The organism is Kitasatospora purpeofusca (assembly GCF_042691725.1).
GTDB classification, from domain to species: domain Bacteria; phylum Actinomycetota; class Actinomycetes; order Streptomycetales; family Streptomycetaceae; genus Kitasatospora; species Kitasatospora purpeofusca_B.
In genome coordinates, this window is record NZ_CP170483.1 from 8,787,683 (window position 1) to 8,845,353 (window position 57,671).

41 protein-coding genes and 1 tRNA gene (2 of these 42 running past the window's edge) are annotated in these 57,671 nt (G+C 73.2%); 17 read left to right on the forward strand and 25 right to left on the reverse strand.

Annotated features, from left to right (window positions below):
• The 3 genes from ACFCLZ_RS37625 to ACFCLZ_RS37635 form a co-directional block, all read left to right on the forward strand.
• Positions 1-754: the final stretch of a threonine/serine exporter ThrE family protein gene (locus tag ACFCLZ_RS37625; protein WP_380282417.1), read on the forward strand. The gene continues 821 nt to the left of window position 1, outside the view; 754 of the gene's 1,575 nt are visible here — the last part of the coding sequence; its start codon lies beyond the left edge, outside the window; the stop codon is at positions 752-754.
• 179 nt (positions 755-933) lie between these two features.
• Positions 934-1,089, forward strand: a complete 156-nt coding sequence (locus tag ACFCLZ_RS37630; protein WP_380282418.1) for a hypothetical protein — start codon at positions 934-936, stop codon at positions 1,087-1,089.
• 33 nt (positions 1,090-1,122) lie between these two features.
• A complete protein-coding gene (locus tag ACFCLZ_RS37635) occupies positions 1,123-1,479 on the forward strand; it encodes a zinc ribbon domain-containing protein YjdM (RefSeq protein WP_380282419.1) in 357 nt (118 codons plus the stop codon).
• 19 nt (positions 1,480-1,498) lie between these two features.
• On the opposite strand, the gene ACFCLZ_RS37640 is transcribed toward ACFCLZ_RS37635, so the two are convergent.
• Positions 1,499-1,861 (reverse strand): hypothetical protein, encoded by a 363-nt coding sequence (locus ACFCLZ_RS37640; RefSeq protein ID WP_380282420.1) that lies wholly within the window; start codon positions 1,859-1,861, stop codon positions 1,499-1,501.
• A gap of 160 nt (positions 1,862-2,021) precedes the next feature.
• Here ACFCLZ_RS37640 and ACFCLZ_RS37645 point away from each other — a divergent pair, with 160 nt between their 5' ends.
• On the forward strand, positions 2,022-2,858 hold the full coding sequence (locus tag ACFCLZ_RS37645) for a hypothetical protein (RefSeq protein ID WP_380282421.1): 837 nt from the start codon (positions 2,022-2,024) through the stop codon (positions 2,856-2,858).
• 37 nt (positions 2,859-2,895) lie between these two features.
• On the opposite strand, the gene ACFCLZ_RS37650 is transcribed toward ACFCLZ_RS37645, so the two are convergent.
• Positions 2,896-4,269, reverse strand: coding sequence for a cytochrome P450 (locus ACFCLZ_RS37650; RefSeq protein ID WP_380282422.1), 1,374 nt, complete (start codon positions 4,267-4,269; stop codon positions 2,896-2,898).
• Between the two features lie 315 nt (positions 4,270-4,584).
• Here ACFCLZ_RS37650 and ACFCLZ_RS37655 point away from each other — a divergent pair, with 315 nt between their 5' ends.
• Both ACFCLZ_RS37655 and ACFCLZ_RS37660 read left to right on the forward strand, forming a co-directional pair.
• The gene (locus ACFCLZ_RS37655) at positions 4,585-5,031 is read left to right on the forward strand and encodes a peptidoglycan-binding protein (protein WP_380282423.1); all 447 of its coding nucleotides are present in this window, start codon (positions 4,585-4,587) and stop codon (positions 5,029-5,031) included.
• Positions 5,032-5,231: 200 nt separating this feature from the next.
• Positions 5,232-5,942, forward strand: coding sequence for a hypothetical protein (locus tag ACFCLZ_RS37660; protein WP_380282424.1), 711 nt, complete (start codon positions 5,232-5,234; stop codon positions 5,940-5,942).
• 387 nt (positions 5,943-6,329) lie between these two features.
• Here ACFCLZ_RS37660 and ACFCLZ_RS37665 read toward each other — a convergent pair whose 3' ends face one another.
• Positions 6,330-7,268, reverse strand: coding sequence for an ADP-ribosylglycohydrolase family protein (locus ACFCLZ_RS37665; RefSeq protein WP_380282425.1), 939 nt, complete (start codon positions 7,266-7,268; stop codon positions 6,330-6,332).
• A 58-nt stretch (positions 7,269-7,326) separates the two neighbouring features.
• Here ACFCLZ_RS37665 and ACFCLZ_RS37670 point away from each other — a divergent pair, with 58 nt between their 5' ends.
• The 3 genes from ACFCLZ_RS37670 to ACFCLZ_RS37680 all read left to right on the forward strand — a co-directional run bounded on the left by ACFCLZ_RS37670 (position 7,327) and on the right by ACFCLZ_RS37680 (position 9,604).
• The gene (locus tag ACFCLZ_RS37670; protein WP_380282426.1) at positions 7,327-7,941 is read left to right on the forward strand and encodes a hypothetical protein; all 615 of its coding nucleotides are present in this window, start codon (positions 7,327-7,329) and stop codon (positions 7,939-7,941) included.
• Positions 7,942-8,039: 98 nt separating this feature from the next.
• Positions 8,040-8,633 carry a phosphoribosylanthranilate isomerase gene (locus tag ACFCLZ_RS37675; RefSeq protein WP_380282427.1) on the forward strand — a complete coding sequence of 198 codons (594 nt, stop codon included), beginning with the start codon at positions 8,040-8,042 and terminating at the stop codon, positions 8,631-8,633.
• A gap of 113 nt (positions 8,634-8,746) precedes the next feature.
• Positions 8,747-9,604 (forward strand): class II glutamine amidotransferase, encoded by an 858-nt coding sequence (locus ACFCLZ_RS37680; RefSeq protein ID WP_380282428.1) that lies wholly within the window; start codon positions 8,747-8,749, stop codon positions 9,602-9,604.
• A gap of 93 nt (positions 9,605-9,697) precedes the next feature.
• Here the strand turns inward: ACFCLZ_RS37680 and ACFCLZ_RS37685 are convergent, their stop codons facing one another.
• The 4 genes from ACFCLZ_RS37685 to ACFCLZ_RS37700 form a co-directional block, all read right to left on the reverse strand.
• Entirely contained in the window at positions 9,698-10,336 is a 639-nt protein-coding gene (locus ACFCLZ_RS37685; RefSeq protein ID WP_380282429.1) for a carbonic anhydrase, read from the reverse strand.
• 243 nt (positions 10,337-10,579) lie between these two features.
• On the reverse strand, positions 10,580-12,148 hold the full coding sequence (locus ACFCLZ_RS37690) for an ATP-binding protein (protein ID WP_380282430.1): 1,569 nt from the start codon (positions 12,146-12,148) through the stop codon (positions 10,580-10,582).
• Positions 12,145-12,888, reverse strand: a complete 744-nt coding sequence (locus ACFCLZ_RS37695) for a response regulator transcription factor (RefSeq protein WP_380282431.1) — start codon at positions 12,886-12,888, stop codon at positions 12,145-12,147. The genes ACFCLZ_RS37690 and ACFCLZ_RS37695 overlap by 4 nt, the downstream gene beginning before the upstream one ends.
• Before the next feature lie 58 nt (positions 12,889-12,946).
• Positions 12,947-14,473 (reverse strand): streptophobe family protein, encoded by a 1,527-nt coding sequence (locus tag ACFCLZ_RS37700; RefSeq protein WP_380282432.1) that lies wholly within the window; start codon positions 14,471-14,473, stop codon positions 12,947-12,949.
• A gap of 668 nt (positions 14,474-15,141) precedes the next feature.
• Between ACFCLZ_RS37700 and ACFCLZ_RS37705 the strand changes: the two genes are divergently transcribed.
• Together ACFCLZ_RS37705 and ACFCLZ_RS37710 are read left to right on the forward strand one after the other, a co-directional pair.
• Positions 15,142-15,468 (forward strand): MazG-like family protein, encoded by a 327-nt coding sequence (locus tag ACFCLZ_RS37705; protein ID WP_380282433.1) that lies wholly within the window; start codon positions 15,142-15,144, stop codon positions 15,466-15,468.
• 142 nt (positions 15,469-15,610) lie between these two features.
• Positions 15,611-17,440 (forward strand): ABC transporter ATP-binding protein, encoded by a 1,830-nt coding sequence (locus ACFCLZ_RS37710; protein WP_380286392.1) that lies wholly within the window; start codon positions 15,611-15,613, stop codon positions 17,438-17,440.
• Positions 17,441-17,566: 126 nt separating this feature from the next.
• On the opposite strand, the gene ACFCLZ_RS37715 is transcribed toward ACFCLZ_RS37710, so the two are convergent.
• Both ACFCLZ_RS37715 and ACFCLZ_RS37720 read right to left on the reverse strand, forming a co-directional pair.
• A complete protein-coding gene (locus ACFCLZ_RS37715; protein ID WP_380282434.1) occupies positions 17,567-18,160 on the reverse strand; it encodes a DinB family protein in 594 nt (197 codons plus the stop codon).
• A 355-nt stretch (positions 18,161-18,515) separates the two neighbouring features.
• Positions 18,516-19,289: a maleylpyruvate isomerase N-terminal domain-containing protein gene (locus tag ACFCLZ_RS37720; protein ID WP_380282435.1), complete on the reverse strand. Its 774-nt coding sequence runs from the start codon at positions 19,287-19,289 to the stop codon at positions 18,516-18,518.
• 511 nt (positions 19,290-19,800) lie between these two features.
• Here ACFCLZ_RS37720 and ACFCLZ_RS37725 point away from each other — a divergent pair.
• Together ACFCLZ_RS37725 and ACFCLZ_RS37730 are read left to right on the forward strand one after the other, a co-directional pair.
• Positions 19,801-21,129 carry a hypothetical protein gene (locus ACFCLZ_RS37725; protein ID WP_380282436.1) on the forward strand — a complete coding sequence of 443 codons (1,329 nt, stop codon included), beginning with the start codon at positions 19,801-19,803 and terminating at the stop codon, positions 21,127-21,129.
• A gap of 223 nt (positions 21,130-21,352) precedes the next feature.
• Complete coding sequence (locus ACFCLZ_RS37730; protein ID WP_380282437.1) at positions 21,353-22,408, forward strand: glycosyltransferase family 4 protein; 1,056 nt, start codon at positions 21,353-21,355, stop codon at positions 22,406-22,408.
• Between the two features lie 131 nt (positions 22,409-22,539).
• Here ACFCLZ_RS37730 and ACFCLZ_RS37735 read toward each other — a convergent pair whose 3' ends face one another.
• Complete coding sequence (locus ACFCLZ_RS37735; RefSeq protein ID WP_380282438.1) at positions 22,540-23,259, reverse strand: TetR/AcrR family transcriptional regulator; 720 nt, start codon at positions 23,257-23,259, stop codon at positions 22,540-22,542.
• A gap of 128 nt (positions 23,260-23,387) precedes the next feature.
• On the opposite strand from ACFCLZ_RS37735, the gene ACFCLZ_RS37740 reads away from it, so the two are divergent.
• Together ACFCLZ_RS37740 and ACFCLZ_RS37745 are read left to right on the forward strand one after the other, a co-directional pair.
• On the forward strand, positions 23,388-24,308 hold the full coding sequence (locus ACFCLZ_RS37740; RefSeq protein WP_380282439.1) for an NAD-dependent epimerase/dehydratase family protein: 921 nt from the start codon (positions 23,388-23,390) through the stop codon (positions 24,306-24,308).
• A gap of 153 nt (positions 24,309-24,461) precedes the next feature.
• A complete protein-coding gene (locus tag ACFCLZ_RS37745) occupies positions 24,462-25,421 on the forward strand; it encodes a hypothetical protein (RefSeq protein ID WP_380282440.1) in 960 nt (319 codons plus the stop codon).
• A gap of 19 nt (positions 25,422-25,440) precedes the next feature.
• Here ACFCLZ_RS37745 and ACFCLZ_RS37750 read toward each other — a convergent pair whose 3' ends face one another.
• Entirely contained in the window at positions 25,441-25,590 is a 150-nt protein-coding gene (locus ACFCLZ_RS37750) for a hypothetical protein (RefSeq protein ID WP_380282441.1), read from the reverse strand.
• Positions 25,591-26,361: 771 nt separating this feature from the next.
• The gene (locus ACFCLZ_RS37755; protein ID WP_380282442.1) at positions 26,362-27,513 is read right to left on the reverse strand and encodes a response regulator; all 1,152 of its coding nucleotides are present in this window, start codon (positions 27,511-27,513) and stop codon (positions 26,362-26,364) included.
• A 458-nt stretch (positions 27,514-27,971) separates the two neighbouring features.
• Here ACFCLZ_RS37755 and ACFCLZ_RS37760 point away from each other — a divergent pair, with 458 nt between their 5' ends.
• Both ACFCLZ_RS37760 and ACFCLZ_RS37765 read left to right on the forward strand, forming a co-directional pair.
• On the forward strand, positions 27,972-29,783 hold the full coding sequence (locus tag ACFCLZ_RS37760) for a glycoside hydrolase family 15 protein (RefSeq protein WP_380282443.1): 1,812 nt from the start codon (positions 27,972-27,974) through the stop codon (positions 29,781-29,783).
• Positions 29,780-30,250, forward strand: coding sequence for a HEAT repeat domain-containing protein (locus ACFCLZ_RS37765; RefSeq protein WP_380282444.1), 471 nt, complete (start codon positions 29,780-29,782; stop codon positions 30,248-30,250). Before ACFCLZ_RS37760 ends, ACFCLZ_RS37765 begins: the two co-directional genes overlap by 4 nt.
• Positions 30,251-30,324: 74 nt before the next feature.
• On the opposite strand, the gene ACFCLZ_RS37770 is transcribed toward ACFCLZ_RS37765, so the two are convergent.
• The 13 genes from ACFCLZ_RS37770 to ACFCLZ_RS37830 form a co-directional block, all read right to left on the reverse strand.
• On the reverse strand, positions 30,325-30,741 hold the full coding sequence (locus tag ACFCLZ_RS37770; protein ID WP_380282445.1) for a nuclear transport factor 2 family protein: 417 nt from the start codon (positions 30,739-30,741) through the stop codon (positions 30,325-30,327).
• A gap of 30 nt (positions 30,742-30,771) precedes the next feature.
• Entirely contained in the window at positions 30,772-31,881 is a 1,110-nt protein-coding gene (locus ACFCLZ_RS37775) for a phosphopantetheine-binding protein (protein WP_380282446.1), read from the reverse strand.
• Complete coding sequence (locus tag ACFCLZ_RS37780; RefSeq protein WP_380282447.1) at positions 31,878-34,706, reverse strand: type I polyketide synthase; 2,829 nt, start codon at positions 34,704-34,706, stop codon at positions 31,878-31,880. The genes ACFCLZ_RS37775 and ACFCLZ_RS37780 overlap by 4 nt, the downstream gene beginning before the upstream one ends.
• 86 nt (positions 34,707-34,792) lie before the next feature.
• Positions 34,793-37,063 carry a zinc-binding dehydrogenase gene (locus tag ACFCLZ_RS37785; protein ID WP_380282448.1) on the reverse strand — a complete coding sequence of 757 codons (2,271 nt, stop codon included), beginning with the start codon at positions 37,061-37,063 and terminating at the stop codon, positions 34,793-34,795.
• The gene (locus tag ACFCLZ_RS37790) at positions 37,060-50,316 is read right to left on the reverse strand and encodes a type I polyketide synthase (protein WP_380282449.1); all 13,257 of its coding nucleotides are present in this window, start codon (positions 50,314-50,316) and stop codon (positions 37,060-37,062) included. Before ACFCLZ_RS37790 ends, ACFCLZ_RS37785 begins: the two co-directional genes overlap by 4 nt.
• The gene (locus ACFCLZ_RS37795) at positions 50,213-50,437 is read right to left on the reverse strand and encodes a DUF5988 family protein (protein ID WP_380282450.1); all 225 of its coding nucleotides are present in this window, start codon (positions 50,435-50,437) and stop codon (positions 50,213-50,215) included. The genes ACFCLZ_RS37790 and ACFCLZ_RS37795 overlap by 104 nt, the downstream gene beginning before the upstream one ends.
• Before the next feature lie 306 nt (positions 50,438-50,743).
• Positions 50,744-53,368 carry a response regulator gene (locus ACFCLZ_RS37800; protein WP_380282451.1) on the reverse strand — a complete coding sequence of 875 codons (2,625 nt, stop codon included), beginning with the start codon at positions 53,366-53,368 and terminating at the stop codon, positions 50,744-50,746.
• Positions 53,346-53,918, reverse strand: coding sequence for a heme NO-binding domain-containing protein (locus ACFCLZ_RS37805; RefSeq protein ID WP_380282452.1), 573 nt, complete (start codon positions 53,916-53,918; stop codon positions 53,346-53,348). The genes ACFCLZ_RS37800 and ACFCLZ_RS37805 overlap by 23 nt, the downstream gene beginning before the upstream one ends.
• 212 nt (positions 53,919-54,130) lie before the next feature.
• Entirely contained in the window at positions 54,131-55,189 is a 1,059-nt protein-coding gene (locus ACFCLZ_RS37810; protein WP_380282453.1) for a magnesium and cobalt transport protein CorA, read from the reverse strand.
• Positions 55,190-55,390: 201 nt separating this feature from the next.
• Complete coding sequence (locus tag ACFCLZ_RS37815) at positions 55,391-56,563, reverse strand: UDP-glucose dehydrogenase family protein (protein WP_380286394.1); 1,173 nt, start codon at positions 56,561-56,563, stop codon at positions 55,391-55,393.
• Positions 56,523-56,596 (reverse strand) — tRNA-Ser (locus tag ACFCLZ_RS37820). Before ACFCLZ_RS37820 ends, ACFCLZ_RS37815 begins: the two co-directional genes overlap by 41 nt.
• 243 nt (positions 56,597-56,839) lie before the next feature.
• On the reverse strand, positions 56,840-56,986 hold the full coding sequence (locus tag ACFCLZ_RS37825; RefSeq protein ID WP_380282454.1) for a hypothetical protein: 147 nt from the start codon (positions 56,984-56,986) through the stop codon (positions 56,840-56,842).
• Positions 56,987-57,419: 433 nt separating this feature from the next.
• A protein-coding gene (locus tag ACFCLZ_RS37830; protein WP_380282455.1) for a helix-turn-helix domain-containing protein crosses the window boundary here: on the reverse strand, positions 57,420-57,671 show its 3' portion. It continues 90 nt past the right edge of the window; 252 of the gene's 342 nt are visible here — the last part of the coding sequence; the start codon falls outside the window, past its right edge; it ends in the stop codon at positions 57,420-57,422.

The window sequence follows — 57,671 nt, forward strand, 5'->3', positions numbered from 1 at the left end:
GGCCGCGACGCCGGCCGCGCTGATCGGCATCCTGCTGTCCTTCAACGGCCTCCACCTGCGCGGCTCGGCGGTGATCACCGGCGGGCTGTACGCGCTCCTGCCGGGGTGGCGCCTGGTCGCCGCGGCGCAGGAGGGGCTCGCGGGCTGCTACCTCACCGCGGCCGCCCGCATGGTCGAGGCGCTGTACCTGATGACCGGCGTGGTGATCGGGGTGACGGCCGTGCTCTACGTCGGCGTCAACCGTGGCGCGGACCTGGCGGCCCGGGACCTCCCGGTCGGGGCCGCCAACCCGCCGTTGCAGCTCACGGCGGCCGTCCTGGTCGCCCTGGCCTTCGCGGTGATGCTGAACACCGAGCCGGGCGCGCTGCCCGCGGTGATGCTGATCAGCACGGCCGGCTGGACGACGTACGGGCTGATGGTCGGCGCGGGCCAGCAGCCGGTCGCGGCCGCCGCCGTGGCCGCCGGGCTGGTCGGCCTGGCCGGCCAGGTGATGGCCCGCCACCGCGGCAGCCCCGCGCTGCCGCACGTCACGGCGTCCCTCGGGCCGCTGCTGCCCGGCTCGGTGCTCTACTTCGCGCTGCTCGCCTTCGTCCGCGGCGACGACGAGGCCGGCCTGCGGGGCGTGGCCCACGCCTGCGCGATGGCCATGGCACTCGCCATCGGCGTCAACCTCGGCCGCGAGGCCGCCCGCCTCTTCCTCCCGGCACCGGCCCCGACCCCGGCCGCGCGCCCCCGGGGCCGCCACCGCCGCTGAGCGGAGCGCCCGAGCGTCGAGCGGGGCGCTCGAACCGGATCCCTGGCCGCTACTGTCCGGATCCGGCGGGTGCGCAATCAGCGACTTGAAAAATTTTTCATGTTCATACATGCTGGCGTGCCGTCGGGCCGGCATCGATTCCCCGCGCGCCGGTGAGGAAGAGGAAAGAAGGAGGCAGGGTGAACATCGCCGCTTCCGCTCTCCACCGGATGCGCGCCGTGCTGCCGACCCGGGAGACCCTCGTCACCATGGGGCGCTCGCCCCGCAAGGATCTGCTCGCCCGGATCCCGCTCGCGGCCCCGGCCGTCCCCGCCTGCCTTCCGCCGCCTCGGTAACCACCACTCGAACGACTGGACAGTCTGAATCACATGAGCGACAACCTCCCCGCCTGCCCGCAGTGCACCGGCGAGTACACCTACCAGATGGACGCCCTGATGGTCTGCCCGGAGTGCGCCCACGAGTGGGACCCCGCCGCCGCCGGCGACGGCCGGGCCGCGTCCGGCGAGCGGGTGATCAAGGACGCGGTCGGCAACGTGCTGGCCGACGGCGACACCGTGACCGTCGTCAAGGCGCTCAAGGTCAAGGGCAGCGTCTCCGGCATCAAGGCCGGCACCAAGGTGCGCAACATCCGACTGGTCGACGGTGTCGACGGCCACGACATCGACTGCCGCATCGAGGGCTTCGGCGCCATGCAGCTCAAGTCCAGCGTGGTGAAGAAGGCCTGAGCCTGCCGGTGGCGGCGGGTCAGCAGCGGTCGGCCGGGAACCGGGCGGTGACCGGCCCGCCCGGCCGCGTCCGCTCCAGCCACACCGGGCGGCTGCCCAGCTCGGCGACCGGCGGTGTGACGTACAGCAGCCCCGGCTCCTCGCCGGGCTCGGCGGTGTCGTAGGCCCCGGCCACCACCAGCCGCAGCGCCGTGCACACCGCCCAGTCGGGTTCGGCCGCCGTACCCGCCGGATCGAGGCGGGCCGCCAGCCCGAGCAGCGCCTCGCGCAGGCTGCCGGTGAGCCGGGCGACGGGCGCCCCGCCGAGGGCGGGGTGCCCGCTGCCGTCCCGGTGGGCGAGCAGGGTCGTGGTGACCGGTGTTGTTGCGCTCACTGGAGTCATGCTCAGGGACGCTAGGGGAGACGTCCGACAACGGCCCGACCCGTCGGCCGCCGGTCCCGGGCATCCGAAAGGGCGAGGGGTGCGAAACCGTCGGGGCCGGCCGTCGTTGGGCCGGTGTCCGGGCGGCTGCCCGGGCACCGGGACGGAAGGAGAAGCCGGCATGTCCGACCAGTCGAGCGTGGGGTCACCGAGTCGGAGGAGGGCGGCCTCGCGGCCGGCGCGTTTCGCCGTCGCCGTCTCCCTGTGCTGCGGGGCCCTGGTGAGCCCGCTGACCGGGGCGGGCCCGGCCCATGCCGCCACCACTACGACGACCTTCGCCACTCCCGGGCAGTACACGTTCACCGTGCCCGAGGGCGTCGATACCCTGACGGTCACCGTCGTCGGCGGCGGCAACGGCGGGGGCGGCGGTGCGGCCGCCGTGGCCGTCCCCTTCACCGCCGCGACCGGGGGCGGCGGGGGAGGCGGTGGTGGTGGCGGCGGCCTCGTCGCGTGCAGGATCTACGTCCTGCCCGGCGAGCGGCTGAGCATCGCGGTAGCGGCCGGGGGCCGCGGCGGTGTGGGCGGCCCGGCCCTGCCCGACGGCGGAGGGTCCGACGGCGCCGACGGACAGCCGGCCACGAACTCCTGGCTGAACAAGGGCGACCTCGACACCTACAGCTTCTCCGAGGAAGCGGATCTGGCCGGAGGCGGCCAGGTCGGCCGACTCCGCAACGCCCCCGGCGGTCGCGGTGGCAAGTACGGCCAATGGGCGTACGATCCCCACAAGTGCGACAGCCCCACCGGTGTGCTGGGCCACTCGGGGGTCGGGGGCGGCGCCGGGAGCACCGGCGCGGGAGGCGCGGGAGGCGCGGCAGGTGCCCCGGCCGAGGGCGTACCCGCGACCTGCCCGGCCGGCACCGGCCGGGGCGGCAGGGGCGGGGACGGCGTTGCCAAACTCGGCCTCCCGGGCGCCGCCGGGGAGCCGGGCGGCGACGGCTGTGTGACCATCACCTACTGATCGCCGCCGCCCGGGGCCCGGTCCTCGGCCCCGGGCGTCAGCCGGCGTCCTCCGCCGCCCGGGGCCGTCCCCGGTCGAGCATCCGCAGCCGCAGGCGCTGCGGGCGCAGGACCGTGGTCAGCCGGACCGGGCGGTCGTCCGCCCGCCGGCCCGGCACCGGGGCCGGGTGCCAGCGGGCGAGGACGGTGGCCAGCGCGATCACCGCCTCGGCGCGGGCGTAGTCGGCGCCCAGGCACTGCCGGGGACCGTTGGCGAACCCGGCGAAGCCCCAGCGCGGCAGGGCGGCGGCCCGCTCGGGCAACCAGCGGTCGGGGTCGAAGCGGGCCGGGTCGGCGAAGATCCGCGGGTTGTGGTGGGCGACGTACGGGCTGAGCAGTACCTGGCTGCCGCGTGGCAGCGGACGCCCGCCGAGTTCGGTCGCCCGGGAGCAGGTGCGCAGCAACACCCAGCCGGGCGGGTGGAGCCGCAGGGCCTCGGTCAGCACCCGGCCGGTGCGGTCCAGCCGCGGCAGGTCGTCCCACCCGGCGGGCCGCCCGCCCGGCAGCACCGCGTCGACCTCCGCCTGCACGGCGGCCAGGGCCTCGGGGTGGGCCGTCAGCAGGCGCAGCGTCCAGGAGAGCTGGGCGGCGGTGGTCTCGGTGCCGGCCAGCAGCATGGCCACGACCTGGTCGTGCAGCTCGGCGTCGGAGAGCGTCGAGCCGTCCTCGTCGCGGGCGGCGAGGAGCCCGGCGAGCAGGTCGGTGCGGCCCGGGCCGTGGGCCCGGTGGTCGCGCACCAGCCCGGCGACGGTCTGCCGCAGGGTGCGGACCGCCGCCCGGTAGCCGGGGCCGGCGGGCAGCATCCAGAGCCGCCGCAGCGCGCCGGCGAACGCGGTCTCGAAGGCGTGCTGCAGCCGCTCGGCCAGCGCGTCCGGCACCTCGGTGCCGAGCAGCGTGCGGGTCACCACCCGCAGGGTGAAGCGGTAGCAGGCGGGGAAGACGTCAACCACCTCGCCGTGCCGCCAGGAGCCGGCCAGCAGCGCCGCCTCCCGGCTCATCACGGTGGCGTGGGCGGCCAGCCGTTCGGGCCGGAACTCCGGTTGCAGCATGCGGCGTTGACGCCGGTGGTCGGCGTGGGCGCAGGTGGGCAGCCCGTTGCCGAGGATCTCCCGGAACCGCCCGTAGATCGGCCCGCCCTTGTCGAAGGTGCGGTCGTCGGCGTACACGTGCCGCAGCAGTTCCGGATGGCAGGGCACCACCAGCCGGTAGGTTCCGAGCCGGATCTCCACCAGGTCGCCGTGCTCGTGCAGGCGCCCGAGGAACCGCGCCGGGTCCCGGGCCAGCACGGGCAGGTGGCCGAGCAGCGGAACCGCTCCGGGCATCTTCCCGTGCACATAGGTCGTGGTCGCGGCACCCCGCGCTGACGAGGACACAGCGACAGGGTAGGTGCCCCGGCGAGCGTCGGACAACAGGCGCGCATTCATTCGCCCGCGCGCTCGGCCGGGCGGTGGAATATCGGGGACGGAATCTCGAATTCCAGCTCCGTGTACGGATGAGGAGCGGGGGCTTTCCTGGGGTGGCCGTCACCGGCTCCGACCTGCTGTTATAGCGGGATGCTTCGGGCCGGCTCCGGGCTCCTTGGATCACGCCGCGCGGCCTTTCGGGAAATCGGAATCGGCATGGTTATTCGCGTGCGATCGGTGCTAGCTTCGCTCTCGCCCCGATTCCCGTAGGAGGGAGTAGAACCCATGGCATCGAACACGCTCACGAAAGCGCTGGTGGGAATTCTCACGGCGGCCACCCTCGGCCTCGGCACCCTCGCCGGCGCCACCGCGGCCGTCGCCGCGCCCGCCCCGCAGGCCCCGGCCCGTACCATCGGCATCCGGGCCGTCGACAACCTCGGTCTCAACACCGCCGAGGCCCAGAGCGTCCAGTGCTACGTCCGCGACGCCGGCTACGACCCGGGCGCCATCGACGGCCAGCTCGGCACCAACAGCTGGAAGGCCTGGCAGCGCTTCCTCAACGACCAGGGCTACAACGCCGGAACCGTCGACGGCACGGTCGGCCCCAACACCATCCGCGCCCTCCAGCGCTTCCTCAACGACATCGGCTACGACACCGGCGGCATCGACGGCGTCGCCGGACCGAAGACCAAGGCCGCCTGGAAGGCGTTCGCCGACCTCGGCTGGTGCTGACCACCCGCCTCCCGTGCCATAGGACAGAGCGGCCCGGGCCCGCCTCAGGAACCTCCTGGGGCGGGCCCGGGTCGTTGTCGCGAGCGCCCCATCAGGGTTGCGCGGCCGTTCGCCCGCCCCCCGTCCCGGAGAGGTCCCCAGGGCGGAGTTGAGTACCGGTACTCAGGCGAACGGTGCCCGGGCCCGGCAGGATCGGCGGTATGACGAGTGATCAGCAGGGCGGTCCCGCCCGGCGGTGGAGGGCGGCGGCCCTGGCGGCCGTCGGGGTGGGCATGGCGGGGGCGCTGTTCCTCGGCGGCGTGAAGGCCACCGAGCTCTGGCAGGGGGAGCCGTTCCCCGTCGCCGACCCGGTGGCCGTCGCCGGGCGGCTGGACGCACGGACGCAGGCCGTCTACGACGCGCTGCTGCTGCCGGACGCGCCGCTCAACCGCGAGTGGCCCAGCGAGGGGATCGAGGCGTCGATCTACGACTGCCACCCCCGGGGGCTGGCCCACTTCCTCGACTCCATCAGCGACTCCCCGCCACGCGAGCCCGGCACCACGGCCGTGCACGAGAGCTGGGCACTCGCCGGGGTGACGCACGCGCAGGCCGTGGACGCGATGGCCCGGGCGCGGCAGACCCTGACCGCGGCCGGGTGGAAGGTCACCTCCTACACCGACCTCTCACCGGACGACGTCACCCTGCGGCTGAAGCCTCCGCAGGCCGATGACGGGGTGACGGACGGGGTGACGGACGGGGTGAGCGTCGCGCTCTACCCGCGCGGCAACCTGGCGGTCTTCGCGGGCACCGACTGCATCCGCATGCCCGACACCACCCCCGTCGACTTCGAGGGCCGCCCGGACGTCCCCGGCCCGTCGGCCCCGGTCCAACTGCGGGACCGGCGCACGGCAGGGGCGGTGGCGGCGGGATGATCTGGGCACGCGGTGGCCCCGCGCGCGTCCCGGTGACGGCGACCGGTGCGACGCAATGCCCCGGCCTCGCCCATGTGACGGTCGGCAGCCGGGAAGCGGCCCCGGACGGTGGCTCCCCGGCTGACGACGAGGCCGCCGCGGGACCGGACCGGGTCCCCGGGGGCGCCCCTCCGAAGGGGTGAGAACCGGCGGGACCCTGGGAACGCCAACGACTCGGCGACCAAGGTGACTCTGCTCTCCGAACGCGGTGAGGTGACCTTCCTCTGCGACGGTGTCGAGACCAGCACCGACCGGAAGAGCCTCTTCGCGAAGGGCTGCCGGCCCGAGCGCTGAGCCCCATGGCCCCGGTCCCCCGAGCGTTCCGGGGGACCGGGGGCCGGGGCCGTGTCACGCCAACTCGTGGGCCTCGGCGTCGGCGACCCAGCCGGGCAGCGGCTCACGGCGCGTCAGCCACTCCTCGGGCACCCCGTCCAGGCCGGTGCGGGCGGCGACCACACCGCCGGTGATGGCGCAGGTGGTGTCGACGTCCCCGAGCCCCTCGGCGGTCGTCCAGAGGGCCTCGGTGAGGCTGTCCAGGTGGTGGGCGGCGGACCACAGGGCGAACGGGACGGTGTCGCTCGCCTGGACGCGCTGCCCGCTCCCCAGCACGTCGGCGGCCCGCCAGGGCTCCGCCGCGGCGTCCAGCCCGGCGGCGCGGCGAAGGCCCTCGCGCACGGCCCCCGGCGGTGTGCGGTCGGCGACCTCGGCCAGCAGCTCCGAGCCCTCCGCCAGGTGCCCGCCGGCGCGGCCGCCCGCGGCGAGCGCGGCGGCCACGGCGACCGCCACCGCCCCGGCCACGCCCTCCGGGTGCGCGTGGGTGACCTCGGCGGACAGCGCCGCCTGCTCGGCCGCCTCCGCCAGGTCCGCGTGGAACCAGGCCCCGAGCGGCGCCACCCGCATCGCCGCGCCGTTCCCGAAACTGCCCTCGCCACCGAACAGCTCGCGCGCCCCGCTCCGCCAGTTCCCCGGCGACTTCGCGAGCCCGGGCAGCAGCCGGTGCATGCCGCGCCCGTAGCCGCGGCCCGGATCGGCCAGGTAGGTCGCCCCGAAGGCGAGCGCCAGCTTCTCCTGGTGCACCGCGTCGAACGCGGTCAGCACCCCGTACACCGACAGCGCCATCGCGGTGTCGTCGGTCCAGTGCCAGGGTTGCTCCTCCGGAGTCCGGCGGCCCCTGATCTGCTCGAACGCCTCCCGGGGTGTGCGGAACAGCGGGAACCAGCGCTCCCCGAATCCGTCCCCGAGGGCCAGGCCCTCCAGTGAGTCACGAGCGGCGGAAGACGATGTCATGGCCCCATGCTCCCAGGCTTCTTCCTCTGCGGCGGATCCGTTCCTACGATGGGTCACCATGACGGACAAGCGTCCTGAGGAAGCCGGGGAGACGACCCGGAACTACGCATCCGACGTCAAGGTGAACGGCTCCTTGAACCAGATCGGACAGGTCAATATTCACCTGCCGGAGTCGGAGCGCATTCCCGAGGTGCCGGTCACGGTCACGTTGAACTGGCACTCGGACAGCTCGGTCGTCATCGGGCAGGGCGAGGACGAGGAGTGGCTGCTCGCGGGCGCCCCGATCCTGGAGATCCTCGTCGAGGGACGCAGCGCACAGGCGGCGGTCCTCAAGGAGCTGCGGCCGGTCGTCCTCTCCCGCCGTCCACCGCGGCCGTTGCGCAACCAGTGGTTCGTGCAGAGTGCCGTCCTACTGCGCCCCTTCGACGTCGACCTCGATGCCGAGGTCCCCGAACTGAAGCCGCACGGGGTGGACTTCCCCTTCAAGGTGTCCCGCGACGACCCGGAGCAGTTCGTCGTCCGATGGCACTCCACCCTGGACGAGGTCCGCTGGTGCCTGGAGCTCCACTGGGTGTGCGCCGGACGGCGCGGGATCGTCCGGATCCCCGAGGAAGGGAGCTTCGACCTGTATCCGTCGACCGGCGCGCCCCCGGACGAGAGGGCGCACCGCTGATCGGACGCGCCGCACCCTCGCCGCGCACCCCGCCGGGCGGGGCCCGCGGCTGTACGCTGGCAGCCGCCGTCCAGAGGGGAGCGTCCGGGAACGTGTTCGTGAAGATCTGTGGTCTCAGTACCGCTGCGGATGTCGCCGCCGCCGTGGAAGCCGGCGCCGACGCGATCGGGTTCGTGCTCACCGAGAGTCCGCGCCGGGTGGAGGCCGCGCTGGCGCGGGACCTGGCGGCCGCGGTGCCCGAGGGGGTGCTGACGGTGGCCGTGTTCCGGGAGGAGCCGGCCGCGTACGTGCGGGAGGCGGTCCGCGCCACCGGGGTGCGGGCGGTGCAGTTGCACGGCAACCACCCGGCGTCCGCCTTCGCCGAGCTGTCCGACCTCGGGGTGCCGCTGATCAGGGCCACCTCGGCAGCGGCGGCGGCCGGGGCGGACTGCGGGGACTTCGGTGAGGACCTGCTGCTGCTCGACGCGCCGGTGGCGGGGGCCGGGGAGCCGTGGGACTGGTCGGATCTGGGCACCAGGCCGCCGGCCGGCAAGTGGGTGCTCGCGGGGGGCCTGAGCCCGGCGAACGTCGGCGCGGCGATCGCGGTCGCCCGGCCGTGGGGCGTGGACGTCTCCAGCGGCGTCGAGGTCCGGCGCGGCGTCAAGGATCCGGCCCTGATCAAGGACTTCCTCCGGGCCGCCAGGTCCGCCTGACGGCGGGGCGTCGCTGCGCACCGCTCCCCGCGCCCGGCCGGGCTCCTCGGCCTACGGTGGAAGGAGCCGGCCGAAGGGCCGCGCGCCGCCGTGTCGTGAGGAAGGTGGGCCGCATGTGTCGCTGGCTGGCCTATTCCGGTTCCCCGATCGTGCTGGAGGAACTGCTCTACAAACCCGCCCACTCGCTGATCGACCAGAGCCTCCACGCCCGGATGGGCGTGGAGACGACCAACGGCGACGGGTTCGGCATCGGGTGGTACCCCGCCGACCACGGTGAACCCGACCACGTCGAGGAGCCGGCGGTCTTCCGGGGGATCGGGCCCGCTTGGAGCGACCGGAACCTGCGTGAGCTGGCACACTGCGTGCGCTCACCGCTGTTCGTCGCCCACATCCGCGCCTCCACCGGCACCGCGGTGCAGGAGACCAACTGCCACCCCTTCCGGTTCCAGCGGTGGCTGTGGCTGCACAACGGGGCGATCCACGACTTCCCGAGGCTCAAGCGCGACCTGGTGCTCGCCGTGGACGACTCCCTCTACCCGAGCATCGAGGGCTCCACCGATTCGGAGCTGATGTTCTACCTGGCGCTCACCTTCGGACTGCGGGACGACGTCCCGGGCGCCGTCGAGCGGATGGCCGGCTTCGTCGAGACGACCGCGGCCCGCCACGGCGTCGCCGACCCCCTGCAGATGACGGTGGCCGTCTCGGAGGGCGAGCAGCTGTGGGCGTTCCGGTACTCGAGCGCGCACGCCTCGCGGTCGCTGTTCTTCAGCACCAGCGTCCAGGCGCTGCGCGCCCTGCACCCGGACAACCCCGTCCTGCGGCGGGCGTCCGAGGATACCCGCGTCATCGTCTCCGAGCCGCTGGGCGACCTGCCGGGGGCCTGGAACCCCGTCCCCGAGTCGAGCTACGCGGTCGTGCGGGAAGGGCGCGACGCGATCCGCGCCTTCAGGCCGCGGGCCGGTGCGGTGTGACCGTCGAGGTCCGTGCCGATCACCCGTGACCTGGTCCGCATCGGGGCCGGCCAGGGGCGCGGCGCCGGAGGGCGGTCGCGGCGGTCGCGGCGCTCAGGAGGGCGAGTCGGCGGGCGCCTCCAGGCCGTGGGCCGTCACCAGGTGGGCGGTGCCGTCGGCCAGGCGGTAGGAGAGCCCGATCACCGCGGCCGTGCCGGATTCGACGGCCTCGGCGAGGGTGCGCGAGCGCTCCAGGAGGAGGTCTACGGTGTGCTGGATGTGGGTGTCGATGAAGTCGGCGTTGTCCGTGTGGCCGGCCGCGCGGGCGGCCAGCACGCTCGGGGTCACGCGCTCGATCACGTCGCGCACGTAGCCGGTGGCCGTGGTGCCGTCCTCGACGGCGGCGCGGGTGGCGGCGACGGCGCCGCAGGAGTCGTGGCCGAGGACGACGACCAGCGGGCTGCCGAGCACGCTGATGCCGTACTCGATGCTGCCGAGCACCTCCGCGCCCACGACGTGTCCGGCGGTGCGGACCACGAACAGGTCGCCGAGGCCCTGGTCGAAGATGATCTCCGCGGCGAGGCGGGAGTCGGAGCAGCCGAACAGGACCGCGAACGGGCTCTGCGCCGGGGCGGTGGCGGTCCGCCGGGCCGCGTCCTGGTTGGGGTGCTCGGGGGCGCCCGCCGTGAATCGCCGGTTGCCCGCCAGCAGGGTCTCCAGGGCGGTGTGGACAGTCATTCGATCGCCGGTCATGGTGATCAGCCTACGGTGGGGCCCCGGGGCCGGGCAGCACGGGGGGACCGGCGCGGGGGCCTGCGGGGGCGGTCCTGCCGGAAGCCGGAGAAGCCGGCCGTGGACCGGGCGGTGCTGCGTCCGGCCCTGGAGGCCCTGGAGGCCCCGGAGGCCGGGCTCCTGACGGACCGGCCGACGGCGATCCCCGGGCTTCGGCCCGACCTCGCGTCGTGACGACCTCGACGGCCGTCGCTCCGCCACCGCTCACGGACATCCGCCGGGAGGCTCGTCGGAGGGCAGGGGCAGCAGGACGTGGAAGGTGCAGCCGTGGCCGGGGGCGGTGTCGAGGGTGATGCGGCCGCCGTGGGCGGAGACCAGGGCCTGGGCGATGGCGAGGCCGAGGCCGGAGCCGCCGGTGGTGCGGTCGCGGGAGTCGTCGGTGCGGTAGAAGCGGTCGAAGACCCGGTCGCGCTCGGCGGGGGTGAGGCCGGGGCCGTGGTCGGAGACCTCGAGGACGGCCTGGTCACCGGCGGTGCCGACGCCGATGCGGATCGGGGTGCCGGGAGGGGTGTGGGTGACGGCGTTGCCGATCAGGTTGGTGACGACCTGGCGCAGGCGCGCCTCGTCGGCGACGGCGGGGGCGTTGGTCGGTCGTCCGCCGCCGGGGCCGGTGAGGGTCACCGGGCGGGCCTTGTCCAGCGCGCGGATGTCGCGCAGGGCGTCGGCGGCCAGGGTGCGCAGGTCCATCGGGGCGAGGTCGAGGGCGAAGGCGGGCTCCCCGCCGGGGCCGCCCGCCGGGTGGTGGGCGTCCTCGTCGAGCCGGGCGAGCAGGAACATCTCCTCGACCAGCCGGGCGAGGCGGGTGGACTCGGCGGCGATCCTGGTCATGGTCCGGTCGAGGTCCTCGCGGGTGGACAGCGCGCCCATGCGGTAGAGGTCGGCGTAGCCCTTGATGCCGACGAGCGGCGTGCGGAGTTCGTGACTGGCGTCCGCGAAGAAGCGCCGGGTCCTCGCCTCGGCCTGCGACCGGGCCCGGAACGCCGTGTCGATCTGGCTGAGCATCTGGTTGAGACAGGCCGCCAGACGCCCCACTTCGGTGTGCGGGGCGGCGAGTTCGGGGACTCGGTGGGAGTAGTCGCCGCCCGCGATCGCCGTCGCGGTCTCCTCGATCCGGGTGAGTGGGCGCAGGCCGGAACGGACGGCGAACCAGCCGACGGCGGCCAGCACCGCCAGCAGGGCGGCTCCCATGGTCAGGGAGAGGTTGCGGGTCTTGGCGACGGTTCGGTCGACCTCGTCGAGGGAGGTCGCCACGACGACGCTGCCCCTGGTGCCGGGCGGGTCCGGCGCGATGAGGTGGGCGGGTTGGGCGAGGGCGACGACCCGCCAGGCGCGGTCGCCCTGGGACGAGGGCACGGTGAAGGGGCGGCCCTCGTGGGCGAGGACGGCCGCTCGGTCGAGGAACGGGAGGTCGGGGCCGCCGCCGGGCGGGGCGGGGCTCACGTCGAACGCCCGGCGGGTGGCGCCGTCGTCGTCGAGGTAGGTCACGGTCGTCTCCCCGAGGACGCTCAGGGCCTGTACGTCCGTCGGGGTGCCGGTGCCGGTGCCGGTGGTGGTGCCGGTGCCGGCGGGCGGTGAGAGGCGGGCGGCGATCTGCCCGGTCAGGACGAGGCGGTCGTCGACGCGGTCCTGGAGGTACCCGTGCAGGGCGCCGGTGACCAGCAGGCCGGTGCCGAGCAGGCCGACGGCGACCAGGGCGACGGACAGGCACAGCAGGCGGGTGCGCAGCGACAGGCCGCTCAGCCGACGCCGGAGCGCTCGCGCGGCGGAGGTCACGACCGGGGACCGCGCAGCACGTAGCCCACCCCGCGGACGGTGTGGATGAGCTTGGGCTCGCCGTTGTCGACCTTGCGGCGCAGGTAGCTGATGTAGGTGTCGACGATGCCGGCGTCGCCGCCGAAGTCGTACTCCCACACGTTCTGCAGGATCTGGTTCTTGGACATGGTCCGCCCGGCGTTGGTCATCAGGAAGTGCAACAGGCGGAACTCGGTCGGGGACAGCCGCACGCTGTGCCCCGCCCGGGTGACGTGGTGGCCGTCCGGATCGATTTCGAGGTCGCCGACGGTGATCCGGGCCGCCTGATCGCCGCGGGTGCGCCGCAGCACGGCGTGGATCCGGGCGATGAGCTCCTCCAGGTCGAAGGGTTTGGTGAGGTAGTCGTCGCCGCCGACGCGCAGGCCGTGCAGGAGGGCCTGGCGGTCCTCGCGCGCCGTGACGAAGAGGACCGGCACGTCGCCGCCGCGGCCGGGGTGGGACGCCCGGGGCCGGGCGCGCAGACGGCTGATCACCTCGAAGCCGTCCATGTCGGGGAGCATGACGTCGAGCAGGACGAGGTCGGGGGCGTGCTGCGCGGCGAGTTCGAGGGCCTCGTGTCCGGTGCCGGCGGCGTCGACGTCGAAGCCGGCGAAGCGCAGCGCGGTGCGCAGCAGTTCCCGGACGGTGGGCTCGTCGTCGACGACGAGCAGGTGGTCCGGTCGCTCTCCGGTGGGCCGGGCCGGGGGTGTCGGTGCCGCCATGGTGTGGATTGCCGCCTTCACGGACAGGGTCGGGTGGGGTCCTCCCAGGATCACATGCTCAGGAGGCGGGGCCGGAGGAGCCTCGGGAGGCCCCCGCGCGGGCCAGGACGGGGGAAGGGGCCGGGCGCTCGGCCCGCCCGGGCTCCCCGTGGAGCGCCTGCCGGAGTTCCTGTCGGCGACGGGCCCGCCGCTGGTGAAGGCGGATGCCGCCGTAGCCGGCGACGGCGGCGACGACCACCGCGGCGAGTGCGGACAGCCCCGGGCGTCCGTCGATCCCGGCGGCCACCCCTCCCATCTCCTGGCCCATGAGGCTGACGCCGATCCCCAGCGACCCCCGGGCCGCCAGGGGCAGCAGGAGGACCGGCAGGCCGACCGCGATCCCCAGCCGCATGGCGATCTCGGCGTTCCGGCCGAAGACGGCCCGCGCCTCCTCCTGCCGGGTGCGCGCCGGGGTGCGCGCCGCCGCGAGGTACCCGGCGATCACCGCCAGCAGCAGCACGAGCAGCAGGCCGACCAGCCACAGCGGCACGCCGGCGCCCGACCAGCTGCCGAGGTCGACGGACCGGTCCGTACCCGTCGCGCCGCCCCCGCCCGCCCCGCCGAGGCCGCCGAGCATCCCGCCGCCCTCCGGCGTCAGGCGCTGTATCCCCGCGCCCCACGGCGTTCCCAGCCCGGCGGTGAGCAGCACGACGAGCAGGTTCGGGCCGACCAGCAGCAGCGCCCCCGCGGCCTCGGCCGCGTGCTCGCGCCCGGTCAGGGCCGCGAGAGCGGCTACCAGGGCGAGGGCCAGGACCGAGCAGCACAGCACCGCCGCGATCCCGCTCAACGTGGATGTGACGGCGTGCCACGACCTGCGGGCCTGCCCCAGCGCGAGATGGCGCGAGGGCGTCGTGCGCCGGGCCGCGACGCAGCTGATGCCGAGGACGGCGCAGACCCACAGCAGGCCGAAGAAGACGGTCACCGCGACGTCGGTCTCGAAGGCCGCCGAGGGCAGCCCGTCGGTGAGGCCGCCGGCGAACCGGCCGAGCCCTTCGGACGCCTCGCCCCGGCCGAACCGCTCCGTCACGCCCTCGGGCAGTCGGGCCGTTCCGTGCGCCGTGCCGGCCAGCAGCGGGAAGACCACCGCCGCGGCCGCCAACGCGCCGCCGAACCTGGCCCACAGCAGCTCCGAGGCGGGCTGCGGCCTCCGGTGGAGGGGCCGGAAGAAGCCCAGCGCCAGGACGGCCGTGCCCAGGAAGGTGACGGTCAGGGGCATCATCGAGACCACGCCGGTCAGACCGAGGTCCAGCCCGCCGAGCCCGCCGAGCCCGCCGTCGCCGAGGGTCTCGTCGCCGCCGGACCCGACGGAGGCCGCCGACGTCAGGGTGATGCCGCCACCGAAGGCCATGCCCACCACCGTCGGCACCAGCCGGGAGGCGGGCGCGATCGCGTCGGCGCCGAGGAGGGCCAGCGCGGTCCAGGCGGCGGCGGCCATCGTCACCGCGGCCGCCACGGTGGACAGCGCGCCTTCGAGGGCGTGGCGCCAGAGCACGCGGGCGGGAGCGGGGCGCGGCGCGGTGAGGCGGCGCGACGGGGCAGCGGACATGAGCAGCCTCCTCGGGGGCGGGTGTGGGTGTGCGGGGCGCCGGGGTGGGGAGCGGAGCGGATGGCCGGCTCAGGGGGGCGGGCGTCCGACGGTCGGAGTGTGCTGCGGCGGCTGCCCGTGTACGTACGCCTCACGCGGCCCGGTCACCGGGAAGGCCTCGTAGGCCATGGCGAAGCCGAGGACGACACCGACCGGACCGGTCGACACCTCGGGAAGGAGAACCGGCCCGGCCCGGACAGGAATCTGGCCACAGCAGGGGCTCCAAGTCGGCTCGGTGGTCGTCGCGGGACCGCACCGACGCTGTCAGCCCTCTCTGGCCGCCTCCGCAGAGAGTCTGTGAGCTCTCTGAGAACGCCGCCCGTCGCTGGAGGCCCGGGACCGGCAGCGCCCGGGCACGGTCCCCGGCCGCGGGCCGGAATTCACAGAAGGCTCTGCGGCAGACCGGCCCGGCGCCTGCGGCGCGGCCGGCCCGGCCCGGGATGCACCCGGTCAGGTGAACTTCCGGAGAGGGCAGGGATCCGCGCGCGAGCGGTTCCGCCGTGGGAACGCCCGGCGGCGCGGGCCGGCGGCGTCCTGGACTGCTGCTCGAAAACGCCGCGTTCGCCACAGGCTCGCCGAGAACCGCCCGTGTTGAACGAGCGGTTCGAACAGCGGCAGGATCCACCGCCATGGACGACACCTGGAAGACGCTCAACTCCCTTGCCCAACACCTTGATTCGCACACCGCGATGGTCGGCGAGCAGCGCTGGCTGGTGCAGATCGTGAAGCTCCAGGAGGAGGTCGGCGAGGTCGCCGAAGCGGCGATCGGGGCGCTCGGGGAGAACCCGCGCAAGGGGCGTTCCCATGACTGGGACGACGTGCGGAAGGAGGCCTGCGACGTGGCGGTGACCGCGCTCGTCCTGCTGGTCCGGATGGGCGGGGACCCTCGCTGGTTCTTCGAGGAGCACTTGCGGATGGTCGCCGCCCGCACGCAGCCGCGACCGGTCGCGCCGTAGCGCCCCCCGGCCCCCACCCCAGCCCCAGCCCCGCCCCTGTCCCGCCCGAGCAAAGGAGGACCTCTTGCCGCACGATCTCGCCGAGGACGACGAGCTGTGCCTGGTCGAGGAAGGGGACGAGTACTCGGCGCGCCTGGCGTCGATGACGTTCCGGCAGCTGGCCACCAGACTGCCGCAACTGACCGCCAGATCAGTGGCGTTGGCGTGGCGGGTGGACCGCCCGGCGCTGCTCGGGCTGCTGACCTGCCAGGTGGTCTCCGGCATTGCCGAGGCCACCGGCCTGCTCGCGATGGCCGGCACGATCGGGGCACTGTTCTCGTCCGGCCACGTCGTCGAGCGGCTGCTGGACGCCTGGGTGTCGGTCCTGGTGCTGGTGGCCGCGGCGGGCCTGCACGCGGTGCTGGGGATCGCCACGAACTGGCTCTCCTCCAGGCTGGTCCCGGCCGCCCAGCAGGAGGCCGAGGTGATGTTCCTGGAGGCGACGCTGAACGTCGAGCTGTCGGCCTACGACAGCCCCGGGTTCCGGGACCGCAAGGATGCCGCGGAGCGCGGGGCGGAATGGGCCGGAGACCTGTTCGCCACCGGCCAGGACCTCATCGCCTCGGCGGCGACGACGGCGGCCGGCGCGCTGGTCCTGGCCTCGTTCCACCCGGTCCTGCTGCCGCTGCTGCTCCTGGCCGGCCTCCCGCAGGGCTGGGCGCAGATTCACGCCGCCCGCACCGCCCGCATGGCGTTCACCAGCACCATGAGCCTGTCCCGGATGAAGTACATGCTGCGCTGGCACCTCTCCGCCCGGGAGACCGCCGACCAGATCCGCACCGGCACGATGACCCCGTTCCTGATGCGCCGCTACCGGAAGGTCGCCACCGGGCTCTACGAGTCGCAGCGGCGCGCCTCCGCGCTCGGGGCACGGTCCGCGCTGATCGGTGCGGCGTTCGGCGGTCTGGCCTCCGGCGTCGTCTGGGCGGTGCTGGTGTGGCTGCTGGCCACCGGCCGGCTCTCGGCGGCCGCCGGCGGCGCGGCGGCGTTCGCCCTGCGCTCGGTGGCCTCCGGTACCAAGGGCGTCGCGAACGCCGGGGCCCGGATGTTCCGCGACGGCCTGTACTTCCAGGACTGGACCGACTTCCTGACCGAGGCCGGGGGCTACCGCATCGACCGCGGCCGGGCCGTACCGGAGGAGGTCCGCGAGGTCCGCGTCGAGAACCTCACCTACCGCTACGACGGCGCGGAGCGCGACGCCCTGTGCGAGGTGAGCCTCACGGTCCGGCGCGGCGAGGTGGTCGCGCTGGTCGGTGAGAACGGCTCCGGGAAGACCACCCTTTCCAAACTCCTCGCCGGCCTGTACCTGCCCACCGGCGGCACCGTCGCCTGGGACGGCGTCGACACCCGCGACCTGGACCCGCACCTGGCGTGGAAGCACACCGCCGTCGTCCCGCAGGACTTCGCCCGCTGGCCGTTCAACGCCCGCCAGAACATCACCCAGGGCCAGCCCGTGCCGGGCGGCGACACCGTGATCCGCACGGCCTGCGAAGCCTCCGGCGCCGACGAGGTCGTCGACGGACTCGGCCGCGGGCTCGACACCCTGCTCACGCGCGACTGGGCCGGCGGCGAGGCCCTCTCCGGCGGCCAGTGGCAGCGCCTCGCCCTGGCCCGCGCCTTCTACCGCCCGGCGCCGCTGCTGATCCTGGACGAGCCCACCTCCGCGCTCGACCCCCGGGCCGAACACCGCATCTTCGCCAACCTCCGCGACCTCGCGGCCGACCGGGCCGTCGTCCTGATCACCCACCGGCTGGCGAACGTCTCCGCGGCCGACCGGATCGTGGTCCTCGAACACGGCCGGGTCATCCAGCACGGCACCTTCACCGACCTCGTCGCACAGCCGGGCCGCCTGCGCGAACTGTGGGAGCTGCAGAACGACCGCGCGGCCGTCCCGTCCCAGCGCACGGTCCCCGGCACCGAGAGGACGCCCTGACCGATGGACACCGACCTCACGAGCGCCGACGCCGTCCGCTGCTGCGATGAGGGTGGGGAGGTAGGCAACGACGCGAGCTACCAACGCCCCACCTCCCCGAACGAACTCGGCTCGGCCCAGCTCAGCTCAGTTCGGCTTGGCCTGGGCCTCTTTTGCGGATGCCTCCAGCCTGTTCCAGTACTCCTGGTACCAGGCCTCGTCGCCGCCATCCATGTTGCTGTTGGTCTCCCGCAGGCCGGCCTTGCCGTCGATCAGCTCGCGGACGATGTCGGCGTGCCCGGCGTGACGGTTCGTCTCGGCCGTCACATGCAGCATGATCCGCTGAAGCGTCACGTCGCCGTCGTCGCCCCACCACGCGACGTGGCCCATCGCATCGAGCGGCAGCGCCTCGATCGTCGCGTCCGCGTGCGCCCAGGCGCGGTGGTAGAGGCTGAGGATGTCCTCGCGCGACTCGTCGGCGGGTGCCCACATGTCCGAGTTGGGCTCGGACTCCTCGTCGTACCAGGGCAGGGATTCGGTGTGCGGGCGGCCGAAGGTCGGGCCGAAGTACCCGAGCTCGACACTGGCGAGGTGCTTGACGAGGCCGAGGAGGTTGGTGCCGGTTGGCGTCAGGGGGCGGCGGCTGTCGTACTCGGACAATCCGTCCAGCTTCCAGACGACGGCTTCGCGGGCCGCCTTGAGGTAGCGGTGCAGGTCGTCCTTAGGATCATTGGGCTTCATGGGGCCGAGTCTCGCATCACCTGCCGGATGGGGCAGGCATGGCCGTGGAGGCTTGATCAGGTCGTTCCCGAACAGGCCCTCGACCGTCGAAGTCCTCCGGCTGCGAAGACAGTTGAGTCGGGAACCGGGCAGGCGCAGACCAGGGTCCGTATCGGGTTCTCCCTGAGGTGAGGCAGCGAACCTCTCCGAATAGTTGCAGATCGGCCGACGGTCCATCGCGGTCCGCCTGGACTGGTCCCGCCGGTTCGCGGCAGGCCCGCGGCCTGCCCGCAGCCGCGCGATGTCCTTAACCCCGGGCCCGGTGGCGCCCGCGGGAGCGCGCGCACCATCGACAGATGCGTCACAAGCGGACGTGCTACGCGTTCGGGTCCCAGTCTGCGAGCTGCTCCATCGGCTCGGTGTCGCCGGTGGTCTCCAGGCCGTCGAGCGGGACGCGCGCGTAGAAGTAGAGGACCAGTTCGCCCGCTGCGCCTCGCATCGCCATGTCGCCCGGCTCCGCGTCGGCGGCGAGGTCGTCGCAGCGGACGCCGTCGGCGTTGAGGGTCAGGCGCCAGGAGCGGCCCTCGGTGGTGTGCAGGTCGATGGTTGCCGGCTTGAACGGCCAGGGGACGGTCGTCGCCGAGACGGTCGTCAGGAACTCGTCGACGCCCTCGACCGCGACGTCCGTCGGCAGCGGCTGTGCGGCGCCCTGGGTGAGCTGGGCGTCGTAGGTGTGGACGGCGATCTCCTGGATCTGGTGCCGGGCCACGGCTCCGCTGGTCTCCGGGGCCTGCGAGCGGCCCCACCAGGTCCAGCAGCCGCGGTCCGGGCCGGCCTCGCGCATCGCGTCGAGCATGAGCTCGGTCGACTCGGCGAGCCAGGCGTCCAGGGCTTCGCGGTCGCGGGGCCCGGTCGGGGCTCCCTTCGGGTCCGTCCTCGCCGGGGGCTCGGCGCCCGGGCCCGCCGCGACGATGGCGGCCTGGCGGCGGCGGCCGTCGCCGAGGTGCTGCGCCAGTTCGCGCAGCGTCCAGTCCGGGCAGGTCGGAACCTGGACGTCAAGGTCGGGGGCGGACGCGATCGCGGCGCGGAACGCGGCCGAGCGGTCTTCGATCAGCCGCAGGACCTCGGGGAACTCCAAGATTTTTTGCACGTCGGTTGTGTATCACGGCGCTCCGGCCGCCGGGTAGCGAATTTGTCGGACGCACGCGTCGACGGCCGGGCGGAGCGCCGGCGCCGAAGCCGTCCTGAAACTCCGCGTGGAAGAGCGTCGGAGCCGGGGTTCGGACACAGGTACGAACACTTCGAGTGGGTCCCAGCCATTGTGATCGGCTCCGGGGCGGGGGCACCCGTGGTCCGGGCGGGGCCGAGGCTGCGCCATGGGGCGCGCGGAACGGCGGCCGGCTCACGCGTGGTGCGCATGGGAGCGGTGCCGCCGGTTGCCGCATGACATGGGGGGCATGCGTATGGCGGGAATGGCAAGCGTATGCACCCGGGCCCCTTCCGCAGGCGCCCCGAGCCGGGTCAGCCTTGTCCCGCACCGCGAAGGAACATCGCCGTGTCCCGCGGCAACTCGGTATGGGTCGGGCGCTTTTGATCCCTCGTCCCATTCCGTGATCGGGGTCTTCCCGAGACCCTGACTCCAGCTCAGGAAGGACCCGAAGATGGCCACTCCCGCGACACCCCAGGGCGGCGACACGGATGTGGAATGGACCGGCATCCGGACCCTCGGACACGCGAACCGCTTCGCCGTCTGGGACAGCGAGTTCCGCTACGACGGCCGGATCCGTGTCCCGATGGGCGTGAAGATCAAGACGATCCGGTACTCGTACACCGGCAACGGGCAGGCGGGCACGGAAGCCATCGAGGTCAAGCGCGGCCGCGGTGGCATCGACCAGGAGTACGAGGTCATCGACCTCACCTTCCTCGACGACTCCGACCTCATCACCTTCACCCTCCGCGGCGACCTCAACGTCGACGCCGACCCGCGCCCGGCCTACAGCCGCACCTACCCGATCCGCGTCGACGTCATCCTGGACAACGGGGACGTCCGCACGGTGAATCCGCAGGTCGAGGTGCTCGCCGGCGCCTGGCGGAAAAGCGACCCGGAGAAGGTGGGACGGCCGTTCGTTCGCCTGCCGTACGACAACAACTGGGGCGGCACGCCCAACAGTCAGGCAGGCTTCGGCTTCGTCTCGGACAACGGCCGCATCCCCGGCGACAAGTTCATCATCGACCTGGTCAATCTGCGCCAGGGCGAGCCGGACGTGCCGAGCAACGGCAGTGACCACGTGTACTACCAGCTCGTCCACGAGGACGGCACACCCTCCCGTTTCACCCTGACCCCGCAGGTGCAGAAGGCGGAGGGCCACCGGGACAGCGGGACCGGCCGCAAGGTGACGCTGCCCGCGATCGACCTCCGTCAGCTGGGCGACAGGCCGGGGTACTACCGCTTCCTGGTCTGGCCGCAGTCCAGCAACCCCGACGGTTCGGTGAGCAGCCTCGGTTGGGACCCGGCCAGGGTGGAGGACGCGTTCCAGCTCGGCAGCGTCTACTACCGCTACACGGCCGCCCGCCCCCAGAGCCGGTTCTCGGTGTCGCCCGGGGGCCCGGTGAACCTGGTCCGTGGCGGCGCCCCCGGCTACGTGGGGGTGGAACTGCAGGCACTCGCGGACGGCGGTGTGCCGCCGCAGAAGGTCCGTGTGACCATCCCGCAGGGGAAGGGTCTGCAGGTCGCCGACCGGCTGATCCTGGGAATCGTGCAGGACGGCCAGTGGAGGGAACTGGGCTCCTACCAGGGAACGTTGTCGCCGGACGGCCAGAGCCTCACCTTCGACGACATCGACCTGGCGCTGGCCGGGAAGGGCTCGAAGTCCGGTGCGCTGATCGAGGTGAGCGCCGCCGCCGGCGCCCCGCTGGGAGACACCAGCCTGACCTTCCAGGTGGGCGACCAGATCTCGGCCTCCTCGCTCATCCACGTCGCGGACAGGTAGGCAGGTAGGCCGAGCGTCCGCCGGGCCCTCGCCCCGGCGGGTCGCGGCGGCACAAGGGACCACCGCCCGCAGGGCCGGTCAGCGGTACGACCGCGGCCCGGACCCCTGCGGGCGGGGTCGCGTGAACCGCTCATCGCGTCATCCCAACCAGAGGGAGTACCGACACGTGGACACGGTGGCATCCCGCCCGCACAGGCCGGCCGCGCCCCCCAGGTCACGGAGCATGTCCGTCGTGGCCCGGGTGTACGGATATCCACCGGACCACAACGCCGGCTCCGAATGGATGCTCCACTCGATGCTGCGCCCGCTGGCCGAGCGCGGCCACCGGGTGACGGTCTGGCTCTCCCATCCCGGGAGCATCGAGAAGAGCTACGAGATCGACGGGGTACGGGTCGTCCCGTACCAGGAGGGCACCGACTTCGCGGCCGACGCCCAGAAGGCCGACGTGCTGCTCTCCCACTTCGAGAACGTCCCCCTGGTGTCGGGCCTCGCCGCCGCCCGCCGGATACCCGTGGTGGTGATCTGCCATGACAACTTCGTCACCAGCTTCCACGACGCGGCCGGAGCCGATCTCGTCGTCTACAACAGCGAATGGATCCGGCGCGACGGCGAGATCTTCTACGCCCGCTACCCCGACGAGTTCCTGCCCAGGAACACGATCGTCGTCCGCCCTCCCGTGATCGCGGAGGAGTACCGCACGGAACCGGGCGACCGCGTGACGCTGGTGAACCTGAACGCGGACAAGGGAGGTGAGCTCTTCTGGCAGATCGCCGCATGGACGCCCGAGTGGAGGTTCCTCGGGGTCCGCGGCGCCTACGGGCAGCAGGTCATGCCGCCACCGCGGCTGCCCAACTGCGAAGTCGTGGACGGCGTACCCGGAAAGGAGATGCGAGCGCACGTCTACAGCCGCTCGCGCGTGATGCTCATGCCGAGCATCTACGAGTCCTGGGGGCGGGTGGCGGTGGAGGCCTTCGCCTCCGGCATCCCGGTGATCGCCCACCCGACCCCCGGGCTGGTCGAGTCCCTCGGCGAGGCGGGGATCTTCGCCTACCGCGACGACCTGAACGCCTGGATCCACTCCCTGGCATCACTGCGGGACCCGAAGAACTGGGCAAGGGCCTCCCGCCGCGCCAAGGTACGCTCCGACGAGCTGAGCGCGGCCCCCGATCTCGGCATCTGGTGCGACGCCGTCGAGTCGCTGCACGACCCGAGGCGACGGAAGTCCTTCCACCCGGGAGGCCAGAGGACGTACAACGCAAGTGGCGTCGGCGCGTCGTGATGCCCCGCGCCGAGCGCTGCCGGTAACTCCCGCTGCTCCTCGGCCGAGCCGGAGCAGCCGGCGCGCTGCCAGGTGATGGGCCGTGCCGGTGTCCAATACGGGTGCCGGACCAGGCCGCTGGTAGTGGGGTGTCACGCAGGAGGGGGCGACAGGACACGGAGCCCGATCGCCTCGGCTGCAATGGTCATGGCGGCGTCGAAGTACGCGGGGTAGTCCGTGATCACCTGGTTCAGGTGACCGAACAGCTCGAAGCTGATCGTGCCGATCAGGGAGATCCACAGGGTGAGCGACCGTTCCACCAGGTCCGCGTACGGTTCGGCCGGCGCCCCGCCCGCGCTGTCGAGCACCTGCTGGGCGACGAGCCTCGGCCCGGGGAGCGGCTGCGCGGGGGGTCGCAGGAGGCCCGAGGCGTGTGCCTCGACGACGAGACCGGCCATCAGACGGGTGACCCGGGTGGCGGGGTCGACCGTGTCGGTGGGGGCCCGGTAGCCGGGGACGGGCGAGCCGTAGACCAGGGCGAACTCGTGCGGGTGGGCCAGGGCCCACTGGCGGACCGCCCGGCATGCGGCAAGCCACCGGGCGCCCGGATCGGCGGGAGCGGCGGACGCCGCCCCTGACTCCGCGGCCGCTCCGACCGCGTTGAACGCGTCGATGATCAGCGCGGTGAGCAGTGCGTCCCGGCTGGGGAAGTAGCGGTACAGCGCCGAGGAGGCCAGGCCCAGGTCACGCGCCACCGCGCGGAGCGACAACGCGGCCGCCCCGGTCTCGGCGAGCTGGCGAGTGGCGGCTTCCTTGATCGCGCGAGTGAGCTCGGCGCGGGCCAGCTGCCGCGCGGTCTGCGATGCCGTCATGCCGTCCATCCTGTCATTCGAGAGCAGTGCACACAAGAGAGAGCACTGCTCTTGACTTCTCCCCGCCACTGCGAGAACACTCCTCGGCGAAGAGAGCACTGCTCTCTCAATTCTCCAGGAGGACCTGCATGGCACGGCACATCGTCATCGGCAAGGGCCCCGTCGGCGCCACCACGGCGCGACTGCTCGACGAACAGGGGCACGAGGTCGTCGTCCTGAGTCGCTCCGGCGGCGACGGGAGTACGGCGCTCGACGTCACCGACACGGCGTCACTGCGGCAAGCCACCAAGGGCGCCGAGGTGATCTACAACTGCGCGAGCCCGCTGTACCACCGGTGGCCCACCGACTGGCCGCCGATCGCGAACGCCCTCCTCGACGCGGCGGAGTCCGCCGGCTCGGTGCTGGTGACGATGGGTAACCTGTACGGCTACGGCCCCGTCGACGCCCCCATCACGGAGGACCTGCCGCTCGCCGGCACCGGCACCAAGGCCCGGGTCCGCATCGGTATGTGGCGCGACGCGCTGGCCCGGCACCAGGCCGGCCGGATCCGCGTCGCGGAGGCGCGGGCCTCGGACTTCTTCGGGCCCGGCGTCACCGAGGCCGGCCACCTCGCCCAGCGGATGATGCCCGCGCTCCTGGCCGGCCGTGCAGTCAGGCTGATCGGCAACCCGGACGCACCGCACAGCTTCACGTATGTCCCCGACATCGCCCGTGCGCTCGTACGGCTCGGTACCGACGAGCGGGCGTGGGGACGCGCCTGGCACGTTCCCACCGCCCCGCCGCTGTCGACCCGGGAGGCGGTCCGGCACCTGTGCCGGCTGGCGGGTCTGCCGCCGGCCCGGGTCGGCCGGATCCCTTGGTGGCCACTGCACCTGGTCGGCCTGGTCAACCCCATGCTCGGGGAACTGCGGGAGGTGCAGTACCAGTTCGACCGGCCGTTCGTGCTCGACTCCCAGGCGTACACCGCGACCTTCGGCGAGGTGTCGACCCCGATCGACGAGGCGCTGAGGGCAACCGTCGAGTGGTGGCGGGCGCGGCTCAGCCGGTAGCGCCACGTGCGCGGCATCGGCTGTCGGGCTGTGCGGACCCTGCGGCGAAGTGCAGGAGCGGGCCGAAGCCGCGTCCAGTGAATCAACTCCGAGCGCAGCGTGGCGTAGAGCAACGCGGTGCAGTCCACTCTGTGCAGTCCACTCTCCGAGGACATGATGACGATCCGCCGCTGGCACCGCCCGCTGGTACTGCTCGCCGCTGCCATGGCGGCCCTCGCCCTGGCATCCGCCGTCGGCCTCGCGGTCGACGACCGGATCCTGGTCGGGGAGCCGATCTGGCTGAAGCCCTTCAAGTTCTCCCTCTCCATCGCGGTCTATGCGGTGACCCTCGCCTGGATGCTGTCCCTGGGCCGCACGGCCCCCCGCTGGGTCTGGTGGCTCGGGACGACGATTGCCGCCGCCAACGTGATCGAGATGGTGGCCGTCGTCGGCCAGGTGCTCCGCGGCAGGCAGAGCCACTTCAACGTCGCCACACCGCTGGACGCCGGCCTCTGGTTCGCGATGGCCGCCTCGGTCGTCACGTTGTGGCTGGCCAACCTCGGCATCGCGGCCAGGTCGTTCCGCGAGCGGACCGGGGACCGCGCGGCCACCTGGTCCGTCCGGCTCGGCCTGCTCCTCGCACTGGTGGGCATGGCACTCGGCTTCCTCATGACCGGCCCGACCCCTGCCCAACTCGGTGCCATGCACAGCGGGGCCGCCGTGGGCATCGTGGGGGCACACAGCGTCGGCGTCGCCGACGACTCGCCCGGCATCGCCATCACCGGCTGGAGCAGCACCGGCGGCGACCTGCGCATACCCCACTTCGTCGGCATGCACGCGCTGCAGGCCGTCCCGCTCTTCGCCTGGCTGCTGATCGCACTGTCCCGCCGGTTCCCGCGGTTGGCCGACGAGCGGACGCGCCTACGCCTGGTCCTGGTGGCGACCGGGACCTACGCGGGCGTGCTGGCGATCCTGACCTGGCAGGCGCTGCGCGGCCAGTCGCTCGTCCACCCCGACGGTGCGACCCTGACGGCCATGGCCCTGCTGGCCGTTGGCACGGTGGCGTCCGTTGCGGCGGTCGCCCGGCACCATCCATGTGCCACCCGGCGCTGCACCCGCGTCGCCGCGGCCTGACCGGACGCCGAGCCCACCGTCACCTGCGCCCGGGGACCTTCCTCGCGCCGTCGTATCCGCGTGAGGACGCCGGCACCGTGGCCGCCGCGCGCAGGCGCTGCGCGCCGACCACCGCGTCGATCACCTCGGCGGTCGGCTCCGGGTCGCGGCCGGCGTTCTCGCGGACCATGCCCCGCATCCGGTCGTGGAACTCGGCCGGCAGTCCCCGCGCGCGCCACCGCCTCGCGAAGGCACAGATCCGTAGCGTTCGGCGGCCGGCTCGTTCAGGGCGCCGCGGTGTCCGAACTCGACGACGGTGACGGCGGCGTCATGCCGGTGGGCCCAGCGGAGGAACGGCGCCGGCGGGGGGCGCACCCCGATCCGTCGGCCGGTCGGCGCAGGGAGGGCGGTGCTCCCCGCAGCGGTTGCGGAGCCGTCCGGCGACGGGGACCCGGAGGAGGGGCGGCCGGCCGGCCGCTCGAGGAACTCGGTGCGACCTCGTGGGTGACGATGGGCGCCGGAAGCGCGTCGCCACGCGGCCCGCCGATGCCGCCCGGCCGCAGCTCGGTGGTGGTGGCGGTGTCGTGCGGTGGATCGGTGCCGGTGGCGGCGGGTGCGGCGGGTGGTGAGGAGGAGCGGAGTGCCGGCTGCGATCAGGGCGGCGGCACCGACCGCGGCGGTGAGCGGGAGGGTTCCGGCTCCGGTGGCGGGTAGCGGGGCCCGGCCGGGGGCTTGCCCGTCGGTCCGTGGCCGTGGGTCGGACCGTGCGAGTACGAGTACGAGTGCGTGGGCTCGTACGTGGGCTGGTGGGTCGGGTGGTGGGAGGGGGAGGGGGAGGGGGACGGCGAGGGCGAGGCGGACGGTTGGCTGACGGGCCGCACCTCGACACGGGTGAGGAAAGGTGCCTGCACGCGCGGCCGGGGATCCGGAGCGGGAGTCCTCGCCGCTTCCGGCCGGCGTTTCAGGATCGCGCCGCGCGGCTGAAGGGGTGTACCGAGGCCTGGACCCGGCTGTCGATGGGTTCGTCATGGTGATGGGCGTCGTGCGGGGCCGAGGGCAGGCCGCCCCAGACGCCGACAGAGGAGCGTTTGCCGCGGAGCGGGACCTCCCCGATGAAGTCGAGGTCCTGGAAGTCCGTGGTCAGCATGGTGTAGGTCTCGTTCGACAGCAGGAGGGCGTACGGGATCTCCTTCGTCAGCTGTTCGAGTCGGGCGGCCGTATTGGTGGTGTCGCCGACCGCCGCGTACTCGAGCCGGCGTTCCGATCCCACGGTTCCGGACATGACCTGGCCGCTGTTGAGGCCGATTCCGACCTTGAACCCGCGGCCCAGTTCTTCGGCGAGCATCCAGGAGTTGAAGTCGGAGAGCACCTCGGTGGCCATCATCCGTGCCGCGGCCAGGGCGAGGTCGGCGTGGTATTCCTGTTCGATCGGGGCCCCGAAAGCGGCCATGATCCCGTCGCCGAGGTAGGAGACCAGCGTCCCGCCGTGGTCGAGGATGACATCACTCATGGAGCCCAGATACCTGTTGAGGGTCCTGATGACGATGTCGGGCGGGTTCTCCTCGGCCCAGGAGGTGAACCCGCGCAGGTCCGCGAAGAGGATGGTGGCGACTCGCCGCTCGCCGCCCAGGTTCAGGTTCTCGTCGGCCTGCAGCAGCACTTCGTCGACAATGGAGGCGGGAACGAATCTGGCAAAGGTGTCACGCATCCTGTCCTGCTCAAGATCGTGAATTCTCTTCCAATTGAGACAGGCGTCCACCCGGGCACGGAGGAGGACTTTGTTGGCGGGCTTCGGAATGTAGTCGGTCGCGCCCATGTTGATGGCCTTCACGACACTGTCGATGTCCTCGATCGCCGAGATCATGATGACCGGAATGTGGCGTGTCCTGGTGTTCTGCTGGACGTGCTCCAGTACGCCGAAGCCGTCCATCTCCGGCATTTCGATGTCGAGCAGGATGACGTCCACGTCATGCTCTTCGAGCATTTCGCACGCGATGCGACCGTTGGCTGCCGTGCTGGGCAGGTAGCCTTCTTTCTCGACTAACTTGGTGAGGAACATCCGGTTGACCGGGTCGTCGTCTACGACCAGAATGCGCGGCCGATCCATCTTCATTTCGCATGCTCCCTTGCGGCCGTCCGTCCCCGGTTGTGGACTTCCGTGCGGCGCCTCGAACGTTGAGCGTTCAATGCGGTTTCGCGTCACTCTCCGTCATGAACTGTAGGCCCACTCCTGTGCTTCCATTATTTGCCCTGAATCCTTGCAGCGCCACACCTGAATACTTTTCTCCAGTTCCTCCGCGTGGCGATCGCCGCGTCCCCCTGGCGGGTGCGCGCCGCAGGATCGGTTGCGGGCGGTGGGCTCCGGCGGTCCGAAGGCGGTCCGAAGACGATCGGAAGGCGATCGGAAGGCGGTGCGAAGGCAGCCTGCGGCGGGCGGCGAATCCGATGGACACTTTCGGTGATCGGAGTGCCCGCCCCGCGGCCCCGGCGGCAACGTCCACGGCTGGCAGCCGGGTGGCCGGGGGAGCACAATCTAGATATGTGGAGTTTCTCGGGGCAAAAGGATTCGGTATGGGCTACAAACCGATTGAGAACTACGGGTTGATCGGCGACATGCACACCGCGGCCCTGGTCGGTACGGACGGATCCATCGATTGGTGCTGCCTCCCGAGGTTCGACTCCCCGAGCGTGTTCGCCCGTCTGATCGACGACGAACACGGTGGATACTTCAAGATCGCTCCGCTGGAGTCCGTCCGGCGCCAGCAGATGTACATGCCGGACACCGCCGTACTCATCACCAGGTTCATGAGCCCGGGCGGCGTGGCGGAGCTGGTGGACTTCATGCCGATCAAGCACGCGGCGGCCGGCCCGGGGTCCCATCAGATAGTCCGGGTGGCGAAGGCCGTCCGCGGCACGGTCGAATTCCGGCTCGAGTGCTTTCCCGCCCTCGACTACGCGCGGCAGAAGCACGAGATCATTCACGAAGGGCGCGGCGTCGTCTTCCGGGGGAGTGACATTTCGGTGGCGCTCACGAGCCGCTTCCCGCTGGCCACGGTGGACACCGGGGTCTGCGTCGAATTCACCCTGCGCGAGGGTGAGGAGATCACCTTTCTCCTCCGCCAGGTGGAGAGCCTTGCGGAGGAGGCGTACATCGCCGAGGCGCGGCTCACCGGCCGCGAACTCCTGCAGAACACCATCGAGTACTGGAAGACGTGGCTCGGCCAGTGCACCTACACGGGCCGCTGGAGGGAGATGGTGCACCGCTCCGCGCTCACCCTGAAGCTGCTGACGCACGACCCCACCGGAGCCGTCGTCGCCGCTCCGACGACCAGCATTCCCGAGGAGCTGGGCGGGGAGCGGAACTGGGACTACCGGTTCACCTGGATCAGGGACGCCGCGCTCACCCTCGCGGCGTTCATGCAGCTGGGGTTCACCGAGGAGACCGTCCGCTTCATGGGATGGCTGGAGGACCGGGCGAAGGAGGTCGAGGAGGGCTGCCCGCTGAGGCTCATGTACCGGATCGACGGGGGCGTCGAACTCGACGAGACGATCCTGGACCATCTGGAGGGCTACCGGCGGTCGCGGCCGGTCCGGATCGGCAACGGAGCGGCGGACCAGCTCCAGCTGGACATCTACGGTGAGCTCCTGACGGCGATCGAGATCTTCGACGCGCGGGTCTGCCGCATCTCCTACGATCTGTGGAGTCACCTGCGGCGGATGGCCTACTGGGTGGCGGACAACTGGCGCTCGCCGGACGAGGGCATCTGGGAGATCAGGGGGGCCCGGCGGCAGTTCGTCTATTCGAAGCTCCAGTGCTGGGCGGCACTGGACAGGGCCTTGCGCATCGCCCACCGCCACGGACTTCCGCTCGACAGCGAGCGGGTGACCCGGGAGCGTGACGCGATCTTCCACGCGATCATGGAGGAAGGCTACGATCGCGAGCGCGGGACGTTCGTCCAGTACTTCGGATCCGGCGCCGTGGACGCGAGCGCGCTGGCCATTCCCATGGTCGGATTCCTGTCGCCGAAGGATCCGCGGATGCTCGGCACCCTGGAGTGCATCGCCGAGGACCTCTCGTCCGACAGCCTGGTCTACCGGTACGAGACGGGAAGTGCCGCGCAGGACGGGCTGCGGGGCAGCGAGGGGACGTTCAACATCTGCACGTTCTGGCTCGTCGAGGCGATGGCCCTGGCGGGTCTGGTCGAGCCGGCGAGGCTTCTTTTCGAGAAGATGCTGACGCACGCGAACCATCTCGGGCTCTTCGCGGAGGAGACGTCCGCCTCCGGGGAGAGCATCGGGAACTACCCCCAGGCGCTCACCCATCTGAGTCTCATCAGTGCCGCGTGCGCCCTCGACAAGGCCCTCGGCGGAGGTGTCGTATGAGGGGCGAGAGTTCGTCCGCGCCCGGCGGCCGCGGCTATCTCGGACAGTCCGCCGGCCACTGGATGTCGTTCGTGCGCAGCAGCGATCCGCTGGAACGCCGGCTGGGTGTCCACGCCCTGGGGGAGATCGGTTCGTCCGAGGTGGTGCCGCCGTTGGAGGTGGCGCTCCGGGACCGGTTCAGCTTCGTGCGGGTGTGGGCGGCGGCGGCCCTCGGCCGGGCGGTTCCCGAGCGGGAGCCGGACGTGATCACGGCCCTCTCGGCCGAGCGGGGGGATCCCGCGGCCTTCGTCCGCAGTCTCGTGGCCTGGTCCCTCGGCCGGCTGACCTATCGGCACGGAGGGCAGGAGGAGTCCCTGCGCACGCTCCGGGCGCTGCTGGACGACCCCGACCCGAGTGTGCGGGCGGAGGCGGACCGGGCGCTGCACCAGATCCTGCGCAGGACCCGCCGTATGGGATTCCGCGGCTGATCGACGGCGCCCGCCGGTCGGCGTCGGCGGCTGTCCGGATTCCGCGCGACGTTCCGGACCGCCGCCGACCGGGATCAGGCGGGCTTCTGCCCGAGCTGGGTGAGCAGGGTCAGCAGGTTCCAGTAGAAGACGGCCTCCGCCATGAGCCCGTCGGGGGCCAGCCTGGCGATCACCGCCACCGAGACGGAGAACGTCCGGCCGATGCTGTCGGCGTCCCACAGGCCCGGGAGCTCCTTGACCACGGTGCCGGCCAGGGTGAACACGAGGGCGCCCCGGTCGCCGGCGCCGAAGGCGTCGTCGAGTTCGGCCGTCAGGTTCACGTGGGTCATCCAGGTCGTGTACATCGCGCGCACGGCGTCCCGGCCGCGCAGTTCGCAGTCGATCGCGGGCTCCGCGTACCGGACGTCCTCGGTGTAGCACTCGGCCGCGGCGTCGACGTCCTTGTCGTTCACGGCGTCCATCAGCCGGTCGAAGACCTTGATCGTGGGCATGGGGACTCCTCCGGGAAGCGGGTTCGGGGTTCAGATCCATTGGGCTGTGACGCCGGCCGCCTCGGACGCGTGGGCCACCATGATCGAGTAGTGGTCCGCCGTCACGTCCGCGCTCTTGGCGCTGTCCGGCCACCGGTTGTCGAGCCGGACGCCATCGGTGTACGGGAGGGGCTCGGTGGCCCGGATGGAGTAGACGGGGGCGGCGACGGCGGGCAGCGGCCGGCCCCGGAGCATGGCGTAGTGCCAGCCGAACGCCGTGAGTGCCGGGCTGTCCAGGGAGACGATGTCCGGCCAGGAGTCCAACAGGGACTTGGTCCCGCCGTTGAAGACCTCGTCGGAGAGGGTCTCGGGGACGGGCGTGTCGATCAGCACGACCGCCTCCGGGCGTACGCCGTGCGCTTCGAGCTCCGCGGCGACCAGGCGCGAGGCCCAGCCGCCCGAGCAGTACCCGACCAGGACGAACGGGGCACCGTCGGCGCAGCGCCGCACCGCCGGGGCCATCGCCCTGGCGAGGGCGGCGGGCGAGTCGGGCACGGCATCGGCTCTGGCATAGCCCGGGTACCGCAGGGCGTACAGGTCGTGGGTGCCGAGGAAGTGCTTGGCGAAGCGGGCGTAGGTGAAGTTGCCGAGGAAGGGGCCCAGGGAGTCCAGGCAGACGATCCGCGTCCCCTCCGTGCCGCGCGAGAGCCGGGCGGGGGGCGGCAGCGGGCCCGCGTCGTCCGCGCCGGTGTAGCGGGGCCGCAGCCGGGCGGCGGCGGCGAGGAAGTCGAGTGCCTCCACGGCCCGGCCGGCCTCGACCGTCTGCCGGAAGAGGTCGCCGATGCCGTCGGCCGCCGGTGGTTCGTCGGCGGGGGCGGGTCGGTCCCGCTCGGCGAGGGCGGCGCACAGGAAGGAGGCCAGTTCGGCGGGGGTGGGGTTCTCGCTGACCACCGCGAGTTCGAGGGCGAGCCCGGTGGTCCGTTCGAGGCTGTTGACCAGTCGCACCGTCATCAGGGAATCGAATCCGAGCTCCTGGAAGAGCTGGTCGTCGTCGATCTCCTCGATCGGCAGGTCCGTGATGGCGGCGACGTGCGTCTTGACCAGGGGGACCATCAGGTCGGGCCGGGTGGGGACGGAGGTCGCGGCGGATTCCTGGTTCATGATGTGCCTTCCGAGGGGTCGGGTGACGGCGGTGCGCCCCCGTCCGCCTCGCGCGCGGACGGGCCCGGCGTCAGCCAGTAGGCGCGGCGCTGGAACGGATAGGTCGGCAGGTCCTCCGCAAGGACGGAGCCGGGAGGGAGCGCGGGGGACCAGTCGACGGGAACGCCGGCCGCCCAGACGGCGGCCAGGGCGAGCAGGAACCCGGTGGGCTCGTCGGCCTCGGGGCGCAGCGCGCCGGTGACGGTCACGGACTCCGCCGCCGACGGTGCGGCGGCGCGGTGCGCCTGGTAGGTCTCGGTGATGGCCGGGACCAGCACCGGCCGGGGACCGAGGTCGACGAACTGGCGGTACCCGGCGGCGAGCAGGGAACGGACGCTGTCGCCGAACAGGACCGGGTCGCGCAGGTTCCGGTACCAGTAGGCGCCGTCCATCAGCTGGTGGTCGATCAGATCGCCGGTGACCGTCGAGTGCAGCGGAACGGTTCCCTTGCGCGGGGTCAACTTCTTTGCGGCGTCCAGGAGTTCGCTTCGGACGTCCTCCATGGCGCGGGTGTGGGCCGCGACGGTGATGGGCAGCCGCTGGGCCGTGACGTGTTCGGCCGCGCAGTGGTCGAGGAGCCGGGTGAGGGCACCGCCGGGGCCGGCGACGACCACCGAGCCGGGGCTGTTGACCGCGGCGACGGTCAGCGGGGACTGCCAGGCCTCCAGCAGTTCCTCGGTCCGCTCGCGCGGCAGGGCCACCGTCACCATGCCGCCGGATCCGGCGAGCCGTTCGAGTGCCCGGTCGCGCAGGCCGACCAGGGCCGCCGCGTCGTCGAGCGTGAGGGCGCCCGCGACGTGCGCGGCGGCGATCTCGCCCTGGGAGTGCCCGATCACGAGGTCGGGCACCACCCCGTGGCTGCGCCACAGCGCGGCGAGCGCGACCTGGAAGGCGAAGAGCAGCGGCTGGGAGGCCGTCCGGTCGTCGGGCCCGGGAGCCGTCGGGTCGGCGGCGAGCAGGTCGGCCAGGCTGCGCCGGGTGTACGGCCGCAGCGCCTGGTCGCAGGCTTCGAAGCTCTCCCCGAAGGCCGTGGAACCGTGGAGGAGCTGCCGGCCGGCGGTCGGCGACTGGGCTCCCTGGCCGGGGAAGACGAAGACCGTTGCGCCGGGCTTCCGGCCGGCGGCGCCGGACACCAGCAGACGGTGCGGGTGGCCTGCGGCGAGGGCGCGCAGGGCGTCGATGGCGTCCGCGCGGTCGGTGGCGACCACGGCCGCGCGGTGGCGGAACAGCGCGCGGGTGGTGGCCAGGTCGGCCGCGGCGTCGGCGGGTCGCAGCCGCGGGTGGTTCTCCGCGTAGGCCGCCAGCCGGGCGCCCAGGGTGACGAGTGCGGGGGCGTTCTTGGCCGAGAGCAGCCAGGGGACGGCGGCGTCGGGGCCCTGCGCGGGGGCGGGCGCCGGTTCCGGACGGGGACCGGCTTCGACGACCACGTGGGCGTTGGTGCCGCTGATGCCGAAGGAGGACACGGCGGCCCGCGCGGCCCGGTCGCCGGTGTCGGGCCACGGCCGGGGCCGGGTGAGGAGTTCCACGGCCCCGGCGGACCAGTCGACGTAGGAGCTCGGCTGCTCGGCGTGCAGGGTTGCGGGAACGGCGCCGCGCTGCATGGCCAGGACCATCTTGATGACGGAGGCGACCCCGGCGGCGGCCTGGGTGTGGCCGATGTTGGACTTGAGCGAGCCGAGCAGCAGGGGGCGCCCCGGCGGCCGGTTCTGCCCGTAGGTGGCGAGGACCGCCTGGGCCTCGATGGGATCCCCCAGCTTGGTTCCCGTCCCGTGGGCCTCCAGCACGTCCACGTCGGCCGGCGTGAGTCCGGCGTCGGCGAGCGCGCGCCGGATCACCCGCTGCTGGGACGGCCCGTTGGGGGCGGTGAGGCCGTTGCTGGCGCCGTCCTGGTTGACGGCGCTGCCCCGGATCAGGGCCAGCACGCGGTGGCCGTGGCGCTCGGCGTCGCCGAGCCGCTCCAGCACCAGCAGGCCGGCGCCCTCGGCCATGCCCATCCCGTCGGCACGGTCGGAGAACGCCTTGCAGCGGCCGTCCGCGGCGAGGCCGCGCTGGCGGGAGAAGCCGATGAAGGGCCGCGGTGTCGCCATGACGGTGATGCCGCCGGCGAGGGCCAGCGAGCACTCGCCGTCGCGCAGTGCCTGGCGCGCGAGGTGCAGGGCGACCAGGGAGGAGGAGCAGGCCGTGTCGACGGAGAGCGTGGGGCCCTCCAGGCCGAGCAGGTAGGCGATCCGCCCGGACACGACGCTGACGGCGCTGCCGGTGACGAGGTGCCCTTCCACCCGGCTGTCCTCCCACGAGGCCTCCCCGTAGTCCTGCCAGGACACGCCGGCGTAGACGCCGGTGTCGCTGCCGCGCAGCGTCGTGGGGTCGATCCGGGCGTGTTCGAGCGACTCCCAGGCGACCTCCAGCAGGATCCGCTGCTGCGGATCCATCGCGAGCGCCTCGCGAGGAGTGATGCCGAAGAACCCGGCGTCGAAGTCCTGCGGACGGGAGAGGAAGCCGCCGTGGTCGGTGGAGGAGGTTCCGCAGTGGTCGGGGTCCGGTGAGTAGAGGCCGTCGAGCGGCCAGCCCCGGTCGTCGGGGAACGGGCCGATGGCGTCACGGCCTTCGTCCACGAGCCGCCAGAGGTCGGACGGCGAGGCGACCCCGCCCGGCAGGCGGCAGCCGAGCCCGATGACGGCGACCGGTTCGCTGCGGCGTGCCTCTGCGGCGCTCAGCCGGCGCAGCCGTTCGATCTCCGCGACGGCGCGTTTGAGGTAGCTGCGGATCTCCTCGTTCTCCGCCATGGTTCGGTCCTCACTCGTGAGTGGCGGCTCCGGCCGACCCGGTGAGCGGGCCGGTGGACTTGCTGGTCCGGCGCCGGAAGGGTGTGTCACGTCGGACGGTGCCCGTCGGTGTGGTCGGCCGGCGGCGGGACGGCCTCGGGGTCGGCCGGCACCCCGTCCGGCCGGGCCAACGGGGCCGAGACCAGGACGGGCGTGTCCGTGTGCCGGGCGGTGTCGAGGAACTGGACGAGGGCCGCGGACCGTCCGGGCCCGGACTCCGCGGGCAGCACGATCAGGGTGGCGGCCAGGCCCAGCGCGTACCGGTGCCTGACCAGGGCCGCGAGGAGGCAGTGGCCCTGGTCGGGATCGGGCGCACTGTCCGGCCGGGCGGTGGCGACCAGGAGGAAGACCTCCAGCGGAAGGGCGCGGGTGAGCCGGTGCAGCAGTGCGGCGGCCGCGCAGGGCTCCTCGGCGCCTCCCGCGGGCCGGGCATCGGCCGCGGTGTGGACGACGGCCGTCAGCGGCGCCGACGCCGCGATCTCCTCGACGGCCTGCCGCAGCTCCGCGGGGTCGCAGGGGTCGGCGTCCACCAGGTGCACCTCGGTCGACCGGCCGGCCAGCTGGGACTGGAGGAGGCCCGCACCGTGGTCGTCGTCGTTGCGGTGTGCCACGAGCCAGATGTGCCGGGCCCCGTGGGTGGCGGCGTGCCGGGCGAGCGGCACCGTGTCGCCGAGCGGGCCGGCCAGCAGGATGCTTCCCCGCGCGTCGTCGGATGGGGGGATCCGTAGGACCAGCTTGCCGACGTGCCGGGCACGGCTCATGTGGTGGAAGGCCGCCGGCGCGTCCTGGACGTCGAAGACGTGGACGGAGGGCGGGCGGATCTGCCGCGCGACGAACAGCGTGTGGAGGTCGTGCAGGATCGCCGACAGCCGCTGCGGCTGCGCCGCCTGCCGGAGGTCGAAGGGGAGGTAGGCGACACCGGGGTGGTCCCGGGCGATGTCGGCCGGGTCGCGCGGATCGGTCTTCCCCATCTCCACGAACCGCCCGCCCGCGTGCAGCAGGCGCAGGGACGCGTCGGTGGCCTCATGGGCCAGGGCGTTGAGGACGACGTCGACGCCCCGGCCCGAGGTCGCCTCCAGGAACTGCTGCTCGAACTCGGTGGTGCGGGAGTCGGCGATGTGGCTGTCGTCCAGACCGAGCCGCCGCAGCGCCGGGTGCTTGGGCCTGCTCGCCGTGCCGAACACCTCCGCCCCCGTGTGGAGGGCGAGTTGGACGGCGGCACTGCCCACACCGCCGGTCGCGCAGTGGATGAGCACGCGGTCGCGCGCCGTCAGCCGGCCGAGGTCGAACAGCCCGTAGGAGGCGGTCGAGAAGGCCACCGGGACGGCGGCGGCGTGGGCCGGCGGCCACCCGTCGGGCACGGGGACCAGCAGGTGCTCGTCGGTCACGGCGATCGGGCCGAACGCGCCGCTCAGCAGGCCCATCACCCGGTCGCCGGGCTTGACGGCGGTGGCGTCCGGACCGGTCTCGAGAACGATGCCGCTGCCTTCGGCGCCCAGCGGCCCCGGGTCGCCCGGGTAGAGGCCGAGGGTGTCCAGGACGTCGCGGAAGTTGACCCCCGCCGCCTGGACGGCGATCCGGACCCGGCGGCCCGTCAACGGGTCGCCGACCTCGTCGCAGACGTCCAGGGCCAGGCAGTCCAGGGTGCCCTTGCCGATCAGGCTCAGGCGCCACGGAGGCGGCCCCGGCCGGGCCAGCCGGACGTGCCCGTAGGGGAGGGGGAGCAGGGCGGCCGGGGCACTGCTCGGCGCGAGGAGGACACCCACGCGGACGGCCAGTAGGGGGAAGGCGGAGCCGAGCGAGGAGGGGAGGGCCGCGGTCGACGCGGGGCCGGTGTCGAGGTCGACCAGGGCGAACCGTCCGGGCCTGGCGGAGGCCGCGGCCAGCACCGCCTGCAGCAGCAGGCTCTGCTCGGCCCCTGCCACCGGGTCCGCGGCGCGGGCCTGGATCGCGCCGCGGGTCACCAGGACCAGACGGGGACCGGGAGGGTCGGGCAGCGCGGCGAGGACCTCCCGGACCAGGTCCAGCGCCTGCCGGGGCGCCCCGTCGGCCGGGACGACCAGGACGCCCGGCGGAGGTCCGGCGGGGGGTGCCTGCGAGGGCAGCCGCGGCACGGCCGGATGAGCCGCGCGCAACTCCTCGGCCAGGACGGACGGCGCCGACGAGGGGGTGAGCAGGGCCCAGCTGACCGGTACCCCGGGATCCGGGACGGCCTCCCACCGGGTCTGGTAGAGCGGGACCTCGGACGGCGCGCGGCCGGTCGCCGCGGCGCCGGATCCGCCGAGGAAGTGGACGCGGGGTGCGGCGGTGTCGGTCATTCCTGGATCCCGTCGATCGCGGCGAACAGCGCGGCGTCCTCGGCGGTGTCGACCCAGTGGGACGCCGGCTCCGGTCGGGTGCCCGTCTCCGCCTGCTCGGCGGCGGAACCTGGCAACAGGTCCGCCAGCAGGCGGGCCGCGAGCGCGGCGGGGCTCGGATGGTCGAACACCGCGGTGACCGGCAGCGACGCCCCGGTGGCCCGGTTGATCCGGTTGCGGAGCTCCACCGCCGTGAGCGAGTCGAATCCGAGGTCGGCGAACGCCGCGTCGGCCTCGATCTCCTCCACCGACGAGTGGCCGAGGACCTGCACCACCTCGCTCCTGACCAGCGTGGTGAGGATGACGTCCGCCTCCCGCGCCCCGGCCTCGGCGAGCTTCCCGGCGAGGGTGTGCTCGACGGCCTCGGTGACCTCCTCCGCCCGGGCGGCCTGCTGCCTCGGACGGACCAGTTCGCGCAGCAGCGGCGGAACGCCGCCGGCATGGTGCAGCGCCGCACCGCTCAGCCGCAGCGGCAGGACGACCGCCTCCTCCAGACGCTGCGCCTCGTCCAGCAGTGCGAGGTTGTGGGCGGCCGGCAGCTCGGCGATTCCCAGGTGCTCCAGGCGGCGCACCGCGGTGGCGTTCAGGTGGCCCGTCATGGCGCTGCGTTCGGCCCACAGCCCCCACGGCAGCGAGAGCGCGGGCAGGCCCAGGCCGCGGCGGCACTCGGCGAAGGCGTCGAGGAAGGAGTTGGCCGCCGCGTAGTGGGCCTGCCCGGGGGTGCCGAAGATCCCGGCGGCCCCGGAGAACAGCACGAAGGCGGCGGGTTCGCGCGCGAGCGTGGCGCGGTGGAGGTTGAGGGCGCCGTCGACCTTCGACCGGAGCACCGTCGTGACCTGGTCCGGCGTCAACGTGGCGACGGTGCTGTCGGCCAGGACACCGGCGGCGTGGAAGACGGCGCTCAGCGGCCGCTCGCCGAGCTCGGTGGCGAGCGTCTCCTCCAGCGCGGCGCGGTCGGCGGCGTCGCAGGCCGCGATGGTGCACCGCGCGCCGAGGTCCGCGAGTTCGGCGCTCAGCTCCGCGGCGCCGGCGGCGGCCGGGCCGCCCCTGCTGAGCAGGAGCAGGCTTCGTACGCCGTGCACGGTGACCAGGTGGCGGGCCAGGAGGCGGCCGAGGGTTCCGGTACCGCCCGTGATGAGCACCGTGCCCTCGGGGCCGTAGGGCATGGGGGCCGGCGGGGGGACGGCGGCGCGGGTGAGCCGGGGCGCGTACAGCAGCCCCTCGCGCAGGGCGAGCTGGGGTTCGGCCTCGAGGGGGAGCGACGCCAGCGCCCGAGGGTTCGGACCGCCCGTGCCGGGGTCCGTGATCTCGGCGAGGTCGTCGACGTCGAACAGGGTGAGCCGGTCCGGGTTCTCGTTCTGGGCGGACCGCAGCAGGCCCCACAGGGCCGCGCCGACGGGGTCGGGGACCTCACCGGGCAGCGCGGCGACGGCGCGGTGGGTGAGCAGGACCAGGCGGGTGGCGGCCAGCCGCTCCTCGGCGTACCAGCCCTGCACCAGGGCCAGCGTCCGCTGGACGGCGTCGTGCACCGCCGGGGCGAGGTCGTGCGGCACCGGGTCTGCGGCGGTGGTCAGGCGGTGGAGCACCAGGTCGGTGCCGGGCCCCTCGGCCAGCGCGGCCAGGGCCCGGTGCAGCGCCGGGGCGTCGGAGCCGTCGACGGACGCCCGGCGGTCTGCGGCCAGCCAGGTGCAGCGCCGCGCGGGGGCCGCGGTCGCGGGCGCCACCGGCTTCCAGGACAGGCGGTACAGGCCCTCGCCGCCGAGATGGTGGCGCGGCGTCCGCGAGCCGACGGCCCGCATCGTGAGCGTGTCGATCGTGGCGACCGGGTGGCCGGCCGGGTCGGTGATGTCGACGGTGACGCTCTGCTCGTCCAGGGGCCGGATCCGGGTGCGCAGGGCTCCCGCCCCGTTGGCGTGCAGCCGGACCCCGCTCCAGTGGAAGGGGAGTTCGACCGCGGCCTTGCGGCGGACCAGCAAGCCCTGGAGCGCGGCGTCGAGGAGCGCGGGGTGGAGGTCGAAGGCGGTGTCCTCGTCGAACAGTGCCTCGTCGAGCCGGACTTCGGTGAAGATGTCCTGGCCGCGCCGCCACAGGCCGGTCAGCCCTTGGAACGCCGGACCGTAGCCGTAGCCGCGCAGGCCGACCGCGGTGTGGAAGGCCTCGACGTCCACCTCGACGGCGTGCTCGGGAGGCCAGGGACCGGGCAGGGCGTCCCCGGGGGGAGACGCGGACGGGGCGAGGACGCCGCGGGCGTGCAAGGTCCAGGGCTCGCCGGTGAGGGCGGTGTGCGGACGCGAGCGGATGGTGACGTTGCGTCGGCCGGAGGGGTCGGCGCCGCTGACGGTGAGGTGCAGCTGGGCGCCGTCCTCCTCGCCGAGCTGGAGCGGGGCGAGGAGGGTCAGTTCGGCCAGGTCCGGGCAGCCGGACTCGCGGCCCGCGCACAGGGCGAGGTCGACGAAGGAGGTACCGGGCAGCAGCGGCACGCCGTCGAGGGCGTGGTCGCGCAGCCACGGGTGGCTCTGCGGGCTCACCCGGCCGGTCAGGACGAAGCCGTCGTGCTCGGGCTCCGGCAGGACGATGTCCAGCAGGGGGTGGTCGACACAGGAGGCGCTCAAGGTGACGGCCAGTTCCTGCCGGGTGCCGCCGTGGAAGGTGTCGACCCAGAAGCGCCGGTGCTGGAAGGGGTAGGTGGGCAGCTCCGGCGGCGCTTCGGTCCCGAGGGGGTTGAGCGCGGCGGTGTCGACGGCCAGGCCCTCGACGTGGGCCTTGGCCACGGCGGCCGTGAAGTGCCGCAGGCCGCCCTCCTCGCGGTGGAGGGTGGGCAGGGCGACGGCGGTCCGGTCCTCCGCGTCGGCGCTCTCCAGGACGGCGCCGGACAGCAGGGGGTGGACGCTGGGTTCCACGAAGAACCGGTAGCCGTCCCGGACGAGGGCCCGGGTGGCCAGGTCGAACCGGACGGGCTCCCGCAGGTTCCGGAACCAGTAGGCGGCGTCCAAGGAGTCCGGGGCGATGGCCGCGCCCGTGACCGAGGAGTAGAAGTCGAGGTCGCCGGGGGCGGGGGTCACCCGCGTGAGCGACTCGGTCAGGGCGGTCCGCAACTCGTCGACCTGCGGGGAGTGCGCGGCGTAGCCGACCTGGATCCGCCGCGCGCGGACCTGGTCGACCCGGCACTCCGCCTCCAGGACGTCCAGCGACCCGGTGGGCCCGGCCACCACCACGGCCCGCGGGCCGTTCACCGTGGCGACGCACAGGCCCGGGTAGTGCTCCAGCCTCCGCAGCACCTCGTCGTGCGAGAGCTGGAGCGCGAGGAGGCCGTGGCCGCCCGACAGCCGGGTCAGCATCCTGCTGCGCAGGGCGACGACGAGGGCCGCGTCCTCCAGGGACAGCGCTCCGGCGAAGCAGGCGGCGGCGATCTCGCCTTGGGAGTGGCCCACGACGGCGCTCGGCCTCGCTCCTGCGGCCGACCAGAGCCGGGCCAGCGAGAGCTGGACGGCGAAGAGCGCGGGCTGGACGACGTCGACGCGCTCCAGGGCCTCGGCGGCCCCGGGGAGCAGGACCTCGTCCAGCGACCAGTCGGTGTGCGGGGCCAGTGCCCGGCCGCAGGCGGCGATGCCGTCCGCGAAGACGGGGCTCTCCTTGATCAGCCGGGCCGCCATGCCGGGCCACTGGGACCCCTGGCCGGCGAAGACGAACACCGTCCTGCCGTCGGCGGCCGTGCCGGTGACCAGGTCCGGGTCCGCGCTCCCGTCGGCGAGCGCGCCCAGCGCCCGCAGACAGCCGTCGAGTTCCGGGGCGGTGATGGCCGCGCGGTGCGAGAGCTGGGCACGGGTGGTGGCCAGGGCCCGGCCGACCGCCTCGGCGGAGGCCGCCGGTCCGGTCCGCAGGTGGGCGTGCACCTGCTGGGCCTGGGCCCGTAGCGCGGCCTCGGTGTGGGCACTGAGAAGCCACACGGGTGGCGCCACGACGGGCGGGGCGGTCGGTTCCGGCGGCGCGGCGGGTTCCGGGGCCGTCGGCGCCTGCTCGACGATCACGTGGGCGTTGGTGCCGCTCACCCCGAAGGCGGAGACGGCGGCGCGGCGCGGTCGGCCGTTCCCGGGCCAGGGAACGGCGTCCGTCAGGAGCCGGACGTCGCCGGTGCCCCAGTCGACGTGGGGGGTGGCAGTGGTGGCGTGCAGGGTCTTCGGCATGCTCTCGTGCCGCAGGGCCAGGACCGTCTTGATGAGGCCGGCGACCCCTGCCGCGGCCTGGGTGTGGCCGACGTTGGACTTCAGCGAGCCGAGGTACACAGGCTGCCCGGCGGGGCGGCCGCGGCCGTAGGTGGCGAGCAGGGCCTCCGCCTCGATCGGGTCACCGAGGGTGGTTCCGGTGCCGTGGGCCTCGATCAGGTCGATGTCGCCGCCGCCCAGTTCGGCCCGGGCGAGGGCCTGGCGGATCACCCGCTGCTGCGATTCCCCGTTGGGAGCGGTGAGGCCGTTGCTGGCGCCGTCCTGGTTGATGGCGCTGGAGCGGATCACCGCGAGCACGGGATGGCCGTGACGCCGGGCGTCGGACAGCCGCTCCAGGACGACCATGCCCGCGCCCTCGGCGAACCCGGTGCCGTCCGCCTCCGCCGCGAAGGACCGGCAGCGTCCGTCGGGCGAGAGCGCCCGCTGGCGGGAGAACTCGATGAACAGGCCGGGCGAGGCGATCACCGTGACCCCGCCGGCCAGCGCGAGGGCGCTGTCGCGCTGCAGCAGCGACTGGCAGGCCAGGTGCACGGCCACGAGGGAGGAGGAGCAGGCGGTGTCCACGGAGACGGCCGGTCCCTGGAGCCCGAGGACGTAGGCGACCCGTCCGGAGATGACGCTGAGCGGCTTGCCCGTGGTCAGGTAGCCCTGCATCTCCTGGGGTGCCTCGTGGGCGCGGGCGCCGTAGTCCTGGTAGACGGCCCCGGCGAACACCCCGGTGCTGCTGCCCCGCAGGGAGCCCGGGTCGATCCCGGCACGCTCCAGCGCCTCCCACGACGTTTCGAGCAGCAGCCGCTGCTGCGGGTCCATGGACAGCGCCTCGCGGGGGGAGATGCCGAAGAACTCGGCGTCGAAGTCCGCCGCGGCCTCCAGGAAGCCACCCGCGGTGACGTAGCTCTTGCCGGGCGCCGCCGGATCGGCGTCGTACAGCTCGGTGAGGTCCCAGCCCCGGTCCTCCGGGAACGAGGAGATGGCGTCCGTCCCGGCCTCCAGGAGCCTCCACAGGCCCCGGGGGCTGTCGATGCCGCCGGGCAGGCGGCAGGCCATGCCGAGGACCGCGATCGGTTCGGCCGACGGGGCGGCGCCGGTGGGCCGGCCGACCTGTTCAGCGGTCTGCTCCCCGCCGCCCTCCGGTTGCCCGGCCTCGGCGGCGAGCAGGGTCTGGAGATGGTCGGCGAGGTCGGCCGGGGTCGGGTGGCTGAACGCCAGGCCGGTCGGCAGCCGCAGACCGCTCGCATGGGCCAGCCGGTTGCGCAGCTGCACGGCGGCCAGGGAGTCCAGGCCGAGTTCCTTGAACGGCCGGTTCGGGGCGACGGCGTCGGGGGCGCGGTGGCCGAGGACCGCGGCGGTCGTGGAGCGGACCAGCTCGGCCAGGACCTGCCGTTGGCGCGCGCGGGGGAGCCGCGGGTAGTCGGCGGGCAGACCGGCGGCGGTGCGCTGCTCGCCCGCGGCCTGTTCCTGCCGGGCCCGTTGGACGGCCGGCAGGTCGTCGAGGAACGGGCCGGGCCGGTAGGGCGCGCGGTTGGACAGGAAGGTCGGCCAGTCGAAGCGGGACAGCACGATCCGCGGATCGGATCCGGCGGCCAGGGCCGGCAGCAGGGCGCCGGTCGCGTCGAGGTCGAGCGGCGGCAGCCCGCGCTCTGCCATCCAGTCACCGCCGTCCTTCCCCAGGCCGCCGGGGAAGTATCCCCAGGCGATCGAGGTGGCCGGCAGGCCCCGGGCGCGGCGCTGTTCGGCGAGCGCGTCGAGCCAGGCGTTCGCCGCACCGTAGGCGCTGTGCCCGCCCATGCCGATGGCGCCGACCACCGAGGAGTAGAGGACGAAGGCGTCGAGGTCGTCGCCCGCGGTCAGCTCGTGCAGGTGCCGGGCACCCAGGGTCTTGGCGGCCAGCACCCGGTCCAGATGGTCCGTCGTCAGATGGTCGATCATGGCGGTTTCGAAGGCGCCGGCCGTGTGGACGACGGCCTTCAGCGGGAACGCCGGCGGGACGGTGGCGAGCACGGCGGCGAGCGCGGCGCGGTCACCGACGTCGCAGGCCGCCACGGTGACCCGGGCCCCCAGGGCTTCCAGCTCCGTGACCAGCTCGGCCGCGGCGGTGGTGCCGCCGCCGTGCCGGCTGAGCAGCAGGAGGTGCGGTGCCCCGGCGGCGGCCAGGACCCGTGCGGCCTGCGCCCCCAGGAAGCCCGTGCCACCGGTGATCAGGACCGTTCCCCGCGGCGTCCAGCCCCGGCCCGCCGGGACGGCGGCCTCCCGCAGACGGTGGGCGTACGTTCCGCCGGACCGCACCGCGACCTGGTCCTCGACCGCCGGCAGGGCCAGCGCCGCACAGGCGCGCCGCAGGCTCTCGGCATCGGGCTCCGGGGGCAGGTCGAGCAGGCCGGCCCAGCGGTCCGGGTACTCCTGGGCGGCGGCCCGGCCGAAGCCCCACAACGCCGCCTGGCCCGGATCGACCACCACGTCGTGCTCGTCCACGCGGACGGCGCAGCGTGTCGCACACCAGACGGAGGCGGGCGCCTCCAGGTCGTCCAGCGCCTGCAGCAGCGTGGCGGTGTCGGCGAGCGGGCCCGCCGGGGCCGCCCCGTCCGGCCGCAGCGCGAGGAACGAGACGATGCCGTCCGGCCGCCACTCCTCCACCGCGGGCCGCAGCAGCCCGGCCGCCGCGGCGCGCTCGGCCCCCGTCGGCAGCGTCACGGTGCGGACCTCGGTACCGGGCGAGCCGAGTGCGACCGCCAGGTCCCGCGGCCACGGCCCCGCGTCCGCGTCGGGGGTGACCAGCAGCCACCTGCCGCGGGCCGCCGACGCCGACGGGACGACCAGCGGTGTCCACACGGGCGCGAAGCACAGGTCGCCCAGCCGGGCGCGGGTACGGTGCGCGCTGCGCCAGGCGGCCAGGGCCGGGACGACGCCGCGGACGGGCTCCTCGTCGGCCAGCCCCAGGACGGCGGCGACGGCGGCGGCGTCCTGGCGGTCGACGGCGTCCCACAGCGGCTGTTCGGACTCGCTCCGGCGGTCGGCGCCCGGGCCGGCCGCGTCGGGGGAGAGCCAGTAGCGGCTGTGCTGGAAGGCGTACGTCGGCAGTGCTACCCGGCGACCGTCGCCGAAGACCGTCGTCCAGTCCACGGCCAGGCCGTGGCACCAGGCCCGGGCGAGGGCCAGCAGGAGGTCACCCGGCTCCCCGGCGCCCCGGTGCAGCGAGGGCAGGACGGTGACGTCGGCGGGCGGGTCCTGGCTGTCGGCGGTCTCCTGGATCCCGAGGGCCAGCAGCGGATGCGGGCTCATCTCGACGAAGGTGTCGTACCCGGCCGAGAGCAGTTCCCGGACGGTGGGCTCGAAGCGCACCGGACGGCGAAGGTTGGCGTACCAGTAGGCGCCGTCCAGGAGCCGCCGCGGATCGGTGTCGGCGGTGACGGTCGAGTGGAACGGGATACGGGCCGGCCGCGGTGCGAGGCCGGCCAGTGCCTGGGCCATCGGCTCGCGCAGGGTGTCGATGTCGGCGCAGTGCGAGGCGTAGTTGACGGCGATCCGGGCGGTGCGCACACCCTGGTCGTCGCAGCGCGCGACGAGGCGCTCCACCTCCTCGCGGGGGCCGGAGACCACGGTGGACCAGGGACCGTTGAACACGGCCACGCCGAGGCCGGGAAAGCCGTCGCGAAGCAGCGCCTCGACGTCCGGCGCGGGCATCCGCAGCGCGAGCATGGCGCCGCCGGTGGCCAGCGTTCCGACCAGTCGGCTGCGGGTCACGGTGGCGAGCAGCGCGTCCTCCAGGGTGAGGGCGCCGGCCACCCAGGCGGCGGCGAGTTCTCCCTGGGAGTGTCCGACCACGGCGTCGGGCGCGACGCCGTGCGCGCGCCACACCTGCGCGAGTCCGGTCATCACGGCGAACAGGGCGGGCTGCACCACGTCGTCCCGTTCCAGGGTGGGGGCCTGGGCGTCCTGGGACAGGAGCGAGAGCAGCGACCAGTCGCAGTGCGCGGACAGGGCGCGGTCGCACGCCTCGACGTGGGCCCGGAAGACCGGGGACGCGGCGAGCAGACCGCGGGCCATCCCGGGCCACTGGGAGCCCTGGCCGGGGAAGACGAACACCGTCCGGTGGGCGGGAAGGGCCTCGGCCGTCACCGCCCCCTCGGTGTCGTCCTCACCGGGGGCCGAACGGGCCAGGGCGTCCAGGCCCGCCAGCAGCGCGTTGGGGGAATCGCCGACCACGGCGGCGCGGTGGTCCAGCGCGCTCCTGGTGGTCGCCAGGGACCGTCCGACGTCCCGGGGATCGTGGAGCGACCCGCTTCGCACGGCGCGGGCCAGCCGGTCGGCCTGGGCCCGCAGCGCCTCCGGGCCGCCGGCGCTGAGCGTCCACGGCAGCGCCGGGCCGTCCCACGCGGCCGCCGGGCGGCCGTCCGGGGTGGACTGCTCCGCCGCGCCGTCGGGTGCCTCCTCCACGATGACGTGGACGTTGGTCCCGCTGATGCCGAACGACGAGACGCCCGCCCGGCGGGCGGCCGCTTTGCGCGGCCAGTCCACGCTCTCCGTGAGCAGGCGCAGGCGCGCGTCCCGCCAGTCGACCCGCGGTGACGGCGCGTCGACGTTCAGGCTGGCCGGAAGTTCCTCGTGCTGCAGCGCGAGCACCGTCTTCACCAGGCCCGCGGCGCCGGCGGCCGCCTGCGAGTGCCCGATGTTCGACTTGAGCGAGCCCAGCAGCAGGGGGCGCCCGTCGTCCCGGCCCTCCCCGTACACCCGCCCCAGCGCCTGGGCCTCGATCGGGTCGCCGAGCGTCGTGCCGGTTCCGTGCGCCTCCACCACGTCGACGGAGGCGGCGCTGACGCCGGCGTCGGCGAGGGCGCTGCGGATCACCCGCTCCTGGGCCGGGCCGTTGGGAGCGCTGAGGCCGCTGCTCGCGCCGTCCTGGTTGACGGCGCTGCCCCGGAGCAGGGCCAGCACGGGGTGGCCGTTGCGCCGGGCGGCCGACAGGCGTTCCAGCAGGACCAGGGCGGCGCCCTCACTCCACGCCGTCCCGTCGGCGGCCGCGGCGAAGGGCTTGCACCGCCCGTCGGGCGCCAGGCCGCGCTGGCGGGAGAACTCCACCCACATGCCGGGGGACGACAGCACGGCGACGCCGCCCGCCAGGGCCAGTTCGCATTCGCCGGCGGCCAGCGACCGGCAGGCGAGGTGGACGGCCACGAGCGAGGAGGAGCAGGCGGTGTCGACGGTCAGCGCGGGGCCGGTGAGGCCGAAGGTGTAGGCCAGTCGGCCCGATGCCACACTCGGGGTCGTGCCGGTCAGCGCGTAGCCGGCCGCCTCGCCGGCGGCCTCGTGCATCCGCGGACCGTACTCCTGCGCGGTCGCACCGATGAACACACCGGTGGGGCTGCCCCGCAGGGACTCGACGGGGAGGCCGGCGCGCTCCCAGGTCTCCCACGCGGTCTCCAGGAGCAGCCGCTGCTGAGGGTCCATCGCACCGGCCTCGCGCGGGGAGATGCCGAACAGCCCGGCGTCGAACTGCGCGGCGTCCTGGAGGAAGCAGGCGCGGCGCACGTAGGTCGTGCCGGGGGCGTCCGGATCGGCGGCGAACAGCGCGTCGAGGTCCCAGCCCCGGTCGCGGGGGAAGTCGGAGACGGCGTCCCGACCGTTTCGCAGCAGCGACCACAGCTCGTCGGGTGTCGTGATGCCGCCCGGCAGCCGGCATCCCAGCGCGATGACCGCCACCGGGTCGTCGGACCGCTCCGGGGCGGGGGCGGTTGCGGCCCGCTGGGTGTCCGCGAGTTCGGCGGGGCCGGAGAGCAGCCGGGTCACCTCGGCCGCCGCGGCCAACGGGGTGGGGTGGTCGTAGGTCAGGGTGTCGGGCAGGGACAGTCCGACAGCGGCACCGAGCGCCTCGGAGAGCTGGACGGCGGTGAGCGAGTTCACGCCGAGGTCCTCGAACGAGCGGCGCGGGTCGATCCGGTCGCCCGGGCGGTGGCCGAGCAGTGCGGAGGCGTGGCCGAGCAGCAGGTCCAGGACGGCCCGCTCGGTGACGGGTGCGGCGGGTGCGGCCCGTCCAGGCCCGTCCTGCCCGGCAGTGGTCGGTTGCTCGGCAGGGGTCGGCTGTTCGGCGGAGTCCGCGCCGGACGGCGCCAGCCAGTGGGCGCGGCGTTGGAAGGCGTAGGTGGGCAGGGCCGTGCGCCGGGCGGGCAGGTGGCGGAAGACCTCCTGCCAGTCCACCGCGAGTCCGTGGAGATACAGCTCGGCCAGGGCGCCCGATACGGCGGCCGGCTCGCTGATCGTGTCGCTGAGCAGGGCGATCGTGTTCTGGTGGGGCTCGTCCTGCGCGGGCAGGCAGCGACTCGCCATCGAGGCCAGGGTCGCGTCCGGGCCGAGTTCCACGAAGTGGCCGGTTCCGCCCTGCGCGATGGTGCGCACCGCGTCGAGGAAGCGCACGGTACCGCGCAGCTGGTCGACCCAGTAGCCGGCCGTGGTCAGCTCCTCCGGCCGGACCCAGGTCCCGGTCAGGGTGGAGGCGATGGGGACATCGGGGGGCCAGTAGGTGAGGGAGTTCGCGACGGCGGCGAAGTCGGCCAGCACGGCGTCCACCTGAGGGGAGTGGAAGCCCCGGGCGACCCGCAGGACCCGGGTGCGGGCTCCACGGCGCTTGAACTCCGCGGCCACGGCGCGCACATCGTCCGGCTCGCCCGACACCACCACGGCCCGGGGACCGTTCACCGCGGCGAGCGAGACGCGTCCGCCGTGCTCCGCCAGCAGCGGCGCGACCTCCTCCTCGGTCCCTTCGACGGCGGCCATCGCCCCCGTGGGCAGGCCGCTCATCAACTGCCCGCGCCTCGCCACGAGCAGCGCGGCGTCCGGCAGCGAGAACACACCCGCCACCTGTGCGGCGGCGAGTTCGCCCACCGAATGGCCGGCCAGGGCGTCGGGGCGGACTCCCCACGCCGTCAGCATCCGGTGGAGCGCGACCTCCAGGGCGAACAGCGCGGGCTGGGTGTAGGCGGTGTCGTCCAATAAGGCGGCCCCGTCGGTGCCCGGGTCGGCGAACACCACGGACGCCAGTGGACGGGGGAGGTAGGGGCCCAGGGCCTCGGCCACCTCGTCGAACGCCTCGGCGAAGACGGGTCGGGACCGGTAGAGGTCGCGTCCCATCCCGGGCCGCTGGGTGCCCTGACCGGCGAAGAGGAAGGCGGTGCCCGGGCGGTCGCACACCCTCCCCTGATGGAGACCGGGGGAGGGGGACCCTTCCGCGAGCCGCGCGAGCCCCTCGCACAGTTCGGCCCGGTCCCGCGCGACGACGCCCGCCCGCCACTCGAAAGCCGTTCGCGTGGTCGCGAGCGAGTACGCCAGGTCGAGCAGCTGCGGCGGTTCACCGGACGGCCCCTCCGCCGGGGCGCCGAACCGGCCGGTGGCCTCACCCGCCTCCGGGGACGGGGGCTCCTCCACGACCCGCGCCGCGGGGGTGACCAGGCCGAGCAGCGCGCGGGCCTGTGCCCGCAGTGCCTCGCGGCTCCGTGCCGAGATCACGTGGACGTGCCCGCCCCGGTCGTCCTCCGTGCGGGGCTCCGGAGCGGTGACGGGAGGGGCCGGCGCGAGCACGACGTGGCAGTTGGTGCCGCCGAGGCCGAAGGAGTCGACCGCCGCGACCATCGGCGCGTCCTGCCCCGACCAGTCCTCGAACTCCCGGGGGACCCGCAGGTTCAGCTCGTCCAACCGGATCCGCCGCGAGGGCGCCCGGTAGTTCGGCTGGGGGACCACGGCGCGGTGCCACACGGAGAGCACCGCCTTGATGAACCCCGCGATCCCGGCCGCGGCCTCCAGATGGCCGATGGCCGCCTTGACCGAGCCGACCACCACGGCGTCGCCGCCGTCGCGGGCCGCGCCCAGTGTGCCGCCGACGGCCGCGGCCTCCACCGAGTCGCCGGCCGGCGTTCCGGTGGCGTGGAGTTCCACGTAGTGGACGGCCCCCAGGGTGCCCGCGCGACCGTTCACCCGGCGCAGCAGTTCCTTCTGCGCGACGACGCTGGGATGCGTCAGACCCGGGCCGCCGCCGTCGTTGTTCACCCCGCTGCCCCGGACGACGCAGTAGATCCGGTCCCCGTCCGCGAGCGCGGCCGACAGCGGCTTGAGCAGCACGACCCCGACGCCCTCGCCGGGAACGAAGCCGTTGGCGGCCTCGTCCAGCGGACGGCAGCGGCCGTCGGGGGAGAGGGCGCCGAACAACCCGGCTCCGGCTGCCCCGTCCCGGTCGAGCAGCAGGTTCACACCGCCGGCCAGCGCCGCGTCCGTCTCCCCGCGCAGGATGGACTCGCAGGCGAGGTGGAGCGCGACCAGCGAGGAGGACTGGCCGGTGTCGACGGTCATGCTGGGGCCGCCGAACCGGAGGGTGTAGGACACCCGGTTGGCGATCATGCTGCGCTGCAGTCCGGTGAACGTGTGCAGGTCGTAGCCCGCCGGCCCCCGGCGCCGCGTCACCACCGCGTAGTCGTCGCGCATCGCGCCGAAGAAGACACCGGTGCCGCGCTCGGCCAGGGCGGCCGGCCGGATCGCGGCGTCTTCGAGGCTCTCCCAGGCCACCTCCAGGGCCAGGCGCTGCTGGGGGTCGAGCGCGGCCGCCTCCTTCGGAGAGATTCCGAAGAAGTCGGCGTCGAACTGCTCCGGGCCCGCGATGAACCCACCGGCGGCCGGCCGGGAGGTCACACCGGGCAGGGGGCCGCCGGGCGGCGGGGCGATCACGCTGACGCCGCTCCGCAGGACTGACCAGTAGGACCGGAGGTCGGGCGCAGAGGGGAATCGGCAGCCCATTCCGACGACTGCAATGCTCTCGTCCACGGACTCTTCGTCCTCTCGGTTCCGTTTCCGTTTCCGGTTCCGTTCCGGGGAACGGCCGCGCGGGTTCGAACGCGGCGCCGGCGTCCTACTCGGCGATCGCCGTGCTGTAGCTCCAGCGGTAGACCGGCAGCAGTTGGCCGTCGACGTACTCGGTCCCGCCACTGCGCTCGAAGTGCTGGTGCTGTCCACGCCGGGTCACCAGCACCTGGGAACCATTGAGGACGGGTTCCTCCGCCTCGGTCACGGCCGCAGGCAGGCTGTCGTCCGCGCCTTCCAGGACGACCGCCCGTTCCGATCCCGAGGAATCCACTACGAAAATTCTTGCAGACATGCCCGCTCATCCCCAGTCGTCGAAGAAGCGGGAAAATGATGTTCGTGCGCTCGTGAGCTGAATCAGCGGACCGTCGCCCGGATTCATCACGGTTCTTGATTTATTTCAGTAGAACATGAGGGGGTCGAATTGGCAACAAAATAACAAACCGTGATGGACGGTAGAAGTGTCTACGAATCAGATGATTTCAATGGCGCCGCGAAACCTTGGGAGCACGGGGCAAGCGGGCCCTTCCGCTCCCGAGCCCGCCCGCCCGCGCCGGAGGCGGTGACGGAATGTACCGGGTCACCGCCCGTCGAGCCGCGTGACGGCCTCGTGGATCTCCCGTTTCACCCGGAGGAATTCCTCGGCGGCCTCACCCGGGTCGGCATCGCCCAATGCTCCCGCGCGGGCCTTTGCCTCGATGCCGGCCGCGAGGTCGGAGAGGCGGCCGGCTCCCAGCGCCTTTGCGCTCGACTTCAGCGTGTGCGCGGCCCGCTGCGCCGTACTCCTTTCCGGGTCCGCCATGGCGGATATCAGGCCCGGAGCGTCCTCGACGAACAGGCCGACCAGTTCCGCGACCGAGGCGGCGTCGCCGAGGTCGTCGCGGAGCCTCTCCAGAACGGCCGGATCGACGGCCGAACCGGATACCGGCGGTGCGGCCGTGGCCGCGGCCGTCGCCGCGGCTCGGCGCCCGGCGGCCGACGGAGCCTTTCCCAGCGCCTCGGCCAGCTGTTCCATCTTGATGGGCTTCGAGATGTAGTCGTTCATTCCTGCGGCGAGGCAGGCCTCCCGATCGCCCTGCATCGCGTTCGCGGTCATCGCGATGATGTAGGGCCGACGGTCGTCGGCGATCACCCGGCCGATCGTCCGAGTCGCTTCGAGGCCGTCCATGACGGGCATCTGGACATCCATCAGGATGACGTCGTAACTGCCGTCCCTGGCCGCGTCGACGGCCTGGCTGCCGTCCTCGACGATCTCGATCCCGTAGCCGAGCTTCTTCAGGAGGAGCGTGGCGAGCTGCTGGTTCACCGGATTGTCCTCGGCGAGCAGGATCCGGAGATCCGAGGGCGCCGAGGTGTGCTGCGCCGGTCCGTCCTCGGGGGCGCCCGTGCGGCCGGTCACCGCGGTCAGGAGGGCGTCGTGCAGGTGCGACGCCCTGATGGGCTTGGTCAGCGAGGCGGAGAACTCGGTACGGTCCGTCGGATCGCGGGGGGTCGCCAGTGAGGTGGCCAGGATCAGCGGCAGGCGCTCGCGTCCCGGAATCCGGTGAACCCTCCTGGCCAGTTCGGCCCCGTCCATGCGTGGCATCATCATGTCCAGGACGGCCACGTCGAACGGGTTCGCCGAGGACAGCAGTTCCAACGCCTTCTCGGGGGATTCGGCCTCGCTGGTCACCATGCCCCAGGACTCCGCATGGCGTCTGATCACCTCGCGGTTCACCGCGTTGTCGTCGACGACGAGAACGCGTTGGAGTCGAAGTGGCTGTTCGGCGTCGGCCGGCCGAGTGGTCCTGACGACCCCCAGGTCGATCATGAAGCTGAACGTGGAGCCCACACCGGATCTGCTCTCCACGACCATGGTCCCGCCCATCAGCTCGACCAGGCGCTTGCTGATCGCCAGGCCGAGGCCGGTCCCTCCGTAGCGGCGGGTCGTGGAGGAGTCGACCTGGCTGAAGTCCCGGAACAGCCGGTCCATGCGCTCCGCGGGGATGCCGATGCCCGTGTCGGAGACCGCGAAGCCGATCCGCGCGGAATCACCGGCAGGCTCGGGCACCGCGCCGGTCTTCACCGAGATGACGATCTCACCGGAGTCCGTGAACTTGACCGCGTTGGACAGCAGGTTGGTCAGGACCTGCCGGATGCGCATCCCGTCGCCGAGCAGGCTGTCGGGAACGTCGTGGTCGACGAGGCAGGCGAGTTCGAGGGACTTCTCCGCGGCGCGCGCGGCGACCACGCTGAGTGCCGAATCCACGGTGTCGCGCAGGGAGAACCCGATGCGTTCCAGCTCCAGTCCGCCGGCCTCGATCTTGGAGAAGTCCAGGACGTCGTTGATGATTCCGAGCAGCGCTTCCCCGCTGGAGTTGATGATCTCGGCGAAGTTCCGCTGCTCGGGCGTGAGCCGGGTGGTGAGCAGCAGCTCGGTCATGCCGATCACCGCGTTCATCGGCGTCCTGATCTCATGGCTCATCGTGGCCAGGAACGCGCTCTTGCTGCGTGCCGCACCCTCGGCGGCGGCTCGGGCGTCGCGCAGCTCCTGCTCCGCGAGCTCCCTCGCCGCCACCCGCGACAGCTGCGCGCCGACCTGGAGCAGCAGCTTCTCCAGGATGTCGTCGCGCTTGATCTCCCCCGGCGCGGCGAAGAACTCGAGAGCGAGGATGAGCCGCCCGTCGAGGAAGGCGGGGACGACGAGGCACTCGGTGACCCCGGACTCCCGGCATCGCGCGAGGTACTCGACCTGCCCGCTCCCGACCTGGCCGGATTCGTTCCCGACCTGGAGCGTCACCGTGCTGCCGGACGCCAACGCGCGCCGCACCGGTTCGTAGTCGTGCGGAAGGACGAGCGTGTCGCTCCGCTGGAGCGCGGGCAGCCGCGCGGGCTCGTCCGTCCACCAGTAGCGGGAAGGAGAGGTCAGCGCTCCGTCGTCCGGGGACACCAGCAGGGCATGGCCGACGGGGCTCCGTACGAAGGTGCAGATCCCCTTGACCGTCGCCGGCAGCGGATCGGTGGCGTGGGTCGCGTTGTTGCACGCGGCGGCCACCGACTCGAGCAACTCCAGGCCGCGCTGCTTCTCCAGCTCCAGTTCCTTCGCGGCATGCAGCTTTCGGATCATGTCCTCCGATATCAGCTCGGCCTGTCGGCGGGCCTTGCGCTCCTTCTCCAGCAGACCTTCAAGAATGGCTTCCTGATTATTGCCCCGGGCGGGCTCCATCGGGACCTCCTGATGACGTCAGGGCCACCTCGTACACGCATTCCTCGTCGCCCCTCCTGGTGCACTTGGTCTGCTTGATGTCGGCAATTTCCCGGAAGTTCTCCGCGGCCCCTTCGATGAGGCCCTCCCCGAACCAGCACAACTGCCGTTCGGATCGGTAGCTCATGACCAGAACGTCGTCGGAGGAGGTGTCGAAGGTGAAGCTCGGGACGTCGGCGCCCGGGTACAGCCGCCGCACCTCCGGATGGATGATGTCCTCCAGCGTCAGCAGGAACGTCCGGGTCGAGCTGTGTCCGTCGAAGAAGGCCGGATACCTCTCCGCGAAGATCGGTATGGATTGCCGGCCCAGCCATCGCACGACCTCGTCCTCGGACATGCCCAGCCCGGCGGCCGCGGCGGCCACGATCCTGAAGAACTCCTCATCGGGATAGTTGCCGAGCGAGGTGTAGGCGCCTTCGACGCCGGCGGCGTCGATGATCTCGCCCCACATCCTCGGTCCGTATTTCTGCGAGACGATCTCGTCGAGAAGATCGAAAATGACGCCTTTCATGGCATCGTGTCCTTCGCTGGAGTTCCGAAGCCGCCGGCTCGGGCGCATGGTCACCGAAAATGACGGTCCAGCGTTTGTGCCGGCGTCGGTTTCGGTATCGGCGTGTCAGCCAAATCCAGCATACGCTTGCACGGCTACGCGTGCGATTCAATTGGATACGGTGGGTGACGTGAATCGCCGCATTCTCCGCACCGTGACCGGGCCGTGGTGGATCACCGGCCTGCCGAGGCCGCCGAGGTGTCAGGCGCTCCACCGGTGGGCGCCGGGACGGCGGGCGCGGCGGCGCGACGCTGTCGCCGCAGCCAGACCGAGAGCACCACGCAGGGGAGGACGAGCCCGCAGATGCTGAGCGCGAGGAATTCCGCGAAGCCGGTGATGTGGTTCACCAGCCACCCGAAGTTCTGCCCGAAGAAGCCGACCACGAAGGAGAGCGGGAGGAACACGGTGGCGACGACGGTGAGCCGTTCCATGGTCGCGCTCTGCCGGAGGTTGATCTTGTTCTGCTCCATCGAGATGACGGCGATGTTCGCCTCCAGGATGGTGGCCAGCAGATCGCGCTGGGCCGCGACCTCCTCGTTCGCCAGCATGAGGTGGTCGTGGACGTCGCGGAAGTACGGCAGGATCTCGGTGGGCGTCTTGCCCGGCTGCAGTCGTCGACCGACGACGGCCAGCAGGGGGTGAACGACGCGGTAGAAGTCCGTGGCCTCGCGGCGCAGGAAGTAGATCCGCTCGGTCGGTGCGATCGCCCCGGAGAAGACCGTGGCCTCGATCTCCTCGATGTCGCGCTCGAGTTCGGTGACGACGGGGGAGTAGCCGTCGACGACCTGGTCGAGGATCGCCCAGAGGGTCGAGGCACTCCCGGTCCGCAGCAGCTCGGGGCGGCGTTCGAGCCGGCAGCGGGCTCCTGCCAGCTCGCTGGCGATGCCCTGGCGCACGGTGATCACGAAGTGCTCGGCGAGGAAGATGCTGATCTCGCCGGTGTCGACCTCCTCGCGGGCGTCGTCGTAACGGGCGGTGCGTAGGATGATCAGCTCGGTTCCGTCCTCGTACTGCTCGGCCTTGGGGCGGAGGTGAAGCGCCTGGGCGTCCTCGACGGCCAGCTCGTGCAGCCCGAAACTGGCCCGCACCTGGGCCAACTCCTCGGCGGTCGGTTCGAACAGGCCCAGCCAGATGAACCCGTCCTCGGCACAGTGCGCGGCCGCCTGCTCGAGTGCCATGGGCCCCTCGTGCTGCCGGCGCCCGGCGCGGTAGTGCGCGCAGTCGACGATCATGGCTCTCCTCCTTGCCGAGGCTGCCGTCTCTGCCGGGTGACCCCGCGTGCGGGGCTGTACCCACACAGAACACATGCTCCTCCGATCCGGGCCGACCGTCTCGAGGCAGCCGGGCAACGCCCGCCGCCGTGGCTCCCGGGCGGCAGCCCGGGCGGAGCTCCGGCCGGTGACTGCCGCCCCGGTGCCGAGCCGTGGCTCGGTCTACTTCCCGGGTCGGCCGAGCTGGTGGACCCGCCAGCCTGCGGTGCGCCAGGGCGCCGGGCCGAGGGTGGTGCGGCAGTCGACCAGCACCGGGTTGGCGGGCAGGTCCGCCAGGGCGGCGGGGTCGGCCTGCCGGTACTCGGGCCATTCGGTCGCCAGGACCACCAGTTCGGCGCCGGTGAGCGCGGCGGTGAGGTCCGCGGTGGAGTCGAGTTCGGGGGTGCGGACCATGGCGTTGGCCACGGCCTGGGGGTCGTGCACGGTGACGACGGCGCCGGCGCGGTGCAGGGCCAGGGCCAGGGCGAGGGCCGGGGATTCGCGGACGTCGCTGGTGTTGGGCTTGAACGCGGCGCCCAGCACGGTGACTCGGGTTCCTCGCAGCGGCCGGTCACCGAGGGCGTCGGTGATGAGGTCCATGGCGACGCCGGTGCGGGATTCGTTGATCTTCTCGGCGGCGAGCAGGAGATCGGCCGCGGCGGTGGCGCCGAGCATTCGGGCGGAGGCGGTGAACGCCCTGACGTCCTTGGGCAGGCAGCCGCCGCCGTAGCCGATGCCCGGCTGCATGCCGCCCGCGCCGATCCGCGGGTCGATGCCCAGGATCTCCACGATCCTGGCGACGTCGCCGCCGGCCTTCTCGCACATGTCCGCGACGCCGTTGATGTAGCTGATCTTGAGGCCGAGGAAGGTGTTCGCCGCGCCCTTCGCCAGCTCCGCCGTCGCCGGGTCGCAGACGAACAGCGGGACGCCGGTGTCCAGGATCCCGGCGTACACCGCGCGGATCGCCTTCTCGCCCTCCGCGCTGGTGACCCCGGCGATGACGCGGTCCGGGCGCAGGGTGTCCTCCACCGCGTGGCCCTCGCGGAGGAACTCCGGGTTCCAGACGACCTCGACGTCGGTGCCGGCGGGGGCCAGGCGCTGGGCGAGGGTGGTGACTTCGGCGGTGGTGCCGACGGTGACCGTCGACTTGCCCACGATCGTGCAGGCCGTGGTGAGGTGGGGGGCGAGCCGGCGGATGGCGCCGAAGACCTGGCCGTTGTCGTAGGAGCGGCCGTCGGCGTCGATCGGGGTGCCGACGCCGATGAAGTGCAACTCGCGCCTGGCCCGAGTACAGGCGCATCTGGTCCGTGTTGCGCAGGCTCGGCAGGGTTTGAACCTGCGCGCCCCGACAAGCAGCCGGGAGCTCTGGCCAACTGAGCTTACGAGCCGACCGCCCCGCGCCAGGCTGTCGCCCTGATCGGCCGAGGCCAACTGTGACCCGAGGCAGGTCGCATGCGCTGATCCTATGAAGCCACCAGGGCGGTGGTCGAACGGTTTCTGGTCGTGCGAGCCAGCGAGGGAGCAGGCCGGCACAGCGGGAGGAAGCGATCCGGCATGCCGACCCTGACCTGGCCTTTCACGAACTTCCGGTCGGAACCGTTTTCGCTGCGGATTCTCATCACTGTTGGCGTGTCAGTTCGGGGCGGGGAAGAGGGATTCCTGGGTGGCCTGGTAGCGGTAGGACTCGGTGCCGGTCTGGATGAGGGTGCAGCGGAAGGTGATCCGGTTGGCGATTTGTGCGGCGTGCGCTTCCAGGACGGCAGCCAGCTCTGGGTCCAAGAGCGGTGCCAGGCTGCTGACTCCGCGCAGGTCACGGGCCATCTCGAACAGTGGCAGCTGCCTCCAGCGCGACCGGACGGAGTGCAGTCGCCGGTCCGGTGGCCTGTCCGCGGTGTGATGCGTTCGAGGCGGCGGGCCGCCGCGCGGACGCAGGGTCCCGACGATGAACGGCTGGTGGCCGGTGCGGGCTGCGACCGTCAGGTCGACGCGCGTCTTGTTGTCCGGCCCGGCGATCAGGTTGGCCTGTCGGCGGCAAAGCCGGCAGACGCGTCCTGGGCGGCCACCTTGCGGTCACAGACCTCGCAGTGATCGCCGGTGGCCTTCGCGACGAAGCCCCAGCACGCCTTGCACCGAGGGCGGTTGAGCCATCCCCAGCCGAGGTAGTCCCGGAAGCTTCGTGTCGCCCAGGGACGGCGACGGCGTATCGGTGCGCTCACAACGGCGGCCCGGACCGGCCGGGACGGCGCCGGAGGGCAACCGGACTGCCGCCTACGACCTTCCGCTCGGCCTGCTCATCCCCGTTGTCCGGCTGCCGGCGCTCGATCGGTTCGGGAACCAGGAGGTCGGCGGGCGTGCACTGCAGCACCGAGCAGATCACGTCCAGGTCGTCGAGGCGCACGGTCAGCGGGCGCCCCGACCACAGGTGCGACATCTTGCCGGCCGAGATGACCAGCCCGGCGTCCGC

Bases quoted from the DNA above. Each gene is read 5' to 3' on its own strand.
- ACFCLZ_RS37635 (WP_380282419.1), top strand. From the start codon at position 1,123: ATGAGCGACAACCTCCCCGCCTGCCCGCAGTGCACCGGCGAGTACACC.
- ACFCLZ_RS37640 (WP_380282420.1), bottom strand. From the start codon at position 1,861: ATGACTCCAGTGAGCGCAACAACACCGGTCACCACGACCCTGCTCGCC.
- ACFCLZ_RS37645 (WP_380282421.1), top strand. From the start codon at position 2,022: ATGTCCGACCAGTCGAGCGTGGGGTCACCGAGTCGGAGGAGGGCGGCC.
- ACFCLZ_RS37655 (WP_380282423.1), top strand. From the start codon at position 4,585: ATGGCATCGAACACGCTCACGAAAGCGCTGGTGGGAATTCTCACGGCG.
- ACFCLZ_RS37660 (WP_380282424.1), top strand. From the start codon at position 5,232: ATGACGAGTGATCAGCAGGGCGGTCCCGCCCGGCGGTGGAGGGCGGCG.
- ACFCLZ_RS37665 (WP_380282425.1), bottom strand. From the start codon at position 7,268: ATGACATCGTCTTCCGCCGCTCGTGACTCACTGGAGGGCCTGGCCCTC.
- ACFCLZ_RS37670 (WP_380282426.1), top strand. From the start codon at position 7,327: ATGACGGACAAGCGTCCTGAGGAAGCCGGGGAGACGACCCGGAACTAC.
- ACFCLZ_RS37680 (WP_380282428.1), top strand. From the start codon at position 8,747: ATGTGTCGCTGGCTGGCCTATTCCGGTTCCCCGATCGTGCTGGAGGAA.
- ACFCLZ_RS37685 (WP_380282429.1), bottom strand. From the start codon at position 10,336: ATGACCGGCGATCGAATGACTGTCCACACCGCCCTGGAGACCCTGCTG.
- ACFCLZ_RS37695 (WP_380282431.1), bottom strand. From the start codon at position 12,888: ATGGCGGCACCGACACCCCCGGCCCGGCCCACCGGAGAGCGACCGGAC.
- ACFCLZ_RS37700 (WP_380282432.1), bottom strand. From the start codon at position 14,473: ATGTCCGCTGCCCCGTCGCGCCGCCTCACCGCGCCGCGCCCCGCTCCC.
- ACFCLZ_RS37705 (WP_380282433.1), top strand. From the start codon at position 15,142: ATGGACGACACCTGGAAGACGCTCAACTCCCTTGCCCAACACCTTGAT.
- ACFCLZ_RS37710 (WP_380286392.1), top strand. From the start codon at position 15,611: ATGACGTTCCGGCAGCTGGCCACCAGACTGCCGCAACTGACCGCCAGA.
- ACFCLZ_RS37715 (WP_380282434.1), bottom strand. From the start codon at position 18,160: ATGAAGCCCAATGATCCTAAGGACGACCTGCACCGCTACCTCAAGGCG.
- ACFCLZ_RS37725 (WP_380282436.1), top strand. From the start codon at position 19,801: ATGGCCACTCCCGCGACACCCCAGGGCGGCGACACGGATGTGGAATGG.
- ACFCLZ_RS37730 (WP_380282437.1), top strand. From the start codon at position 21,353: ATGTCCGTCGTGGCCCGGGTGTACGGATATCCACCGGACCACAACGCC.
- ACFCLZ_RS37735 (WP_380282438.1), bottom strand. From the start codon at position 23,259: ATGACGGCATCGCAGACCGCGCGGCAGCTGGCCCGCGCCGAGCTCACT.
- ACFCLZ_RS37740 (WP_380282439.1), top strand. From the start codon at position 23,388: ATGGCACGGCACATCGTCATCGGCAAGGGCCCCGTCGGCGCCACCACG.
- ACFCLZ_RS37745 (WP_380282440.1), top strand. From the start codon at position 24,462: ATGATGACGATCCGCCGCTGGCACCGCCCGCTGGTACTGCTCGCCGCT.
- ACFCLZ_RS37750 (WP_380282441.1), bottom strand. From the start codon at position 25,590: ATGGTCCGCGAGAACGCCGGCCGCGACCCGGAGCCGACCGCCGAGGTG.
- ACFCLZ_RS37755 (WP_380282442.1), bottom strand. From the start codon at position 27,513: ATGAAGATGGATCGGCCGCGCATTCTGGTCGTAGACGACGACCCGGTC.
- ACFCLZ_RS37760 (WP_380282443.1), top strand. From the start codon at position 27,972: ATGGGCTACAAACCGATTGAGAACTACGGGTTGATCGGCGACATGCAC.
- ACFCLZ_RS37765 (WP_380282444.1), top strand. From the start codon at position 29,780: ATGAGGGGCGAGAGTTCGTCCGCGCCCGGCGGCCGCGGCTATCTCGGA.
- ACFCLZ_RS37770 (WP_380282445.1), bottom strand. From the start codon at position 30,741: ATGCCCACGATCAAGGTCTTCGACCGGCTGATGGACGCCGTGAACGAC.
- ACFCLZ_RS37775 (WP_380282446.1), bottom strand. From the start codon at position 31,881: ATGAACCAGGAATCCGCCGCGACCTCCGTCCCCACCCGGCCCGACCTG.
- ACFCLZ_RS37780 (WP_380282447.1), bottom strand. From the start codon at position 34,706: ATGGCGGAGAACGAGGAGATCCGCAGCTACCTCAAACGCGCCGTCGCG.
- ACFCLZ_RS37785 (WP_380282448.1), bottom strand. From the start codon at position 37,063: ATGACCGACACCGCCGCACCCCGCGTCCACTTCCTCGGCGGATCCGGC.
- ACFCLZ_RS37800 (WP_380282451.1), bottom strand. From the start codon at position 53,368: ATGGAGCCCGCCCGGGGCAATAATCAGGAAGCCATTCTTGAAGGTCTG.
- ACFCLZ_RS37805 (WP_380282452.1), bottom strand. From the start codon at position 53,918: ATGAAAGGCGTCATTTTCGATCTTCTCGACGAGATCGTCTCGCAGAAA.
- ACFCLZ_RS37810 (WP_380282453.1), bottom strand. From the start codon at position 55,189: ATGATCGTCGACTGCGCGCACTACCGCGCCGGGCGCCGGCAGCACGAG.